The 56,853-nt window shown below is 64.3% G+C and carries 54 protein-coding genes, 1 rRNA gene and 1 pseudogene (1 of these 56 only partly in view); 34 read left to right on the plus strand and 22 right to left on the minus strand.

The window, feature by feature from the left end; genetic code table 11:
• Positions 1-71, minus strand: a 16S ribosomal RNA gene (locus AC56K1_RS20265); the annotation flags it as partial.
• A gap of 798 nt (positions 72-869) precedes the next feature.
• Between AC56K1_RS20265 and AC56K1_RS20270 the strand changes: the two genes are divergently transcribed.
• From AC56K1_RS20270 to AC56K1_RS20335, 14 genes are all read left to right on the plus strand, one after another.
• A complete protein-coding gene (locus tag AC56K1_RS20270; protein WP_497159671.1) occupies positions 870-1,958 on the plus strand; it encodes an OmpA family protein in 1,089 nt (362 codons plus the stop codon).
• Positions 1,959-2,224: 266 nt separating this feature from the next.
• Positions 2,225-4,000 (plus strand): Ig-like domain-containing protein, encoded by a 1,776-nt coding sequence (locus AC56K1_RS20275; RefSeq protein ID WP_497159596.1) that lies wholly within the window; start codon positions 2,225-2,227, stop codon positions 3,998-4,000.
• A gap of 29 nt (positions 4,001-4,029) precedes the next feature.
• On the plus strand, positions 4,030-5,202 hold the full coding sequence (locus AC56K1_RS20280; protein ID WP_497159597.1) for an OmpA family protein: 1,173 nt from the start codon (positions 4,030-4,032) through the stop codon (positions 5,200-5,202).
• A 111-nt stretch (positions 5,203-5,313) separates the two neighbouring features.
• Complete coding sequence (locus tag AC56K1_RS20285) at positions 5,314-6,810, plus strand: B12-binding domain-containing radical SAM protein (protein WP_497159598.1); 1,497 nt, start codon at positions 5,314-5,316, stop codon at positions 6,808-6,810.
• A gap of 51 nt (positions 6,811-6,861) precedes the next feature.
• The gene (locus AC56K1_RS20290) at positions 6,862-7,995 is read left to right on the plus strand and encodes an MlaE family ABC transporter permease (RefSeq protein ID WP_497159599.1); all 1,134 of its coding nucleotides are present in this window, start codon (positions 6,862-6,864) and stop codon (positions 7,993-7,995) included.
• Positions 7,995-8,864 (plus strand): ABC transporter ATP-binding protein, encoded by an 870-nt coding sequence (locus AC56K1_RS20295; protein WP_497159600.1) that lies wholly within the window; start codon positions 7,995-7,997, stop codon positions 8,862-8,864. The genes AC56K1_RS20290 and AC56K1_RS20295 overlap by 1 nt, the downstream gene beginning before the upstream one ends.
• A gap of 2 nt (positions 8,865-8,866) precedes the next feature.
• Complete coding sequence (locus AC56K1_RS20300; RefSeq protein WP_497159601.1) at positions 8,867-9,814, plus strand: MlaD family protein; 948 nt, start codon at positions 8,867-8,869, stop codon at positions 9,812-9,814.
• A gap of 8 nt (positions 9,815-9,822) precedes the next feature.
• Positions 9,823-10,461 carry an ABC-type transport auxiliary lipoprotein family protein gene (locus AC56K1_RS20305; RefSeq protein ID WP_497159602.1) on the plus strand — a complete coding sequence of 213 codons (639 nt, stop codon included), beginning with the start codon at positions 9,823-9,825 and terminating at the stop codon, positions 10,459-10,461.
• A complete protein-coding gene (locus AC56K1_RS20310) occupies positions 10,458-11,630 on the plus strand; it encodes a VanZ family protein (RefSeq protein WP_497159603.1) in 1,173 nt (390 codons plus the stop codon). The genes AC56K1_RS20305 and AC56K1_RS20310 overlap by 4 nt, the downstream gene beginning before the upstream one ends.
• A gap of 70 nt (positions 11,631-11,700) precedes the next feature.
• Positions 11,701-12,027, plus strand: a complete 327-nt coding sequence (locus tag AC56K1_RS20315) for a (2Fe-2S) ferredoxin domain-containing protein (RefSeq protein ID WP_497159672.1) — start codon at positions 11,701-11,703, stop codon at positions 12,025-12,027.
• 25 nt (positions 12,028-12,052) lie between these two features.
• A complete protein-coding gene (locus AC56K1_RS20320; protein ID WP_497159604.1) occupies positions 12,053-12,682 on the plus strand; it encodes an alpha/beta hydrolase in 630 nt (209 codons plus the stop codon).
• Between the two features lie 101 nt (positions 12,683-12,783).
• Positions 12,784-13,929, plus strand: a complete 1,146-nt coding sequence (locus AC56K1_RS20325; protein WP_497159605.1) for a D-alanyl-D-alanine carboxypeptidase family protein — start codon at positions 12,784-12,786, stop codon at positions 13,927-13,929.
• Positions 13,930-14,034: 105 nt separating this feature from the next.
• Positions 14,035-14,961: an aldo/keto reductase gene (locus tag AC56K1_RS20330; RefSeq protein ID WP_497159606.1), complete on the plus strand. Its 927-nt coding sequence runs from the start codon at positions 14,035-14,037 to the stop codon at positions 14,959-14,961.
• 2 nt (positions 14,962-14,963) lie between these two features.
• Entirely contained in the window at positions 14,964-15,275 is a 312-nt protein-coding gene (locus AC56K1_RS20335) for a metal-sensitive transcriptional regulator (RefSeq protein WP_497159673.1), read from the plus strand.
• An 84-nt stretch (positions 15,276-15,359) separates the two neighbouring features.
• On the opposite strand, the gene pssA is transcribed toward AC56K1_RS20335, so the two are convergent.
• On the minus strand, positions 15,360-16,139 hold the full coding sequence (gene pssA, locus AC56K1_RS20340; protein WP_497159607.1) for a CDP-diacylglycerol--serine O-phosphatidyltransferase: 780 nt from the start codon (positions 16,137-16,139) through the stop codon (positions 15,360-15,362).
• 141 nt (positions 16,140-16,280) lie between these two features.
• Here pssA and AC56K1_RS20345 point away from each other — a divergent pair, with 141 nt between their 5' ends.
• Both AC56K1_RS20345 and AC56K1_RS20350 read left to right on the plus strand, forming a co-directional pair.
• Positions 16,281-17,261: a CAP domain-containing protein gene (locus AC56K1_RS20345; protein WP_497159608.1), complete on the plus strand. Its 981-nt coding sequence runs from the start codon at positions 16,281-16,283 to the stop codon at positions 17,259-17,261.
• Complete coding sequence (locus tag AC56K1_RS20350) at positions 17,258-17,908, plus strand: Hpt domain-containing protein (protein WP_497159609.1); 651 nt, start codon at positions 17,258-17,260, stop codon at positions 17,906-17,908. The genes AC56K1_RS20345 and AC56K1_RS20350 overlap by 4 nt, the downstream gene beginning before the upstream one ends.
• 16 nt (positions 17,909-17,924) lie before the next feature.
• Here the strand turns inward: AC56K1_RS20350 and AC56K1_RS20355 are convergent, their stop codons facing one another.
• From AC56K1_RS20355 to rpmH, 7 genes are all read right to left on the minus strand, one after another.
• Positions 17,925-18,131 (minus strand): hypothetical protein, encoded by a 207-nt coding sequence (locus tag AC56K1_RS20355; RefSeq protein WP_497159610.1) that lies wholly within the window; start codon positions 18,129-18,131, stop codon positions 17,925-17,927.
• Positions 18,132-18,413: 282 nt separating this feature from the next.
• Positions 18,414-18,935 carry a DUF1439 domain-containing protein gene (locus tag AC56K1_RS20360; protein ID WP_497159611.1) on the minus strand — a complete coding sequence of 174 codons (522 nt, stop codon included), beginning with the start codon at positions 18,933-18,935 and terminating at the stop codon, positions 18,414-18,416.
• 391 nt (positions 18,936-19,326) lie between these two features.
• Positions 19,327-20,703 (minus strand): tRNA uridine-5-carboxymethylaminomethyl(34) synthesis GTPase MnmE, encoded by a 1,377-nt coding sequence (gene mnmE, locus AC56K1_RS20365; RefSeq protein WP_497159612.1) that lies wholly within the window; start codon positions 20,701-20,703, stop codon positions 19,327-19,329.
• A gap of 152 nt (positions 20,704-20,855) precedes the next feature.
• The gene (gene yidC / locus AC56K1_RS20370; RefSeq protein WP_497159613.1) at positions 20,856-22,523 is read right to left on the minus strand and encodes a membrane protein insertase YidC; all 1,668 of its coding nucleotides are present in this window, start codon (positions 22,521-22,523) and stop codon (positions 20,856-20,858) included.
• A 10-nt stretch (positions 22,524-22,533) separates the two neighbouring features.
• Entirely contained in the window at positions 22,534-22,800 is a 267-nt protein-coding gene (gene yidD, locus AC56K1_RS20375) for a membrane protein insertion efficiency factor YidD (RefSeq protein WP_497159614.1), read from the minus strand.
• The gene (gene rnpA / locus AC56K1_RS20380) at positions 22,797-23,198 is read right to left on the minus strand and encodes a ribonuclease P protein component (protein ID WP_497159615.1); all 402 of its coding nucleotides are present in this window, start codon (positions 23,196-23,198) and stop codon (positions 22,797-22,799) included. The genes yidD and rnpA overlap by 4 nt, the downstream gene beginning before the upstream one ends.
• A 31-nt stretch (positions 23,199-23,229) precedes the next feature.
• Positions 23,230-23,364, minus strand: a complete 135-nt coding sequence (gene rpmH, locus AC56K1_RS20385) for a 50S ribosomal protein L34 (protein WP_057289000.1) — start codon at positions 23,362-23,364, stop codon at positions 23,230-23,232.
• 379 nt (positions 23,365-23,743) lie between these two features.
• Here rpmH and dnaA point away from each other — a divergent pair, with 379 nt between their 5' ends.
• The 4 genes from dnaA to AC56K1_RS20405 all read left to right on the plus strand — a co-directional run bounded on the left by dnaA (position 23,744) and on the right by AC56K1_RS20405 (position 30,665).
• Positions 23,744-25,159 (plus strand): chromosomal replication initiator protein DnaA, encoded by a 1,416-nt coding sequence (dnaA, locus tag AC56K1_RS20390; protein WP_497159616.1) that lies wholly within the window; start codon positions 23,744-23,746, stop codon positions 25,157-25,159.
• A 201-nt stretch (positions 25,160-25,360) separates the two neighbouring features.
• On the plus strand, positions 25,361-26,467 hold the full coding sequence (gene dnaN / locus AC56K1_RS20395; RefSeq protein ID WP_488579245.1) for a DNA polymerase III subunit beta: 1,107 nt from the start codon (positions 25,361-25,363) through the stop codon (positions 26,465-26,467).
• A gap of 151 nt (positions 26,468-26,618) precedes the next feature.
• Positions 26,619-29,120 (plus strand): DNA topoisomerase (ATP-hydrolyzing) subunit B, encoded by a 2,502-nt coding sequence (gene gyrB / locus AC56K1_RS20400; protein WP_497159617.1) that lies wholly within the window; start codon positions 26,619-26,621, stop codon positions 29,118-29,120.
• Positions 29,121-29,276: 156 nt separating this feature from the next.
• Complete coding sequence (locus AC56K1_RS20405; protein ID WP_497159618.1) at positions 29,277-30,665, plus strand: TonB C-terminal domain-containing protein; 1,389 nt, start codon at positions 29,277-29,279, stop codon at positions 30,663-30,665.
• A 22-nt stretch (positions 30,666-30,687) separates the two neighbouring features.
• On the opposite strand, the gene AC56K1_RS20410 is transcribed toward AC56K1_RS20405, so the two are convergent.
• From AC56K1_RS20410 to AC56K1_RS20420, 3 genes are all read right to left on the minus strand, one after another.
• On the minus strand, positions 30,688-30,954 hold the full coding sequence (locus tag AC56K1_RS20410) for a hypothetical protein (protein WP_497159619.1): 267 nt from the start codon (positions 30,952-30,954) through the stop codon (positions 30,688-30,690).
• Between the two features lie 98 nt (positions 30,955-31,052).
• Positions 31,053-32,339 carry an MFS transporter gene (locus AC56K1_RS20415; RefSeq protein ID WP_497159620.1) on the minus strand — a complete coding sequence of 429 codons (1,287 nt, stop codon included), beginning with the start codon at positions 32,337-32,339 and terminating at the stop codon, positions 31,053-31,055.
• A gap of 171 nt (positions 32,340-32,510) precedes the next feature.
• Positions 32,511-32,879, minus strand: a complete 369-nt coding sequence (locus AC56K1_RS20420; RefSeq protein WP_497159621.1) for a flavin reductase family protein — start codon at positions 32,877-32,879, stop codon at positions 32,511-32,513.
• Positions 32,880-33,020: 141 nt separating this feature from the next.
• Here AC56K1_RS20420 and AC56K1_RS20425 point away from each other — a divergent pair, with 141 nt between their 5' ends.
• Positions 33,021-33,521 (plus strand): NMCC_0638 family (lipo)protein, encoded by a 501-nt coding sequence (locus AC56K1_RS20425; protein ID WP_497159622.1) that lies wholly within the window; start codon positions 33,021-33,023, stop codon positions 33,519-33,521.
• A gap of 24 nt (positions 33,522-33,545) precedes the next feature.
• Here AC56K1_RS20425 and AC56K1_RS20430 read toward each other — a convergent pair whose 3' ends face one another.
• From AC56K1_RS20430 to infA, 3 genes are all read right to left on the minus strand, one after another.
• On the minus strand, positions 33,546-34,631 hold the full coding sequence (locus AC56K1_RS20430; RefSeq protein ID WP_497159623.1) for an NHL repeat-containing protein: 1,086 nt from the start codon (positions 34,629-34,631) through the stop codon (positions 33,546-33,548).
• Positions 34,632-35,070: 439 nt separating this feature from the next.
• Positions 35,071-36,720 (minus strand): ATP-binding domain-containing protein, encoded by a 1,650-nt coding sequence (locus tag AC56K1_RS20435; RefSeq protein ID WP_497159624.1) that lies wholly within the window; start codon positions 36,718-36,720, stop codon positions 35,071-35,073.
• Between the two features lie 131 nt (positions 36,721-36,851).
• Positions 36,852-37,124 carry a translation initiation factor IF-1 gene (gene infA, locus AC56K1_RS20440; protein ID WP_171088499.1) on the minus strand — a complete coding sequence of 91 codons (273 nt, stop codon included), beginning with the start codon at positions 37,122-37,124 and terminating at the stop codon, positions 36,852-36,854.
• 815 nt (positions 37,125-37,939) lie between these two features.
• Here infA and leuA point away from each other — a divergent pair.
• From leuA to AC56K1_RS20480, 8 genes are all read left to right on the plus strand, one after another.
• Complete coding sequence (gene leuA / locus AC56K1_RS20445) at positions 37,940-39,619, plus strand: 2-isopropylmalate synthase (protein ID WP_497159625.1); 1,680 nt, start codon at positions 37,940-37,942, stop codon at positions 39,617-39,619.
• 123 nt (positions 39,620-39,742) lie between these two features.
• A complete protein-coding gene (locus tag AC56K1_RS20450; protein WP_497159626.1) occupies positions 39,743-42,601 on the plus strand; it encodes a DUF6701 domain-containing protein in 2,859 nt (952 codons plus the stop codon).
• Positions 42,598-43,074: a prepilin-type N-terminal cleavage/methylation domain-containing protein gene (locus tag AC56K1_RS20455; RefSeq protein WP_497159627.1), complete on the plus strand. Its 477-nt coding sequence runs from the start codon at positions 42,598-42,600 to the stop codon at positions 43,072-43,074. The genes AC56K1_RS20450 and AC56K1_RS20455 overlap by 4 nt, the downstream gene beginning before the upstream one ends.
• 7 nt (positions 43,075-43,081) lie before the next feature.
• Positions 43,082-43,537, plus strand: coding sequence for a type IV pilus modification PilV family protein (locus AC56K1_RS20460; RefSeq protein ID WP_497159628.1), 456 nt, complete (start codon positions 43,082-43,084; stop codon positions 43,535-43,537).
• Entirely contained in the window at positions 43,534-44,376 is an 843-nt protein-coding gene (locus tag AC56K1_RS20465; RefSeq protein ID WP_497159629.1) for a prepilin-type N-terminal cleavage/methylation domain-containing protein, read from the plus strand. Before AC56K1_RS20460 ends, AC56K1_RS20465 begins: the two co-directional genes overlap by 4 nt.
• An 8-nt stretch (positions 44,377-44,384) precedes the next feature.
• Positions 44,385-44,858: a hypothetical protein gene (locus AC56K1_RS20470; RefSeq protein ID WP_497159630.1), complete on the plus strand. Its 474-nt coding sequence runs from the start codon at positions 44,385-44,387 to the stop codon at positions 44,856-44,858.
• A gap of 73 nt (positions 44,859-44,931) precedes the next feature.
• Complete coding sequence (locus tag AC56K1_RS20475; protein ID WP_497159631.1) at positions 44,932-45,672, plus strand: SDR family oxidoreductase; 741 nt, start codon at positions 44,932-44,934, stop codon at positions 45,670-45,672.
• Positions 45,669-46,310 (plus strand): HAD hydrolase-like protein, encoded by a 642-nt coding sequence (locus AC56K1_RS20480; protein WP_497159632.1) that lies wholly within the window; start codon positions 45,669-45,671, stop codon positions 46,308-46,310. The genes AC56K1_RS20475 and AC56K1_RS20480 overlap by 4 nt, the downstream gene beginning before the upstream one ends.
• 75 nt (positions 46,311-46,385) lie before the next feature.
• On the opposite strand, the gene AC56K1_RS20485 is transcribed toward AC56K1_RS20480, so the two are convergent.
• Complete coding sequence (locus tag AC56K1_RS20485) at positions 46,386-47,624, minus strand: RtcB family protein (RefSeq protein WP_497159633.1); 1,239 nt, start codon at positions 47,622-47,624, stop codon at positions 46,386-46,388.
• Positions 47,625-47,753: 129 nt separating this feature from the next.
• Between AC56K1_RS20485 and AC56K1_RS20490 the strand changes: the two genes are divergently transcribed.
• Positions 47,754-48,824 (plus strand): lipid A deacylase LpxR family protein, encoded by a 1,071-nt coding sequence (locus AC56K1_RS20490; RefSeq protein ID WP_497159634.1) that lies wholly within the window; start codon positions 47,754-47,756, stop codon positions 48,822-48,824.
• A 96-nt stretch (positions 48,825-48,920) separates the two neighbouring features.
• The gene (locus tag AC56K1_RS20495) at positions 48,921-49,331 is read left to right on the plus strand and encodes a hypothetical protein (RefSeq protein WP_497159635.1); all 411 of its coding nucleotides are present in this window, start codon (positions 48,921-48,923) and stop codon (positions 49,329-49,331) included.
• Between the two features lie 63 nt (positions 49,332-49,394).
• Here the strand turns inward: AC56K1_RS20495 and AC56K1_RS20500 are convergent, their stop codons facing one another.
• The 3 genes and pseudogenes from AC56K1_RS20500 to folE all read right to left on the minus strand — a co-directional run bounded on the left by AC56K1_RS20500 (position 49,395) and on the right by folE (position 51,116).
• A complete protein-coding gene (locus tag AC56K1_RS20500) occupies positions 49,395-50,003 on the minus strand; it encodes a phosphatase PAP2 family protein (RefSeq protein ID WP_497159636.1) in 609 nt (202 codons plus the stop codon).
• A gap of 128 nt (positions 50,004-50,131) precedes the next feature.
• Positions 50,132-50,454: pseudogene (locus tag AC56K1_RS20505) on the minus strand (transposase); the annotation flags it as partial.
• 95 nt (positions 50,455-50,549) lie between these two features.
• Positions 50,550-51,116 (minus strand): GTP cyclohydrolase I FolE, encoded by a 567-nt coding sequence (folE, locus tag AC56K1_RS20510; RefSeq protein WP_489876014.1) that lies wholly within the window; start codon positions 51,114-51,116, stop codon positions 50,550-50,552.
• Between the two features lie 146 nt (positions 51,117-51,262).
• On the opposite strand from folE, the gene AC56K1_RS20515 reads away from it, so the two are divergent.
• Positions 51,263-52,132: a hypothetical protein gene (locus AC56K1_RS20515; RefSeq protein ID WP_497159637.1), complete on the plus strand. Its 870-nt coding sequence runs from the start codon at positions 51,263-51,265 to the stop codon at positions 52,130-52,132.
• On the opposite strand, the gene nudC is transcribed toward AC56K1_RS20515, so the two are convergent.
• Entirely contained in the window at positions 52,129-52,950 is an 822-nt protein-coding gene (gene nudC, locus AC56K1_RS20520) for an NAD(+) diphosphatase (protein ID WP_497159638.1), read from the minus strand. The genes AC56K1_RS20515 and nudC overlap by 4 nt on opposite strands.
• Positions 52,951-53,031: 81 nt before the next feature.
• Positions 53,032-54,189 carry an MFS transporter gene (locus tag AC56K1_RS20525; protein ID WP_497159639.1) on the minus strand — a complete coding sequence of 386 codons (1,158 nt, stop codon included), beginning with the start codon at positions 54,187-54,189 and terminating at the stop codon, positions 53,032-53,034.
• 53 nt (positions 54,190-54,242) lie between these two features.
• Between AC56K1_RS20525 and AC56K1_RS20530 the strand changes: the two genes are divergently transcribed.
• Positions 54,243-54,416, plus strand: coding sequence for a hypothetical protein (locus AC56K1_RS20530; RefSeq protein WP_497159640.1), 174 nt, complete (start codon positions 54,243-54,245; stop codon positions 54,414-54,416).
• A 252-nt stretch (positions 54,417-54,668) separates the two neighbouring features.
• On the opposite strand, the gene AC56K1_RS20535 is transcribed toward AC56K1_RS20530, so the two are convergent.
• The gene (locus tag AC56K1_RS20535) at positions 54,669-56,441 is read right to left on the minus strand and encodes an ABC transporter ATP-binding protein (RefSeq protein WP_497159641.1); all 1,773 of its coding nucleotides are present in this window, start codon (positions 56,439-56,441) and stop codon (positions 54,669-54,671) included.
• A gap of 133 nt (positions 56,442-56,574) precedes the next feature.
• Between AC56K1_RS20535 and AC56K1_RS20540 the strand changes: the two genes are divergently transcribed.
• A protein-coding gene (locus AC56K1_RS20540) for a monovalent cation/H+ antiporter subunit A (RefSeq protein WP_497159642.1) crosses the window boundary here: on the plus strand, positions 56,575-56,853 show its start. The gene runs 2,640 nt beyond the window's last position; the window shows 279 of its 2,919 coding nt (coding positions 1-279); the start codon lies at positions 56,575-56,577; its stop codon lies off the right edge, out of view.

The raw sequence follows: 56,853 nt of genomic DNA on the forward strand, positions 1-56,853 counted from the left end.
TGCCGTTCGACTTGCATGTGTAAAGCATGCCGCCAGCGTTCAATCTGAGCCAGGATCAAACTCTTCAGTTTAATCTCTGTTTGTCGAAACCAGCATTGCTACCGGTTTCGAACCCCTTCCATTGGTCGGGGTTCGCTCACTCAAAATACTGACCGTTACTCATTGCTGAGCAACGCATTTCTTTTTTGTGAACATTTGATAATTTAAGTATTCAAGAGCCGAAGCCCTTGGCACCTTCATCAAACGCCCACACTTATCGACTGTAAATTGTTAAAGAACTGTATTCGGTACTGCCTTGCTGCACTCGACGAAGCGTTGTGTTCGTCAGCAGCAGAGAAGAGAGAGTATGCGGCGTTTTGCGTTTCTCGTCAACCCCTTCGTTTCCTTCGCTGTCGCTGCCTTGAGGGCTGCTTCTGCGTCGGAGGCGAGATCATATCAAAAGCCGTCGCGTCTTACAAGTGGTCGGAAAATTCACGGCTTTCGTCCCGCAGGTTCGCAGCTGTCTATTACCCGGCATGTCGTGTGTTGCGAAATTGAGAATATTCTTTGTTATGAGCGGTAGCGTACAGTACGCCACATGCCGAAAGGTAATAATTCTTCCTGAGGCCGAGTGATCCAGAGCCTCCCGGTCAAATGAGCAACATTGCTTTTTAGATTATGATGCTGGTTTCCGCCCCATGATGGTTGGACTCCGGCCTTGGCCGCGGATGTATCTGGGACGCCGGCTGCTGCTATCACGTTGAGCAACAATCAGACCACCATATAACTTACTTACCGACTGAAGACAGACAATGAAAAATTCGAGCAAACTCGCCGCACTGATCGCACTGGCCTGCGCAACCATGACGAGCGCCGCTTCGGCCCAGGATATGGCTCCACAGGCACCTGTGCAAGCCCAGGCAACCGTGAACCCTGACTGGGCGAACACCGCCTGGTACATGGGTGCAGGCGTTGGCCGTACCCGTGCCGACATCTACAACAACGACCTGGCAAACCGCATGTCGGCTGCTGGTGCGCCTCTGACTTCGTTCAACGCAGATAACCGCGATACCGGCTACAAGCTCTTCGTCGGCAAGAAGTTCAACCGCTACATCGGCGTGGAACTGGGTTATTTCGACCTGGGCGATTTCTCCTTTGACGCTCGCAGCACCGCCGGCCGTACCCTGCGCGGCGAAACCGACTTCCGCGGCGTGAACCTGGACCTCGTCGGCACCCTGCCACTGACCGAACGCCTGTCGCTGCTGGCCCGCGCCGGCGTCCAGTACGCAAAAGCACGCACCAGCTACAGCGGCAACTTCCTGAACGCCGTCACCAACCCGAATCCGCCAAACGAAGGCCGTCGTCATGCCAAGATCGGCGTGGGCGCAGAATTCAAGCTGTCCGAAGCCCTGGCACTGCGCGCTGAAGTCGAGCGTTACCGCGTGACCGACGGCGTGCAGAACAACGGCGACGTCGACATGGCGTCGGTGAGCCTGGTCTACAAGTTCGGCCGTCCAGCCAAAGTCGCTTACGTTGCACCAGCAGCGCCAGTGGCCATGGCACCTGCAGCGCCAGTCGCCGCACCAGTGGCGCCGGCACCTGAGCCAGTGCCAACCTCGGAAAAAGTCTCGATCGCAGCGGAAGCGCTGTTCGATTTCGACAAGTCGGTCGTCAAGCCGGAAGGCAAAGCCGCACTGGACGAGTTCATGACCAAGCTGGAAGGCATGAACACCGAAGTCATGATCGCCGTCGGCCATACCGACTCGGTCGGCACCAACGCCTACAACGACAAGCTGTCGATGCGCCGCGCCGATGCAGTCAAGGCCTACATGGTCTCGAAAGGCCTGGACCCAGCGCGCCTGTACACCGAAGGCAAGGGCGAAACCCAGCCAGTGGCTGACAACGCAACTGCCGAAGGCCGCGCCAAGAACCGCCGCGTGACCATCGAAGTGGTCGGCACCCGCACCACCAAGCAGTAATCCCGCTTGACCCAAAAAACCGCCCGGCGCAAGCCGCGGCGGTTTTTTGCATTCTGGCTGCAGGTAACCCGCCGACCGTCCACAAACCTTGATGTGTGCGCTTTTGGCAAATACTTTTGCTGTGCGCGGTACCGAACGGAGCCGGACCTGCCGAAAGGTAATAGTTCTTGCCAGAAGCCCGCCCTACTCATGGCTCCGATGTTTTCGCCCCTGCGCATATTCCATGCGGTCGGTAGCGGAAACGGCACTCCTCTCGAAAGCACCAATTGAACATCTTCAAACGCTATACCAAAATACTCCTCTGCTCCGCCGGATTTGTCGGTGCGGCTTTCGTCGCCGGATGCGGTGGTGGCGACCAGGGCCGTGAGCCCATCCTGGGCGTTCCGGCTGCGGACCTCGTCAGCGTTGCGGTAACGCCAGCGACGCCTTCGGTGGCGATCGGCGCTGCCCAGCAATTTATCGCGACTGCCGCCTATTCCGATGGTTCGGCGCGCGACGTGACCAAGGTGGCCGCCTGGACCTCGGCAATGCCGGCCGTGGCAACCGTCAACCCTGTCGGCGGCATGGCGGTCGGCGTCAACGCAGGCAGCTCGGCTGTGACCGCCGCATTTGAAGGCAGGACGGGATCGGCAATGCTGACAGTGGTGCCGGCGAAGCTGCTGTCGATCGCGGTTGCACCGGCCATCCAGGAACTCAACGTGGGTAGTTCGCAGCAGTTCCTGGCAATCGGCACCTTCGATAACAACACCACGCGCGATATCACTGCTGTCTCGACCTTCGCATCGGCGTCCCCCACCGTGGCCACCATCGACACAAGCGGCGGCAAGGCACTGGCGAAAGCAACCGGAAGCACCGTGATCAGCGCCACCTCTGGCGGCCTGCGCGGCAGCGCAACCCTGAGCGTACTGCCGGCGGCGCCCGTGTCACTTGCAGTCACGCCAGCGACCTCCTCCTCCGCGGCCGGCGCTACCCGCCAGCTCGCCGCCTTTGCCACTTATACGGACGGGTCAGTCATCGACGTCACCGCCAGTACTGCCTTCGTGTCCGCTACCCCGGCCGCTGTCAGCGTCGGCAACGCCGGCCTGATGACCTACGTCGCCACCGGTTCGTCAACGATTACCGCAAGCTTCGCCGGGAAAACCGCGCTGGCCACCGCCACCACCAGCTCCGCTACGCTGGCAAGCATCGCCGTTACGCCATCGAGTGCCTCGGTAAACCTTGGCGGCACGCAGCAGTTTGTCGCAATCGCCACCTTCTCGGATAGTTCGACCGCAGTCATCACGCGCACTGCCGCCTGGACGTCGGCCAATACGGGTATCGCCACCGTACTGAACACTGGCACCGCGACCGGCATCGCTGCCGGCACCACGACCATCACCGCCACGTCGAGCGGAAAATCGGCCAGCGCCAACCTGACCGTGACTACCGCGCCGCTGCCGACGTCGGCATCGATCAACCTGGGTAGCGCGTCCGGCTTCGCCGTGCTTGCCGGTACCTCGCTCACCAACAACGCGGGTGGCACGACCCTGGTGACCGGTGATGTGGGTTCGCCTTCGCAAACTACCGATCCTGTGCTGGCCGGTGGCTTCACCAACTACAAGTCGGGCGCCGTGCTTGCCAACGCACTGGCCGACCTGCAAACCGCCATCACTGACGCCAACAGCCGCACATGCGACGTCACGTTTGCCGGCGACATTGACCTCGGCGGCCTGGTGCTTGCTCCTGGCGTGTACTGCTACGCTGGTGCAATCAGCGTGACCGGCACCCTGACCCTGAACGGTCCGGGCGCCTACCTCTTCCGCACGGCACTGACGCTCAATACCACCGCCAATTCGGTGATTGCATTGACCAACGGTGCGACTGCCGACAACGTGACCTGGGTGCCTGTCGGCCCCACCACGCTGGGCGCCAACAGTGCATTCAAAGGGTCGATCCTGGCGAGGTCTGCCGCCATTACGGTCGGCGACAACACGACGCTGCTGAACGGCCGCGCGCTGTCGGCTGCCGCCGTCACCCTCAGCAACAACAAGATCACCAAATAATTCGCATATATATATAGAAACCCAGAATAATGAAAACTTCCAACACGCTCGCCCTATTGATCGCACTGGCCTGCGCAAGCATGGCCACCGCCCACGCGGCGCCACAGGACACGGCGCCTCAGCAGGCAGCCCCGGCCGACGCAAGCTTCGTGAATCCGGGCTGGGCCAACAGCGCCTGGTACCTGGGTGCCGGCGTAGGACAGTCGCGCGCCAGCATTGATGACACGCGCCTGCGCCGTAGCCTGACGGCAAATGGCGCCACCCTGGGCAGCTTCAATGAAGATGAGCGCGATACCGGTTTCAAGCTGTTTGTCGGTAAGCAACTGAACCGCTATTTCGCTGTCGAGGCCGGTTATTTTGACCTGGGCACATTCGATTTCGACGCGACCACTTCCGGCAGCGGCGCATTACGCGGCGAAGCGGGCTTTCGCGGCGTGAACCTCGACCTGGTCGGTCAAGTGTCGCTGACCCAACGCGTCTCACTGCTGGGCCGTGCTGGCGTGCAGTACGCGAAGACACGCACCCATTTCAGCGGCAACCGGCTAAATGCGGTCACCAACCCGAATCCGGCGACCGAAGGCCGAAGCAATGCCAAGCTCGGACTCGGCCTGGAGTACAAGCTGAGCGAAGCCCTGGCAGTGCGCGGCGAAGTGGAACGCTACCGCCTGAACGACGCGGTAGGTAACCGTGGCGATGTCGACATGGCGTCGCTGAGCCTGGTCTACAAGTTCGGCCGTCCAGCCAAAGCCGCTTACGTTGCACCAGCAGCGCCAGTGGCCATGGCACCTGCAGCGCCAGTCGCCGCACCAGTGGCGCCGGCACCTGAGCCAGTGCCAACCTCGGAAAAAGTCTCGATCGCAGCGGAAGCGCTGTTCGATTTCGACAAGTCGGTCGTCAAGCCGGAAGGCAAAGCCGCACTGGACGAGTTCATGACCAAGCTGGAAGGCATGAACACCGAAGTCATGATCGCCGTCGGCCATACCGACTCGGTCGGCACCAACGCCTACAACGACAAGCTGTCGATGCGCCGCGCCGATGCAGTCAAGGCCTACATGGTCTCGAAAGGTTTGGACCCAGCGCGCCTGTACACCGAAGGCAAGGGCGAAACCCAGCCAGTGGCTGACAACGCAACCGCCGAAGGCCGCGCCAAGAACCGCCGCGTGACCATCGAAGTGGTCGGCACCCGCACCACCAAGCAGTAATCCCGCTTGACCCAAAAAACCGCCCGGCGCAAGCCGCGGCGGTTTTTTGCTTTGGGCGCCAGTACGCCCGTGCCGCATGAACCTCCCGGCGCTTTCGGTACAATGCGCCGGATGACGATCCTGCTTTCCACGCTCAACGCGCGCTATACCCACGCTTCCCTCGGGCTGCGCTACCTGCTGGCCAATATGGGCCCGCTAACGGCGCAAACGTCCATCCACGAATTCGTGATCGGCGCCAAGACCGCCGACCTGGTCGAGCGCCTGCTGGCGCACCAGCCGCGCATCGTCGGTTTCGGTGTCTATATATGGAACGTGGAAGAAACCACCCGCGTCGTGGCCATGCTCAAGCGCGTGGCGCCCAACGTCACGGTGATCCTTGGCGGCCCCGAGGTGTCGCACGAGACCGGCGAGCAGGAGATCGTCAAGCTGGCCGACTACGTCGTGACCGGCTGGGGCGACGTCACCTTCCCCAAGCTGTGCGGCGAGATCCTGAACGGCCCCAGGCCCCTGATGAAGGTGCATGCGGGCGTGCAGCCGCCGATGGCGGAAATCGCCCTGCCCTACGCTCTATATAGCGAGGACGACATCGCCCACCGCACCCTGTACGTGGAAGCCTCGCGCGGCTGCCCGTTCAAATGCGAATTCTGCCTGTCTTCGCTCGACAAGACCGCCTGGCCCTTCCCGCTGGACGCCTTCCTGGAACAGATGGAATCGCTGCACGCTAGAGGCGCACGCCTGTTCAAGTTCGTCGACCGCACCTTCAACCTGAACGTCAAGACCAGCCTGCGCATCATGCAGTTCTTCCTCGACAAGCTGGAAGCGGCGCCGAACGACCCGGTCTACGCCCACTTCGAGCTGGTGCCCGACCACCTGCCGGACGCGCTGAGGGAATCGATCGCGAAATTCCCGCCCGGCGCGCTGCAGTTCGAGATCGGCATCCAGAGCTTCAACCCGGAGGTGCAGGCGCTGGTCAGCCGCCGGCAGGACAATGCCAGGGCGGCCGACAACATCGGCTGGCTGTGCGAGCACTCGCAGACCCACCTGCACGTGGACCTGATCGCCGGCCTGCCGGGCGAGGACGTGGCCAGTTTCGCCCGCGGATTCGACCAGCTGGTGGGCCTGGGCGCCCAAGAGATCCAGTTCGGCATCCTCAAGCGGCTGCGCGGCACGCCGATCATCCGCCACACCGAACCCTTCGGCATGGTCTACGATCCCTACCCGCCCTATACCGTGCTGGCCACGAACCTGATCGATTTCGCCACCATGCAGCGCCTGGTGCGCTTTGCCCGCTACTGGGACCTGGTGGCCAATTCCGGCCGCTTCGCCAACACCACGCGCGTCCTGCTGGGCGAGGCGCCCTTCGACAACTTCATGGCTTTCTCGGACTGGATCTACACCAGGACGGATGCGACCCACCGCATCGCGCTCGAGAAGCTGGCGAAGCTGGTGCAGGAATGGCTGGAGCGGCGCGGCATGCCGCGTGCGGATGCAGCGGCCCTGGTGGCGAGCGATTACGCCGGCAAAGTCGACACTCTGGCGCACAAGCCGGTGGCCGCGCAAGGTAGCCCGGCAGCCCCGGCGCGCCAGGTTCGCCACCTTGCGGCCTGATCAAATCCGTAACGTGTAGCAACGATAACGATTCTCTTTTACACTGGCGCAATGCAGATTGAAAATGCGCCAATATTAACTCTCCAGCATTCCGAGCACAGCGCGGCCCAATCTGTCGTGGCGAGCGGCGTATGGCAAGTCCATACTCTCTCGCGGCGCGGTGTCCTCAAAGGCATCACGCGCACGCTGGCCGCGCTCAAGCACAAGGACAGTATCGCGTGGGACTTGTCGAACATCGAGCGCCTCGACCACATCGGCGCCCAGATGTTCTGGAATGCCTGGGGCAAGCATCGCCCGGGACAGCTCACGCTCGATCCGCGCCAGGAAGAGCTCTTCAACCGCATCGAGAAGGCCGGCGCCATCAAGCTGGCGCGCCACCGCGTCAGCCCGCTGAACTGGCTGATCGTGCTCGGCGCCGGCATCTTGTCGTTTTTCGAGCACCTGCGCGGCTTCGTCACCCTGATCGGCCAGCTGGTGCAGGACCTGTGGCGCTTCATCCGCCACCCGACCACCGGCCCCTGGCGCGAGATCTCGGCCAATATCTACCACTCCGGTTTCCAGGCGCTGGGGATCACGGCGCTGGTCGGCTTCCTGATCGGGGTCGTGCTTTCCTTCCTGTCGGCGCAGCAGCTGCGCATGTTTGGCGGCGACATCTACCTGGTGAACATCCTGGGCATGAGCGTGATCCGCGAACTGGGCCCGCTGCTGGCGGCAATCCTGGTGGCCGGCCGCTCCGGCTCGTCGATCACTGCGCAGCTGGGCGTGATGCGGGTCACCGAGGAACTCGACGCGATGCTGGTGATGGGCATCTCGCACGGCTACCGCCTGATCCTGCCGAAGGTGGTGGCACTGGCCATTTCGATGCCGCTGCTGGTGGTCTGGACTGATGCCATGGCCCTGATCGGCGGCATGGTCTCGGCCAAGATCGAGCTGGGCCTGTCCTTCCGCTACTTCATCCAGAAACTGCCGGACGCGGTGCCGGTGGTGAACTACACGATCGGCCTGCTCAAGGGCTGCGTGTTCGGCGTGCTGATCGCGCTGATCTCCTGCCACTTCGGCCTGCGCATCGAGCCGAACACCGAAAGCCTGGGCCGCGGCACCACCACCGCGGTGGTCACCGCGATCACCCTGGTGATCCTGGCTGACGCGGTATTCGCGATCGTCTTCAACGGCGTGGGGTTCTGATGGCCGACGATAAGAATCAGCTCACCCCGCAGCGCCAGCCGCAGCGCCTGAACAAACGTCCCGAGGAAGACGTCGGGCCGCCGGTGGTCGAGATCCGCAATTTGTGGACGCGCTTCGGTCGCACGGTGGTGCACCAGGACCTGAACCTGGACATCTATGCCGGCGAAATCCTCACCATCGTCGGCGGCTCGGGCACCGGCAAGACCGTGCTGCTGCGCCAGATGCTGGGCCTGGAGCAGCCCTCGGTCGGCTGCGTGAAAGTCTTCGGCGAGGACATCAGCGCGGCCGAGCCGGAACAGCTGCAGCACATGCGCAACCATTGGGGTATGCTGTTCCAGCAGGGCGCGCTGTACTCGGCCCTGAGCGTGTTCGACAACATCGCCCTGCCGATGCGCGAGCTGCGCGCGCTGCCCGAGGACGTGATCCGCGACGCCGTGCTGCTGAAAATGGACATGGTGGGCCTGGGCCCCGAGCACGCCAACAAGATGCCGTCCGATCTGTCGGGCGGGATGGTCAAGCGTGCGGCCCTGGCGCGCGCCCTGGCGCTGGAGCCGCAGCTGCTGTTCCTGGACGAGCCGACCGCGGGCCTGGATCCCGACCTGTCGGACGCCTTTGTGGCGCTGATCCAGACCCTGCACCGCGAACTGAAGCTCACCGTGGTGATGGTCACCCACGACCTCGACACGCTGTTCGCGCTGTCTTCCCGCATTGCCGTGCTGGCTGAGAAGCACGTGATCGCGGTGGGGCCGTCGTGCGACGTGCTGCGGGTCGAGCATCCGTTTATCAAACACTTTTTCCTGGGCCCACGCGGCCAGCGGGCCCTGGAAGTGCTCGAAGAGCGCCAGGCCCAGAACGAATCGGAGGACTGAATATGGAAAACAGGTCGTATGCCCTGATGACAGGCGTCTTCACGATCGCCCTGGTGGTTGCCGCGATCCTGGCCGGAATGTGGTTCAACCGCGACCGCACCGAGCTGGTGCCCTACGAGATCGTGACGACCCAGTCGATCCCGGGCCTGAACCCGCAGGCCACGGTGCGCTACCGCGGCCTGGAGGTCGGCCGGGTCGAAGAGATCGTGTTCGACCCGCGCGTCACCGGCCAGATCCTGATCCGCCTGTCGGTCGAGAAGGATTCGCCGATCACCACCACCACCTTCGCTTCGCTCGGCTACCAGGGCGTGACCGGCATCGCCTTCATCCAGCTGGATGACGACCGCACCGGCTCGCCGCGCCTGGTGCAGCGCGAAGACCAGGTGGTGCGCATCCCGCTGCGTCCCGGCCTGCTCGACCAGCTGGAAAAGCGCGGCCTGGCGATCCTCGAAAAAACCGAGCAGATCACCGAGAGCCTGACCAAGATGGTGGGCCCGGAAAACCAGAAGACCATCATCGGCGCGTTCGACAGCATCGGCAAGGCGGCTGACGCCTATGCTGCCATTCCGCAGAAGCTCGAGCCTACTTTTGAGCGCCTGCCGGCGCTGACTGCAAAACTCGACCGCAGCTTGACGTCGTTCGACTCGGCCGCCGCCAGCGTCGACAAGACCGCCGACAGCTACAACCAGCTGGCCGTGCGCCTGCAGGGCAAGGACGGCCCGATCGAACGCCTGAACGGCGCCATCGGTTCGCTGCAAGGGGCCACCAGCGAACTCGAACTCGAGACGCTGCCGCACGTCGTGCAGATGACCGACGAAGCGCGCGGCGCGTTGCGCGCCGTCAAGCGCACCGCGACCTCGCTGTCCGACCGCCCGCAGAGCATCCTGTTCGGCGCCCCGAGCGCCCAGCCGGGCCCCGGCGAACCTGGCTTCGTGCCCCCGACCAAATGAGGACCACCGTGACCTTCCAACCGCCCCGCTCCTTGACCGCCCTCGCCGCCGCCGCCGTCCTGCTGGCAGGCTGCGCCAGCACCAGCAAGACCCAGGAAAGCACGACCTTTGACTTCGGTGCCGCTTCGAACGCCCAGCAGGCGCCGGGCGCGGCGCCGGCCAACATGCCGGCCCTGGTCGTGATGGACGCCACCGGCCCGGCTGCGCTGGAGAACGAGCGCATGTACTACCGCCTGAATTACGCCGATGCGCTGCAGGCCCGCACCTATGCCAACAGCAGCTGGAGCAGCAATCCCCTGCAGATGGTGACCCAGCGCTTCAAGACCCGCCTGGCGCAGTCGGGCCTGAAGGTGCTGTCGGCCACCGACGCCTCGACCAACGTGCCGATCCTGCGGTTGGAAGTGGACGACTTCGTACACGGTTTCAGCGGCGTGAGCCAGAGCGAAGGCCAGCTGGTGCTGCGCGCCTCGCTGTTCAACGACCACCGCCTGGTCGACCAGCGCAGCTTCAGCCGCAGCACGCCGGCGCCAAGCGCCGATGCCCCCGGCGGCGCGCGCGCCCTCGCCGCCAGCACCGATGCAGTGGCGGCCGACATCCTGGCCTGGCTCGCAACGCTCGATACCCGGACCGGCACCTCCAAGCGATGAGCAGGCTGGATGCCGCCACCGATCTACGTGAACGCCCGCGCGAAGGGCGCGGCTCGCCGATCGCGCGCGCGGCGCTGCTGGCCTACCTGCTTCTGATCATCTACGCCAGCTGGTACCCGTTCACGGGCTGGCGCAACAGTGGCGTGCCGCTGCTGACCTTCCTGAACCTGGTGAGGCCGCGCTACTGGACCGGCTTCGACGTCTCGGTCAACATCGTCGGCTACATCCCCTTCGGCGTGCTGCTGGTGCTGTCGGTTTACCCGCGCATCCGCGGCCTGTGGGCGGTGCTGCTGGCAAGCCTGGCCGGCATCCTGGTCTCCGGCACGATGGAAGTGGTGCAGAACTTCCTGCCCAGCCGCGTGCCCTCGAACCTCGACCTGGTCACCAATGCAGGCGGCTGCATGGTGGGCGCGGTGCTGGGCGCCTGGTGGGCGCGCAGCCTGCTCGACCAGAGCCGCCTGTTCCAGCTGCGGCGCCGCTGGTTCGCTTCCTACGCAAGCCAGGGCCTGGTGCTGGTTGCACTGTGGCCGCTGGCCCAGCTCTACCCGCAAAGCTACCTGTTCGGGCACGGCCAGGTGCTGCCGCTGGTGTCGGGCTGGCTGTCGAAATGGTTCGATACCGACATCGACCTGGTCGTCATGCTGCGCCCGGGAGTCACCATGACGGTCGAGCAGTACTGGCTGTCGGAAACCATCATCACGGCCTGCGGCATGACCGGCGCCGTGCTCACCCTGATGTGCCTGGTGCGCCGCAGCGCACCGCGCTTCCTGCTGATGGTGGTCTTCCTCGCCACCGCGCTGCTGTTCAAGACGTTGTCGAGCTCGCTGCTGTTCCGGCCGGACAATGCCTTCGTGTGGGTGACGCCGGGCGCCGAGGGCGGCTTCATCATCGGCCTGATCATGCTGTCGGGCCTGGTGTTCGCGCCCCAGGTGGCGCAGCGCCGGCTGGCGGTGGTGACCCTGGTGCTGAGCCTGGTCGTCGTCAACACGATCCCCGTGAACCCCTATTTCGTGTCCACCCTGCAGGGCTGGGTGCAGGGCAAATTCCTGAACTTCAATGGCGCGGCCCAGTTCCTGGCCCTGCTGTGGCCGTTCTTTGCGCTGTGGTTCCTGCTGCTGCCCTCCCATAAGCTCAACCGGCAAGAGCCGCGCGCGCATTCTCCGGGCTGAAGCGGCCAGGCCGATTGCCGTATGATTGTGCCTTGGCGCAAAGCGCCGGCTTTACATGAACGAGACCGACATGAACGACGACAAACCATTTTACGAGCACCATGTTTTCTTCTGCATGAATGTGCGCGAGGACAAAGATGCCCGCGGGAGTTGCGGCAACTGCGGCGCCGAAAAGGCGCAGAAGCATGCCAAGAAGCGCATCAAGGAACTCGGGCTGAAGGGCCCGGGCAAGGTGCGCATCAACCAGGCCGGCTGCCTTGACCGCTGCGAGGAAGGGCCGGTGCTCGTGGTCTATCCGGAAGGCACCTGGTACACCTATGTGGACACGGCTGACATCGACGACATCATCGACACCCACCTGGTGGGCGGCAAGGTCGTGGAACGACTGAAAATCTGATCAAGCAAGCCATTCAAGACAAGCAATGAACAAGTATTCGCACAAGTTTACCCTCGACGGCCATGCCGGCAAGATGCAGTGCATCCTCGATTTGCCGGAAGCACCGCCACGCGGCATCGCGCTGGTCGCGCACCCGCACCCGCTGTATGGCGGCACCATGGAAAACAAGGTGGCCCAGACCCTGGCGCGCACTTTCGTGACCCTGGGCTATGCCACCGCGCGCTTCAATTTCCGCGGCGTGGGCGAATCGGAAGGCGTACATGACGACGGCCGCGGCGAAGTGGACGACATGGACCTCATGTACAAGCACATGGTCGAACAATATCCCGGCCTGCCGGTGGCCCTGAGCGGCTTCTCGTTCGGCACCTTCGTGCAGGCCCAGTTCCAGCAGCGTCTGATCGCGGAAGGCCGCCCGGCCGAGCGCCTGGTGCTGGTCGGCACCGCGGCCGGCAAGTGGCCGATGCCGCCCGTGCCAGCGGACACCATCCTGATCCACGGCGAACTTGACGATACGATCACGCTGCAGGAAGTCTTCGACTGGGCGCGCCCGCTCGACATCCCGGTGACGGTCATTCCCGGGGCGGACCACTTCTTCCACCGCAAGCTCGGCCACATTAAAAATCTTGTCGTAGAAATGTGGCGGCGTGACATTTGACGCCCTCCCTGTGCAATAATTAGTCTCTTTTTCCGAGGCAATACTTGCAGTTGCCCGCGCTTTAGCACGCGTTACCATCTTTTTATTAACGAAACCATCCCATGAAAAAAATGTTCGCGGCCCTGGCCGCCAGCCTGCTGATGGCTTCGGCCAGCGCGCAGACCGTTCCGGCCCCGTCCATCGCAGCCAGATCGTGGCTGTTGCTCGATGCAACGAGCGGCCAGGTCATCGCGGCGCAGGACCAGAACGCCCGCATCGAACCGGCTTCGCTGACCAAAGTCATGACGGCCTATGTCACTTTCGGCGCCCTGCGCGACAAGAAGCTCGCCCTGAACACGATGGTCAACGTCTCGACCCGTGCCTGGAAAGTCGATGCCAGCAGCTCGAAGATGTTCATCGACCCGGCCACCCCGGTGTCGGTCGACGACCTGCTGCACGGCCTGATGATCCAGTCGGGTAACGACGCGGCGGTGGCGCTGGCCGAAGCAGTGGCCGGCGACGAAGGCACCTTCGTGACCCTGATGAACCGCGAAGCCGAGCGCCTGGGCATGAAGAACACCCGCTGGGCCAACCCGCACGGCCTGCCGGACGCGAACAACTACTCGACCGCGTACGACCTGTCGATCATGGCCGCGAGCGTGATCCGCGACTTCCCGCAGTACTACAAGATCGACTCGATCAAGCAGTTCACCTACAACAAGATCACCCAGCAGAACCGCAATCGCCTGCTGTGGCTGGACCCGACCGTGGACGGCATGAAGACGGGCCACACCGATACCTCGGGCTACAGCATGATCGCCTCGGCGCGCCGCCCGAACGGCAACGCCGGCCAGCGCCGCCTGATCTCGGTGGTGCTGGGCACCGCCTCGGATGCGGTGCGCACCCAGGAAAGCCAGAAGCTGCTGAACTGGGGCTTCCAGAACTTCGACACCGTCAAGCTCTACGCCAAGGGCCAGGCCGTGGCGACTCCGCCGGTGTGGAAGGGTGCGCAGTCGACCGTGAAGATCGGCTTCAACCGCGACGTGCTGGTGACCGTACCGAAGGGTGTGGCGGCGAAAATGAAGCCGGTCCTGGAACGCAAGGACCCGCTGATGGCGCCGCTGCCACGCAACGGCCAGGTCGGCACGCTGAAGATGACCGTCGACGGCAAGCCGCTGATCGCGCTGCCGGTGGTGGCGCTGGAAGAAGTGCCGGAAGCGAGCATCTTCGGACGCGCCTGGGATTCGATGCGCCTCTGGATGCAGTAATCCTTTACCACGCTTGTCCGAGAGCCCGTCCGTGCGCAAGCCGGGCGGGCTTTTTGTTTATCCCCGCGCGGCTATAATCGAATCATCGAACCCACAGGACTCACCATGACCCAGCAACACGCCGCCGACCTGCAGTGCCCGCGCATCAGCACGCGCGAAGGCGGCCCCGAGCTGTCGCGCATCGTGGCCGGCATGTGGCGCATGAACGAATGGGGCATGTCGCCCGACGCCCACCTGGCCTTCATCGAGCAATGCCTGGCGCTGGGCGTGACCACCTTCGACCACGCCGACATCTATGGCGACTATGGCGTCGAAACCACCTTTGGCAACGCCCTGCGCGCCCAGCCTTCGCTGCGCGACCGCATCGAACTGGTGAGCAAGTGCGGCATCAAGCTGGTGTCGCCCAAACGCCTGGAGCACGGCATCCAGCACTACGACACCACGGCCAGCCACATCATCGCCTCGGCCGAGGAATCGCTGCGCCAGCTGGGCACCGGCCACCTCGACCTGCTGCTGATCCACCGCCCCGATCCGCTGATGGACTTCGACGAGGTCGCGGAAGCCTTCGTGCGCCTGAAGGAGGCCGGCAAGGTGCTGCACTTCGGCGTGTCGAACTTCACGCGCCACCAGTTCGAATGCCTGAACCGGCGCGTGCCGCTGGCCACCAACCAGGTCGAGTTCTCGCCAATGGAAACCAGGCCGATGTTCGACGAGACCTTCGATGGCCTGCAGGACCTGCGCATCGCGCCGATGATCTGGTCGCCGCTGGCCGGCGGGCGCCTGTTTACCTCGAACGACGCCAATGCCGCCAACGTGCGCACCGTGATCGACGAGATCTCGGTCCGCATGGGCTGGCCCTTCGCCAGCGTGCTGTTCGCCTGGATCATGGCGCTGCCGAGCCGCCCGGTCCCGCTCACCGGTACGGGCCGCATCGAAGCGATCCGCGAAGCGGTGCTGGGCACCACCTTCACCCTGGAGCGCGACGACTGGTTCCGCATCCTGCGCGCCGCACGCGGGCACGACGTGGCGTGACCATGGCCGACGGCCAGCTCAAGATCGTCGAGGGCAGCGCCCTCACCGGGCAGCAGAAGAAGGATTTGCTCAACCGTCTGGCGCGCATCGAGGGCCAGCTGCGCGGCGTGCAGAAGCTCATCGCCCTGGCGGCGGCACCCTCGGACGTGGATGCGGTGGCCCAGCAGATGGCGGCGGCGCGCAAGGCGCTCGACCGCTCCTTCGTGCAGCTGCTGGCGGGGGCGATCCAGACCCAGGCGGGCAATGCTGCGGATGTCGAGGAGGCACGGGCCAGTGCTGCGCACCTGGCGGCGATGCTGGACCGGTTCGCGTAAAGACCTGACGCAGGATTAGCCATAGACCCGTAGGGTGGGCAGCATTACCGTGATTTGAACGCGCGGCCGGCAAAGCCGGCCACCCTACTCCTCGTACACCTTGGGCGGGGCGATACCACGCCAGCCCGTCCGCCATGCGATATTCAGCAACAGCGTCGCACAGATATACAGCAGGAAGAAGAGCACGAAGAAGCGCGTCTGCAGCACCGCCAGCAGCACCAGGCACACGGCCAGCAGCGCCAGCATGACCTTGCCGCGCGGGTGCTTCGAGCTCGGGAAGCGAATGGTCGACACCATCAGGGTGCCGACACCGACCATGAGCGCCATCAGGGCGAAGCACTGGCCCATCGTGGTGAGCGGATCGGGCCAGGCCACAACCACCGAGGCCACGCAGGCCGCGCCCGCGGTGATCGGCATGCCGACGAAATAGCGCGGATCGGTGCGGCCGGCGCTGATGTTGAAGCGCGCCAGGCGCAGCGCGCCGCAGGTCACGAAAATGAAGCAGGCCAGGCCGCCCATGCGCACCAGGGTCGGGTGCGCCATGTTCATCTGCGCAAAACCGTAGCAATACAGCAGCAGGCCCGGTGCGCAGCCGAAGTTCATGACGTCGGCGATCGAGTCGAGCTGCATGCCGAAGCTGGACTGGGTATTGGTGGCGCGCGCGACAAAGCCATCGAGCGCATCGAAGACGCCGGCCAGCACCAGCAGGATCGCCGCCAGGCGGTAGTCGTCGGGCGCGCCCACGTGTGCGTTGTCCACCGAGATGACGATGCTGCCGAAGCCGCAGGCAATCGAGAGCAGCGTCACGAAACTGGGCAGGGCAAACTTGGCACGCGCAAGGCGCTGCTGGTTGGATGGCTTCAATTGACTACTCGGCAAGGGGTTCGATGCCATATTCTACAGGCAGCGAAATAAGCTGGGCTCGCACAACGCAGGTCACAGGTGCTACCCCGGTTTTTGCTCTAGAATGTCGCTTCGTTTTCGCGTATTGACAGGAGTTGCAATATGAGCTATATGCCTCATCGTTCCCTTATCACCGCCATCCTTGCGGCCCTGAGCCTGGCCGCTTGCGGAGGCGGCGCCAGCGACAGTAGCAGCCCGGTTGCCGCGACGCCTGCCGCCATCGGCACGCCGGCCACCGGCACCGGAACGGGCGGCGGCACCGGCGGCCTCGTGGTCGACGCGGCGGCGCCGGTGCAGACCAACGACATCGCCATCGATGGCCGCAACTGGATCAACTACCGCCGCACCCAGGCCGGCGTACCGGCCGTGACGCCGAATGCGCAAATCAACAATGCGGCACTCGGCCACTCCGAATACCTGCGCACCAATAACGTGATGAGCCACGACCAGGTCGCGGGCCGGCCGGGCTTCACCGGCGCCACGCTGCGCGACCGCCTGAACGCGGCCGGCTACACCCTGCCCGCCACCGGCTACGCCTACGGCGAGGTCATCTCCGGCACCACCAACGGCAACGGTTTCTTCATGGCCGAAGAACTGATCACCGCGATCTACCACCGCTTCGTGATGTTCGAGCCGAAGTTCCGCGAGATCGGCACCGGCGCAGGCACCTCGTCGACCCGCTACAGCTATTTCACCGCCAATTTCGCCACCCGCGGCGGCTTCGGTCCCGGCATCGGCGCGACTGCGCTGGTCACCTGGCCGTTCAGCGGCCAGACGGCGGTGACGCCGAACTTCATGAGCGACAGCGAGGAGCCGGATCCGGTCGCCAACCTCAATGAAGTCGGCTACCCGATCAGCGTGCATGCCAACATCGACGCGCCGGTAACGATGCAGGCTTTCACCGTGCGTCCACGCGGCGGCGCCAACCTGCAGGTGCAGGTGGTGTACCCGTCGGGCGAGCGCACCGCGGTGGCGATTGTGCCGCTGGCGCCGCTCAAGGCCAATACCACCTACGAGGCCAGCTTCAGCGGCACGGTGAATGGCGCCCCGGTTACGCGCGACTGGTCGTTCACCACACGGTGAGCGCGCCTTCCGCTTCCGGCGAGGCCAGCGCCCTGGGCCTTCCCGACCCGGTATCCCCTGCCGCCCCCGGGCCGGCGCTGGACTACCGCGCCGGGCTCGAACGCATGATGGGCGACCAGGCGATGTACCAGCGCGTGCTCACGCGCTTCCACCTGGATTACCGCGACATGGCCGCGCGCCTGCGCGAGGCGCTCGGCGCCGGCGACCTGCCGCTCGCGCAGCGCATCGCGCATACGCTCAAGGGCGCGGCGGCGATGATCGAGGCGCGCCTGCTACGCCAGTTCGCGACGGACGTCGAGCACGCACTGCGCGCAGGCACCGGCGCCGACTCCCGGCTGCTCGCCTGCCTGGAACAGGAACTGGCGCGCGTGATGACGCAACTCGATACGCTACTGCAGCGTTCAGGGAAACCGGGAGAAGCGATGGAGCGGGAATCGGCCGATGGGCGAGTGAGCGGCGCGGACATGGCGCGCCTGTGCGGAATGCTCGACACCGGCGACAGCGCCGCGCAGGACTTCATCGAGGACCACGTGACGGGCCTCGCCGCCCGGCTGGGCGACGCGCGCATGGGGCAGTTGCAGGCGGCGATGGCTGCCTTCGATTTCGAAGGGGCGCTGCAGGTGCTGCGGCCCGGGGCCGGGCACTAGCCCCGCCCTGCTATGTTCAACGGGTGAACTCCGCTTCCTCGTCGAACGAGTCGGCGCAGGATTTGCCGCAGAACCGGCGTACGCTGTCGAGCGGTTTCTCGCAATACCAGCACGATCCCTTTGCAGGCAAGCTCAGTCGTGCCGGCATCGCCGTCGCCACCGAGGCAAGCGCTGGCTCGGTCGCCGGTCCGTTGTCCGGAAAACTTTCCTGTGTCGTTTCCACGATCCACCCCTTGCAACAGACTGAAGTTCAACCCAGATTACTTCAGCGGAACATCATGCCAATGAGAAACCTCAACCCCGGACCGCGGCGCGCAGGTGCCACGGCAGTCCAAGCCGTATCAGTGTGCGCCGAACGGGTTGGCTCTGCAATCGCGGGATGGTGGCTGCCGGCCGATGCGGCTTGGGTGCAACATTTCTCCAACGCCTGGCCTCGCAGTACGCGAAAATAATATCGCATTGCTAATCCGCTTGTAGATGCAAAAAGGTGGGCGTGGCGAATACGCTACTTCGCCGGCTCCAGCGTCACCAAAAGACCAGAGCGTGTGGTTTCGATGCGTGTCGGGATGAACTGGACGCCGGCATAGCGCAGGTCTTGCATGTCGAAGCTGTAGACGGGTATGTCGCGCACCACCGTGTCGATCAGGGTGTTGGCCGCGCGCGTAAGTTGGCGCTCCGCCTCCGGGTTGGCGCCGAGGACCAGCCGGTCGACGCGCGGCTCGGCCATCATCACGGCGGCGCGGCCCGGATCGACGTACAGGCGGCCCGAGAACGATAGGCTGCCGCTCCACGCATCGCTGGCGAACGGCGGCGACACGGAGGCTTCCAGCGCCAGCGCCACCCGGTCGGCTTCCGGCTGGAGCGAGAGCATCGGGCGCGACAGGCGGATGTCGAAGATCTGCATCAACCGGTTGTTGACCGGGAAGCGGCGCTCGAGGCCGGCCTGCAGCTTGTGCAGCGGGATTTCGACCGTGCGCGGGCCGGAGAGGCTGGCGCAGGAAGACAGCAGGCTTGCAGCAAGACACATACTCCACAGCCTTACATGTACAGCTCGGAACGTGTTTGCGTACGCCATCATGCTCTCGTCAAGTCTCTGGAATGGTAAGCGTAGCACGGGCTCATCCATCACCTCGAGACGATATTAAAGTGCAAAGTTGCTTGCTATACTCGAGTCATGACCGTGAACAATTTATCTCTTCCGTACACCAGTGACGGTTCAGATGTGCTGCGCAACAATGTCTATCCACGCCGCGTCACGCGACTTGCGGAACTTCTCAAGGAGGCCACAGGTCTTCGTCATCCCATCGCTTGCGCTGCCCGGTTACCAGAACTGGCCGCCGGGGAACTCGTTTTGCAACTGAGCCGATGCTTACCTGGACAGGCTGGCCCTACTGGTAGCGAAAGCATGCTCAGCCTGATCACTTCCCGATACAGAAGCGGCTGAAAATCACCCCCAGCAAATCGTCCGGCGTAAACTGGCCGGTGATGCTCGATAACTGCTCCTGCGCCAGCCGCAGTTCTTCTGCGAACAGGTCGAGCGACTGGTCGTCCTGCGCCGCATGCTGGCGCGCCATCTCCAGGTGCTCGCGCGCGGCGCGCAGCGCGATCAGGTGGCGTTCGCGCGCCAGGTAGAGCGATTCGCCCGTCTGCTGCCAGCCGGCGATGCGCAGCAGCTCGGTGCGCAGCAGGTCGATGCCCAGGTGCGCGTTGGCCGACAGGTACAAGTGCACGGCGTCTTCCGCCACATCGATCGAGGGCTTGTGGCCCGACAGGTCGATCTTGTTCCAGATGCGCACCACCGGCACGCCTTCGGGGAAGGCCGCGACGATGGCCTCGTCGGCCGCGCTCGGGCCGCGGCTAGCGTCCAGCAAGTGCAGGATCACGTCGGCCTTGCCGACTTCGCCCCAGGTGCGCTCGATGCCGATGCGCTCGACCACGTCGATGTCATCATTGGTGCGGATGCCGGCGGTGTCGATGATGTTGAGCGGAATGCCTTCGATCTGGATGGTTTCCGTGACCTTGTCGCGGGTGGTGCCCGCGATCGGCGTGACGATGGCAACGTCGGCGCCGGCCAGCGCATTGAGCAGCGAGGATTTGCCCACGTTCGGCTGGCCGACCAGCACCACGTTCAGGCCTTCGCGCAGCAGCGCGCCTTGCGCCGCCTGGCGGAACACGTTTTCCAGCGATTCGACGATGGTGGCCAGCTGGCCGCGCGCATTCGATTTTTCGAGGAAGTCGATTTCTTCTTCCGGGAAGTCGAGGGTCGCTTCGACCAGCATGCGCAGATTTGTGGTCTGGTCCACCAGCTTGTGCACCACCTGCGAGAACGCACCCGACAGCGACTGAGACGCCGATTTCGCCGCCGCTTCGGTGGAAGCGTCGATCAGGTCGGCCACCGCTTCGGCCTGGGCCAGGTCGAGCTTATCGTTCAGAAAAGCGCGGCGGGTGAATTCGCCGGGTTCGGCCAGGCGCAGGCCGAGCGCAGCACCCGCTTCGAGCACGCGCGCGAGCAGCATCTGCAGCACGACCGGGCCGCCGTGGCCCTGCAGCTCGAGCACGTCCTCGCCGGTGTAGGAATGCGGCCCCTTGAAGTGCAAAGCCAGGCCCTGGTCGATCACGTCGCCGTTGGCGGCCTTGAAGGGGATGTAGGTGGCGTGGCGGGGACTGAGCTTCACGCCGGGGAACAGGGCGTCGATCAGGGCGGCCAGCGATTTACCAGAGGCGCGCACGACGCCGATGCCGCCGCGGCCGGGGGCGGTGGCGATGGCGGCGATGGGGGAGGTGTCGAGTTTCATGGGGGGATTGTAAGGGATACGTGGTGCAAGGGGGCGGTGGTGGAACGCGACGAAATTGGGTCCTCGCGCAGGGGGGGACCCAATTTCGCACCGCAGCCACCGCATAAAAAAAGCCCGCGCATCAGCGCGGGCTTTCCATGAAAGCGAACCGCTTACTTCGCAGGCGCGTTCTCGAACTTCTTGGTAATCACCCACTGCTGCGCGATCGACAGGATGTTGTTGACCACCCAGTACAGCACCAGTCCCGACGGGAAGAAGAAGAAGATCACCGAGAATGCCAGCGGCATGAACAGCATCATCTTGGCTTGCACCGGATCGGTCGGCTGCGGGTTCAGCTTGGTGGTGATGAACATCGACACCGCGTAGATGACCGGCAGGATGTACAGCGGGTCAGGCTGGGTCAGGTCGGTGATCCAGAGGATCCACGGCGCGCCGCGCATTTCGACCGACGACTGCAGCACCCAGTACAGGGCGAAGAACACCGGCATCTGCACCAGGATCGGCAGGCAGCCGCCCAGCGGATTGATCTTCTCGGTCTTGTACAGCTCCATGGTGGCCTGCTGCATCTTCTGCGGGTCGGCCTTGTAGCGTTCGCGGATCGCCTGCATCTTCGGGGTCACCACGCGCATCTTCGCCATGCTGCGGTAGCCGGCGGCCGACAGCGGGAAGAAGGCCAGCTTGATCAGCACTGTCAGGGCGACGATGGTCCAGCCCCAGTTACCCAGCAGCGAATGCAGGTGGTCCATCACCCAGAAGATCGGCTTGGCGATGATGGTCAGCACGCCGTAGTCCTTGACCAGTTCCAGGCCAGGGGCGATGGTTTCCAGGGTCTTCTCGTCCTGCGGGCCCGAATACAGGCGGCTGTCAGTCGAGACGGTGGCGCCCGGTGCGACGGTGCCCAGTGGCTGGACGGTGCCGATCGCATACAGGTTGGTGGCGATCTTCTTGGTGAAGATGTCGCGCGCCGCCTTGTCGGCCGGGATGAAGGCCGAGACGAAGAAGTGCTGCGAGATCGCGACCCAGCCGTTGTTCGACTTGGTCGAGTGCTCGGCCTTGTTCTTCTCGAGGTCTTCGAAGCTCAGCTTCTGGTACTTGTCTTCAGCGGTGTACAGGGTCGGGCCGGTATAGCTCGACATGAACCAGGAATCGTTGGCCGGCTTGTTGCCGTCGTGCTGCAGCTGCAGGTAGAGCGACGGCTGTACCGGCGCGGTCGACAGGTTGGTCACGTCATGGCGCACGCCGATGGTGTAGTCGCCCTTGCGGAAGGTGAAGGTCTTGGTCAGGCGCACACCGCCCTGCTCCGCATCCATCACCAGCTGCACGGTGCCGTTGGCGTCCAGGGTACGCACGCCCGGACGGGCCACGAACGGGGTCTGATGGTTCGGCAGCACGCCGGCGGCGCTGGTGCCGATCAAGCCGGTCTGGCCCAGGTAGGTGTTCGGGCCACCCACGTTGAACAGCACCTTGTTGCGGGTCTTGTCGGTGTCGTCGGCGAACTTCAGCAGCTCGAGGCGCTTGATGACGCCGCCGAGGGTGTCGATGTCGACCTTTACCACGTCGGTGGTGATGGTGATGCGCTGGGTCGATGGTGCAACCGGCGCTGCGGGAATAGCGCCCGGCGCACCAGGGACGGCGGCGCTGCCCGCGGCGGCGGCGGCCGGCACGTCATTCGGCTTGGCTTGCTGCTGGGCGACCTGTGCGGCCGGAGGGGCTGCCGAGAACAGCGACTGCTTGCCGTTGGACACCATCCAGTTGTTCCACAGAACAATCAGGGAAATGGCGAACACGATCCACAGGACGGTACGTTTATTAAGTTCCATTTGGGTCTAGTCAGGAGTGGTTACAACCGCGAGCGGCTGGTGGGGAATGCTTTTGCTGGTCCTGCGCCGGCGGCACGAGATCGACACCGCCTTCATGCCACGGATGGCAGCGGCACACACGGCGCGCGGCCAGAAGCGAACCGCGTGCGGCGCCATGGACGCGCAGCGCTTCGATCGCATAATTGGAGCAGGTCGGGTAGAAACGGCATTTCTGCCCGAGCATCGGGGACAGCAGCAGCTGGTAGCCGCGAAGGAGGCAGACCAGCAGGGCTTTCATGGCGATGACAGTGCCGGGTTGATACGGCGCGGGCGCTGGGAGGCAAACAGGCGTGCGAGTTCGACCCGCAGCTCGGCCTTCAGGGCGCCGGTGGTGGCCGGTCCGGCCTTGGTATTGACCGGGCGCGCCAGGCGCACGATGCAATCGACGGCCTGCAGTTCGCTGGTGCGGAACAGTTCGCGCGTGATGCGCTTGATCGTATTGCGGGTGACGGCGCGCGGCGCAAAGCGTTTGGCCGCAACGACGCCCAGCCGCGCATGCGGCAGCGTGTTGGGACGGGTGTACAGCACGAAATGCGCGGATTTTTGCGCCGGCCGCAAACGAAAAACGGATGAAAACTCATCCGTTTTAACGATACGCCGAACGCGCGCGAAGTCGTGCGAACCTTCGCCTGTCATGTCGACCGCGTCGATCTGTCAGCCAGGAGGCTTAGACAGCCAGGCGCTTGCGGCCTTTGGCGCGGCGAGCGTTCAGGACTGCACGGCCACCACGGGTAGCCATACGTGCGCGGAAGCCGTGCGTGCGCTTGCGACGGACGACGGAAGGTTGGTAAGTACGTTTCATGGTGGTCTCGCTTAAAGCAAAAGAAAGTGCAAAATCGGGTCTGACATCGTGTCAGGATTCGTCGCCAATGACAGTTCGCAGTTGTTAAGCCAGCGTCACGCCACAGCAGATACTCATTTTCGCCCGGGCCGCTTTAGGCTGAAGTGCATGCTGACGGAATCAACTTGACAGGGCGCACGGACGGGGAACCCTGAATTAGACATTATTTTCGGTCCAACTGTCAAGGAAGCTGTTGTTTCTGATGAGTTTTTGCCCTGCCCTGCCGCGCGCGCCGCAGTGCCCATAAAACAGCGGCCCCGGTTGAAAATAGTGGGCGCAACCTGTGGATAACTTCGGCCGAGACAGGTAAAATAGCGTGTTACGTATCAATAAGCGAAGTATGGAAAATTTTTGGCAGTCCTGTTCGACGCAACTGGAACTCGAGCTGACGCCGCAGCAATACAGTGCGTGGATCAAATCACTGGTCGTCATCGATTACGAGGACGGCAAGCTGCGCATTGGCGCGCCGAACCGCTTCAAGCTCGACTGGGTCAAGACCCAGTTCGCCAAGCGCATCACCGAGCTCGCCTGCCAGTATTGGGAAGCGCCGGTGGAGGTGCAGTTCGTGCTCGATCCGAAGACCAACCCGCCGCGTAAGCCAATCGCTCCTGGCTCGTCCGAAGTGCCTGCCTCCAACGGTGGCAACGGCGGCGGCATGGTGCGCTCGATCGACCAGACGGGCATGGGCAACAGCAGCCAGGGCAACGTCAATATCGCCAACTCGCCCAAGCGCGAGCAGAGCCGGATCAACACCGACCTGACCTTTGACAGCTTCGTGACCGGTAAGGCCAACCAGCTGGCACGCGCCGCTGCGATCCAGGTGGCCAACAACCCGGGCGTGTCGTATAACCCGCTGTTCTTCTACGGCGGCGTCGGCCTGGGTAAGACCCACCTGATCCATGCGATCGGCAACCAGGTCATGGCCGACAACCCGAACGCGCGCATCCGCTACATCCACGCCGAGCAGTACGTGCGCGACGTCGTCACCGCCTACCAGCGCAAGGGCTTCGACGACTTCAAGCATTACTACCACTCGCTCGACATGCTGCTGATCGACGATATCCAGTTCTTTGGCGGGAAGAGCCGCACGCAGGAAGAATTCTTCTATGCGTTCGAGGCCCTGATCGCCGCCAAGAAGCAGATCATCATCACTTCGGATACCTATCCGAAGGAAATCACCGGCATGGACGACCGCCTGATCTCGCGCTTCGATTCCGGCCTGACGGTGGCGATCGAGCCGCCGGAGCTGGAAATGCGCGTGGCGATTTTACTGAAAAAAGCGCAATCCGAAGACGTGACCCTGTCCGACGACGTGGCCTTCTTCGTGGCCAAGCACCTGCGCTCGAACGTGCGCGAGCTCGAAGGCGCGCTGCGCAAGATCCTGGCCTACTCGCGCTTCCATGGCAAGGACATCACCATCGACGTGGTGAAGGAAGCCCTCAAGGATCTGCTGTCGGTGCAGAACCGCCAGATCTCGGTGGAGAACATCCAGAAGACGGTCGCGGACTTCTTCAACATCAAGGTCGCGGACATGTATTCCAAGCGGCGCCCGGCGAACATCGCCAGGCCGCGCCAGATCGCGATGTACCTGGCCAAGGAACTGACGCAAAAGAGCCTGCCGGAAATTGGCGAGCTGTTCGGCGGCCGCGACCACACCACCGTGCTGCATGCGGTGCGCAAGATCGCGGCGGACCGCCAGAAGAATGCCGAGTGCAACCATGAGCTGCACGTGCTGGAGCAGACCCTGAAGGGGTAATGGAAATATCGGTCGCGGCGCTGGATTTGCCCGCGCTCCTCCGTAGGGTGGGCGCACAACAGGCCACTGGCCTGTCGTGCCTGCCCACCCTACGAGAAACAGGCCAATCCAGCTATGCGGAGAAGTTTGTATTCTCCCCCAGCAATTGGCAGAATAGTGCACTAGTAATAATTACACCTGATAAATCAACTGAGGATATCTATGCAACTGGTCAAAACCACCCGAGACACGCTTCTCCGGCCACTGCAGATCGTGAGCGGTATTGTCGAGCGTCGGCACACTATGCCGATTCTGGCCAATATCCTCATCCGCAAGGACGGCGAGAGCGTCTCGTTCCTCTCCACCGACACCGAAGTGCAGATCACCACGCTGGCCAATATCGGCTCGGGCGATGACGTGACCGGCACCACGGTGGCCGCGCGCAAGCTGCTCGACATCCTGCGCGCGCTGCCGGAGTCGGGCGACGTCACCATGACGCTGCAGAACAAGCGCCTGGCCGTCCAGAGCGGCAAGTCGCGCTTCGCACTGCAGACCCTGGCCGCGGAAGAATTCCCGACCGTGTCGGTCGCCGACAGCTACAACGCCTCGGTCACCCTGCCGCAGAAGACGCTCAAGCACCTGTTCAACATGGTGCACTTCTCGATGGCCCAGCAGGACATCCGCTACTACCTGAACGGCCTGCTGCTGGTGCTGGACGGCCAAAACATCATTGCGGTCGCCACCGACGGCCACCGCCTGGCCTTCTGCCAGGTCGCGACCGAGCAAAGCTTCGAGCGCCAGGAAGTGATCATCCCGCGCAAGACCATCATCGAGCTGCAGCGCCTGCTCGAAGAAAGCGACGAAACCGTCCGCCTGGACATCGCGGCCTCGCAGGTGAAGCTGACCTTCGCCGACATCGAGCTGGTCTCGAAGCTGGTTGAGGGCAAGTTCCCTGACTACACCCGGGTGATCCCGAAGGGCTACAAGAACGACTTCACGATCAGCCGCGACGAACTGCTGCGTTCGCTGCAGCGCGCCGCGATCATGACCAGCGACAAGTTCAAGGGCGTGCGCTGCATCATCGAGCCGGGCGTCATGAAGATCAGCTCGACCAATGCCGACCAGGAAGAAGCGGTCGAAGAACTCGAGATCGACTACGGCGGCGATTCGATCGACATCGGTTTCAACGTTACCTACCTGCTCGACGTGCTGAACAACCTGAAGTGCGACCAGGTGAACATCGCCCTGGGCGATTCGAACTCGTCGGCGCTGATCTCGATTCCCGAGAATGGCGACTTCAAGTATGTCGTCATGCCGATGCGGATTTGAGCAAGACAAAGAGTACGGTCGGCCGAGAAGAATAGTTAGCCCGTCGTTCCCGCGCAGGCGGGAATGACGGTTCGGGAGTTGGTGGCTCACGTTAAAGCAGCGTGCCGCCAAATCAGCTCTCGAATCACCCGTTATATAGAGAAAGCAGTCCATGTCCGAGAACACCCAAGCACAAACGTCCCCCGCTCCTCCAGCGGATGAATACGGCGCCGCCTCGATCCAGATCCTGGAAGGTCTGGAAGCGGTTCGCAAGCGTCCGGGCATGTACATTGGCGATACCTCGGACGGCACTGGCCTGCACCACCTGGTGTTCGAGGTGCTCGACAACTCGATCGACGAATCGCTGGCCGGCCACTGTACCGAAATCCACGTGACCATCCACGCGGACAATTCGATTTCGATCACCGACAACGGCCGCGGCATCCCGACTGGCGTCAAGATGGACGACAAGCACGAGCCGAAGCGTTCGGCGACCGAGATCGCCCTGACGGAATTGCACGCCGGCGGCAAGTTCAACCAGAACTCCTACAAGGTGTCGGGCGGCCTGCACGGCGTCGGCGTGTCGTGCGTGAACGCGCTGTCGAAGCTGCTGCGCGTGACCGTTCGCCAAAAAGGCAAGGTGCACCAGATGGAATTCGTGCGCGGCGTCCCGCAGGACCGCCTGATCGAAATCGTCGACGGCTTCGAAACCTCTCCGATGAAGGTCATCGGCGAAACCGACAAGCGCGGCACCGAAGTGCACTTCTGGGCCGACGAGGAAATCTTCACCCACGTCGAGTTCCACTACGAGATCCTGTCGAAGCGCATCCGCGAGCTGTCGTTCCTGAACAATGGCGTGAATATCCGCTTGAGCGACCACCGCAACGGCAAGGAAGAAATCTTCGCCTTCGAAGGCGGCACCCGCGGCTTCGTGGAATACATCAACAAGACCAAGACCGTGCTGCACCCGACCGTGTTCCAGGCCACGGGCGACCGCATGTCGGACCAGAACACGAACATCTCGGTGGACGTGTCGATGCAGTGGAACGACGCCTACAACGAGCAGGTGCTGTGCTTCACGAACAACATCCCGCAGCGCGACGGCGGCACCCACCTGACTGGCCTGCGCGCGGCGATGACCCGCGTGATCAACAAGTACATCGACGAGCACGATTTCGCCAAGAAAGCGAAGGTCGAGATCTCGGGCGACGACATGCGCGAAGGCCTGACCTGCGTGCTGTCGGTGAAAGTGCCGGAGCCGAAGTTCTCGTCGCAGACCAAGGACAAGCTGGTGTCGTCGGAAGTGCGCGGCCCGGTGGAAGAAATCGTCGCCAAGACGCTGACCGACTTCCTGGCCGAGAAGCCGAACGACGCCAAGATCATCTGCGGCAAGATCGTGGAAGCGGCCCGTGCCCGCGAAGCGGCGCGCAAGGCGCGCGACCTGACCCGCCGCAAGGGCATCATGGACGGCCTGGGCCTGTCGTCGAAACTGGCCGACTGCCAGGAACGCGATCCCGCGCTGGCCGAACTGTACATCGTCGAGGGTGACTCGGCAGGCGGCTCGGCCAAGCAGGGCCGCGACCGCAAGTTCCAGGCCATCCTGCCGCTGCGCGGCAAGGTGCTGAACGTGGAAAAGGCGCGCTTCGAAAAGATGCTGTCGTCGGAGCAGATCACGACCCTGATCGCCACGCTGGGCACCAGCATCGGCCCGGACGAGTTCAACGTCGACAAGCTGCGCTACCACCGCATCATCATCATGACCGATGCGGACGTCGACGGCGCCCACATCCGCACCCTGCTGCTGACGCTGTTCTACCGCCAGATGCCGCAGCTGGTGGAACGCGGCCACATCTACATTGCGCAGCCGCCGCTGTACAAGGTGAAGGCCGGCCGCGACGAGCGCTACCTGAAGGACGATGTCGAGGAAGCCAGCTACATGATGACGGTGGCGCTGAATGCCGCCTCGCTGATCCCGCGCGAAGGCGCCGACCCGATCACCGGCGACGCCCTGGGCGAGCTGGTGAAGCAGTACAACCTGGCCAACGCCATCATGATGCGCCTGACCCGCGTGATCGACCGCGCGGCGCTGACCGCCATCATGAGCGGCGTGACGCTGCAGATGGACACGCTGGAGAATTCAAGCGCCTCGGCGCAAACCATGGAAGCGGCGATCAACGATCCGGCGGTGAAAGTGGTCGTGCGTTCGGACGAACTGAACGACAAGCACTCGCTGCGCATCGAGCGCATGCGCCACGGTAACGTGCAGGTGACCTCGATCGACGCCGACTTCGTGCTGAGCAACGACTACGCGGTGCTGGCCAATGCGGCCGCCACCTTCCAGGGCCTGATGGGCGAAGGCGCCATCATGCGCCGCGGCGAAGGCGAGAAGATGAAGGAATTCGCCGTGCGCGAATTCCACGAAGCGATGATCTGGCTGCGCGAAGAAGCCGAGCGCGGCGTGAGCAAGCAGCGCTACAAGGGTCTGGGCGAGATGAATCCGGAGCAGCTGTGGGAAACCACGATGGACCCGACCGTGCGCCGCCTGCTGCGTGTGCAGATCGAGGATGCGATTGCGGCGGACCAGATCTTCACCACCTTGATGGGTGATGAAGTCGAGCCGCGCAGGAACTTCATCGAGAGCAATGCACTGCGGGCGGGGAATATCGACGTCTGATGGTGCCAGCCGGCGCCGGCATCCCGGCACTGGCTGCACCAGCTGCTTCGATCGTTCCTGCTTGCCCGCCGACGTCAAGAACGGCGGGATCTCCGCGCCTGGCAAAGGGTTGTCAATGTGAGTGCTGCGTTCTTCACCCGGCCCGACCCCAGGCGAATGAGCGCCGCGTTGGTGCTCTCCCTGCTCGTCCACGTGCTGCTGCTGAGCATGACCCTGGGTGGCCAGGCTGTCGGACTGCCTGGCCTTCAGTTTCCCTGGAAAGAACGGCGCCTCGGTGCGAATGATTTGCAGGTGTTGCTGGAGCCGGGGAGGCCTGCTGCTTCAACACCGGCCGCTGTGCCGCCGGCAGCAATGACCGATACGGCGCCTGTCGATGTTTCCAAGCCTGCTGCGGCAAGCACGCCTCTGCCCAAGGCCGTTCTACCTCCCGTCATCAAGCAAAGCGAAGCCACTGGCGTTTCGTTCGCCCCCCCTCCCTTCGAACCTGCCCCCTTGCCAGCGCCCGCACCGGCGCCTGCAAGCATTCCTGCAGTCGTTCAGGCGCCTGCCGCTGCGGCAATCGTTCCACCTGATGTGAAGCTGCCGATTGCAGCGGACGCGCCGCCCGTGCGTGCGCCCGCCAGACCGGATAGCGTCGCGCCGAAGCAGATCGAACAGGAAGCGCGAGAACAGGCGCTTGCGCAGGCCAGGCTCGAGCAGGAAAGGCAGAATGCGCAACAGCTGCGGCAGGCGGAACTGGCGGCAGAAACGCAGCGTGAAGCGGCGCGTCAGGAGCAACGACGACTTGATGCCGCGCGTGCTGAGCAAAGCGTCACGAACGAGGCCACGCGCATCGAGGCCGAACGCCAGGAGCTTGCACGGCAGCGGCAAGAACAGGCGAAGCAGGAGGCCGCGCGGCTGGAGCAAGCGCGGCTCGAAGCGGCGGCACGCCAGGATGCCCTGCAGCAGGAATCGGCACGACAAGAACGCGCAAGGCAGGCGCAGGTGCAGCGTGAGCGCGCAGAGCAGGAAGTGCAGCAGGCCTTGGCGCGGCAGCAGGCCGGTAAGGACCAGGAGGCACGTCAGGTCCAGGCCAAGCAGGACCAAGCGCAGCGGGAAAAGGCCGAGCAGGAGGCAAAGCGCGAAGAACGGCTACGGGCAATTGGCAACCAGCTCAAGCAGGAAGCGGCCCAGCGGGACAGGACAGTCAGCAGCCTGCGCCGCGGCTGGCTGTTCGGCCGCGCCGACGCGAATGCCGATCTGGTTCTCTACGCGGAAGCCATTCGCCGCAAGATCGAACTGAACATGACCTTCGATATGGTGCGCGACACGGTGAAACAGCCGCATACCCAACCGATCGTGACGATGGCGATCCGCGCCGATGGCTCGGTGGAGAAAGTAACCTTCGTCGTCTCCAGCGGCGTGCCTGCGATCGATGAAGCGATACGCAAGGTCGTGGCCAGCCAGGCTCCTTATGGCGCATTCCCGCCTGCGCTGGCGCGGCAGTATGACGTGATCGAAATTCGCCGGACATGGGTGTTCGACACGGCGATTCGGCTGCAGTGAGGACGCAAGCTGCGAAGCCACCTCACCAGCTGCTGCTTGGCGGAGGCGACTCGATGCCCTCTTCGAACTCGTTCAAACGTTTCATAACGGCTTGATTCTTGGCGTACTTGCGCTTCAACTGAACGAGTTTCTTGTCAGTGCCTTTACAGAGCTTGCCGATCTCGCGTTCGATTTCCTTCATTCGCTGCTCGTCCGGCAGGTCCGGGATCTCTCCCCGGAAGTGGTCACAGCCTTCACGCTGCTCCACGTAGTTGGCAACATCTACAGGAAAGCGGGCTTCTGCTGCCATTGCTGGAGCGATACCGAAGCAAAGTACTGCGACTACTGCCTTCCGCATTGCGTGCATTTCATGGAGCGGCTCCGAGATTTTGATTGCTGGTAAGGCGCTCAGTCCTGCTCAGGTATCGACTGAACGACCAGGAACTGGTACGACATCGCACCGAGGAAGGCAATGCCGGCGCCGGTCAATAAGGCCGGAACAAAGGACCAGACCTGCGCGATATAGCCCGTCAAGATCGGCGCCAGCGCTCCGCCAATAAAGCCACCGAAATTCTGGATCGCGCCAAGTGACCCAATGCGGCTGCGCGGCGCCACGACAGTCACGAGCGACCAGGAGCAGGCCGACGCGGCGTTGGCGAGGAAGATGACGATCGAGATGCAGGCGATGGCAACGGTATTGCTCTCGACCAGCGCCGCCGGAATCGTGAACGCCACCATGCCCAGCATCGACGCCACCACTGCCCTCCGGCGGCCAGCCAATGGCGAGGCCGAAAGCCGGGCAACGCGGTCGGAAGCCCAGCCAGCCACCAAGGCGCCGGCAAAGCCGCATGCGAAGGGAATCGAGGCCGCGATCCCGGCGTAGGCGATGTCCATATGGCGCTCGGTCCGCAGATAGCCTGGCAGCCAGGTCAGGTAGACCCAATTCAAATAGACCGACCCGGAAAAGCCGAACAGCATGCCCCAAGTTGCTCGGTGCCGGAACAGCGCGCGCCAGGATGCGAAAGTCGTTTCGGGCGTCGGCTCCGACTTCTGGCCCGCGTCGAGGTAGGCGATCTCATCCGCAGACAGCTGCTCGCGAACCGGATCGCGATATAAGGCGACCCAAATAACTGCCGCTACCAGGCCCATCGCACCAGTCACGAAGAACGCCCAATGCCAGCTGGTTGCCGCGATCAACGGTGCCAACAGCAACGGCGCGAGCGCAACGCCGAGCGGCGAGGCCGAGTTGTAGATGCCCGTCGGCGTTCCGCGCGCACGGATTGGAAACCAGTTGCTGACGACCCGCGCCGCTGCCGGGAACTGCGGCGCCTCGCCGATACCGAGCACAATGCGAGCGATGACGAACCAGCCGAAGGTCGAGACGAGGCCGCCTGCAGCCTGCGCCAGCGACCACACGACCAGGCCCATGCCGAGCAGCCAGCGCGGTCCTATCTTGTCGACCAGCGCGCCTACCGGCAGCTGGCAGAGCGCATAGCTCCAGGAAAACGCCGACAGCAACAAGCCCATCTGGCCGAGCGAGAGGTCGAGGTCTGCGCGGATGTATTCGTTGGCGACGGCTAGCGTGGCGCGGTCTAGGTAGTTGATGACGCCAGTAACGACCAACAGCACGAGGGCTAGGGTTTGGCGACGGCGGATTCGGGGAGGAGTGTCTCCATAAGCGGGAATAGCGTTCATTCCGGAATGCTATCAAATGACCGTTGATATAGGGAAAGATATTCTGCTGGTGTTGGATTGCGTATCGCGAGTGCTGGATGACGAGGCCATCAGGCAACGCCAATTATCGTTGAGAAGATATTGAACAAAGACTAGACTGGTTGGACACGAACTCAAAACAACCCATGTGCATTAGTCGCATTCGCGGATGGCCGGCGCCCCGGTGCCGTCCACTGCTCCGGGCGTCATGCCAAAGCGCTCGAACTTGTCGATCTCGCCGTCGCTCGTGGTGCCGATGCCGACCACGGCATCGATCAGCGCCGTAGTGGGCAGGTTGATGACGCATTCGCGGCTTTGCCGGATCAGTTCGAAGCTGTCGTTGCATGCAGAGATCACGCAGTCCACGAGCGAGGGCGAGAATTCCATCACGGTGTGCCAGCCCATCGTCATGATGTTGCGCTCGCCCTTCGAGGCCGAGCTGACCAGCACGATCGGGCCCGGCTCGAGGTAGCGGCGGATCTTTTCCAGCGGAATAGCGTCCTTCCTGTAAGCAGGTGCCAAGCGCCCTCCATGCTGTGTTCAATTCCTTTTTGCAAGCCGGGTTTTGATGACTACGTTGTTATAGTAGGACCTCCCAGCAACCAGCCGGAGCACGCTTCCATGCGACTTCTTCGCCAGGCCGCCATCACGATCGGAGGGATCTTGCTATCTACAACCGCAATCGCGGCGCCCGAGCAGCAGGCCGCCGCGTTCATGGGCATCTATTCGTCGCACTGCCTCAAGTACCTGCACGACCTCGACGGCCTGCGCAAGCAGCTGAAGGCCTTGCCGCAGCTACCTAGTGAGAAGGCGGCGATGTTCCTGCAGGGTGCGAAGGGTGGCGCCTGGGTCATGCCGAGCCAGCATGGGCAGTTTGTGCTGGTGGTCCACGCCGACCAGAATCTGTGCGCGCTGTACGCGAAGACGGTGCCGGCCACGGCTGCGCAGCAACTATTTGAAAAGGTGGTGGGCAAGGCGCCGGCGCCTTTCCACAGCAAGCGCAAGCGCAGTACCTCGGAGCAAGGGCCGGACGGGGTCAAGCAGACCGTCGCCTATGAGTGGAGCACCGACAAGTCCGAACGCAAGCCGCTGTTTGCGCTGACCACGACCACCAGCAAATCGAGCGTGGCGCAGGGCGTGGCGACGGCCGCTATCGGCCACTGAGCCTGCAGGTGTTGGCGCGCCGGTTCAGGGCAGCTTGATCTTGATGACGGCATTCCCGGTGGTGGCATACAGGTTGCCCTTGCCGTCGTTGGTGATGCCGCGGATGTTCGGCAGGCTGCCGGGCAATGCGCCGGTTGCCAGCGTGCTGGCCTTCAGGGTGCCGGCAACTGTCGTCACGACGCCGGCAGGGGTGATTTTGCGTACCAGGTTGTTGATGTTGTCCGCGGCGTACACGTTGCCCTGCGGGTCGACGGTCAGCGCCACCACGTCTTCGAAGCGGGCCGCCGCACCCGTGCCATCGGCAAAGCCGCGCTGATCTGGCGAACCGGCGAGCCGTGCCAGGGTATTGGAGCCGCTGGTCTTGCTGATCATCCGGTCCAGGGTCAGCACATAGACGTTGTTGCCGGCGTCGACCGCCACCCCGCGCTGCACGAAGGTCCTGGTGCCGGACACGTTCAGGACCTGCGTGCCTTCCAGCACCACGGTCGCGCCATTCGGTGCGACGCGGCGCGTGCTGTGGCCATTGGTCACGATGAGATCGCCTCTCGAATCGACGGCAATGCCGCCGATGTCGAGCAAGGGGGCACTGCGGCTGTCCACGTTGATCCCGACCGGGATCTCCAGCACGGTGTCGACCTGGCTGGCCGTGCCCACCCTGCGCACCAGGCGGTTGTCGCCTACATATAGCACGTTGCCGGGGCCAATGGCGATCGCCAGGGGATTGGTAAAGCGTGCGCTGCCGCCGACGCCGTTGATGAATTCGCTGTTTCCTGCGGAGCCGGCCAGCGTCGTGACGATGCCTGCAGGCGTGATCTTGCGGATCGTGAAATTGCCCCGGTCTGACACATACAGGTTGCCTGCGGAATCGATGGTGATGCCGTGCGGCGCGTTGAAGCGCGCGGTGGCGCCGGTGGCATCCCTGCTGCCGGAGGCCGTCGCGTCGCCGGCGACGAGCGTGATGGCTGCGGGCGGCGGTGGCGGAGGGGTGTCGTCGTCAGGTTTGTCCTTGGGCGGATGGTCGCCGCAGGCCGCCAGCAGCACCATCAATGCCGATGCACCCAGTAACTTGATGCGCCTGCGTCCAGCGTTTGCCACGGCCTGCTGCTTCATCTGTTCGTCTCCCGGATTCGATGAACAAAATGCTAGCACGCCTCGGCCGGCTCGATACTTGATTCTTCATGGCGCCTGCATAAACTCGGGTTTCCTGACTGCCCAGGGCGATTTTGCGCCATCCGGCCGGCCTGTCGAGCGAACTGATGTAATTCAATAGCATTTTTTTTGGCACAGGCGCCCTACCCGGCGCCGGCCGTCCAAACCATGCGACCAGGGCTGTGCGCGCTGCTCGACGCGCCGGCGCGGGACAAAGCCATATCCATGCCGTCATCGTCGTGCGCCATGGCGCGACGGTGGCCGAGCGCTACTACACGGGCAGCGACCGTTCGATCTGGTCGCAATGGGCGCGCCCCGTCAGGTTCAACGCCGCCACGGGGCGAGCGGGCGCCGGGCAACGGCGCTGTTTCGCGCGCTGGCCGCCGCCGCCGTGCGCTGATCAATCGGTGAAGGCCGCCGAATCCATCCGGTCCAGCATCTGCACCGACGCCCGCTCGCTCATCACCAGCACCAGTTTCAGGCGCGCGCGCGTCATGCCCACGAAGAGTTTACGCAGGGTGAGTTCGTCCATCTCTTCGAAGTCGATCTCGGTAAAGATCAGCGCCGGCGCCGACTGGCCTTTGAAACGGTAGACCGATTCGGCCAGCAGCCCACCTTCGCGGAATACCGGGTTGCCGAACAGGTCGTATTCGCCGGTGAAGGAACGCAGCGTATGCGCGTCGCTCAGTTTGTCGAGCTTGAGGATGGCCGATTTTTCGCGCCCGCGGAAGGAGCAGATGGCGATGTCCTGGCGCCCGAAGCCCGCCGCCAGGCAGGAGGTGACCGCGCGCCGGGTCGCGGCCAGCATGGCATCGAGATCGCCTTCGGGGTAAGTCATTTCTTCGATGTCGGCGCCCTTGAACGGGCTGCCCGCCTCCACCGGCTGGCTGACGGCGCCGATCGAGGTGAGCATCTGCACGATCTGGCGCGGGCTGCGGTAGTTGGTGTTCGAGTGCAGCACCACCCAGCCAGGGAGCGGCACCGTCGCCTTGCCGTACAGGTTCTGGTCCGGGTCTTCCAGCCAGATGGCGCGGCCGTTTTCCTTCAGCATACGCAGCACGATGTCGTGCCACATGGTGGAGAAATCCTGGCCCTCGTCGATGATGACGACGTCGTACTGCCAGGTCTCGGGCAGGTCGGCCGCCACCAGGGCCGCTTCGATCTCGGTCCAGACGTCGGGCGAGGCGTAGTCGGGCGTCTTGCCCTGGGCGCGCAGCCAGGCGTCGCACAGCTCGTGGAAGTTGGCGACGCGCCCGCCAGCTGGCACCAAACGCTGGATGTGGTCGGCCAGCGGCCGGTTGAAGCAGACGTAGAGCGGGCGCAGGCCGGCGTCGAGCGCGCCGGTGTATTCGGCCAGGGCCAGCTGGGTCTTGCCGCTGCCGGCGGTGCCCATTACGCGAAGGCGGAAGGGCGAGAATTCGAGCCGGCGCGCCCAGGTGGCCAGGCCGCCCGACAGGCGCGTGACCATCTGTGTGGCGCAGCCGATCATCGAACTCGGGTCGGGCCGCAGGCTCAGGGTGTCGCCAAGGTAGCGGGCGACCTTGTCGAATTCTTCGGTGCGCGGCGTGATCGGCAGGATTTCGCGGATGGCCGCGCCCAGCTTGCCCTTGTTGGTGGCGTCGATGATGTGGCTGGGGTCGATGCCGGCCTGCTGCGGGTCGCGCACGATGTAGTCGGGGCAGTACAGCAGGTAGTCGATCGACAGCTGGCCCTGGTAGCGCTTCGAGAAGCCTTCGATGCTGTGCAGGATCTGCTGGCGGATCTTGCGCGGCTTGCCCTGGTAGTTTTTCACCAGGCCATCGGCCGATTCGTTCAGGAAGCCGGCGATCTGCTCGATGAGCAGGACCCTGCCGTTGGGGGCGACGATGATGAAATCGATGTCGCCATAGGCCGAAAAGCCGTGCTCGACATTGGTCCAGTGGACGCCGTGGTAGATCTCGTAGGGGGTATCCGACAGCCGCTTGTCGAGGAGGGTGAGCGTTTCGATCTCACGTGCGGCAGAACCGGTGACGGACATTTCGCGCCAGCCGGCAGGATGGATATGGGCCATGGATCGTCCGGGAGTTGTCGTTTTGTGAACACATTGTAAGGCTGTTCACGCCACGCAACCGCACTATTGGCCGGGAGGCCGGGACAATCCGCCGGTCCGTCCTGGAAAGGACAGGACCGGCGCCTGCTGGATCAGCGGCGGCGCGGTGCCGGGCGCTGTCCGCCGCCGGTCGAAGGACCGCGGGTTTCAATGTGGCGGAACACGATACGGCCCTTGTTCAGGTCGTACGGCGACAGCTCGAGCGTCACACGGTCACCCGCCAGGATGCGGATGTGGTTCTTCTTCATGCGGCCCGAGGTATAAGCGATCAGCTTGTGGCCGTTGTCGAGGTCGACGCGGAAACGCATTTCCGGCAGGATTTCGGACACGAGGCCGTTCATTTCAATCAGTTCTTCTTTTGCCATGCTGGTTCTCCTAAAGCGTGCGTTACGGCCCGGGCGGCGCGCGGGTTCGTTGTAGTTCGGTCGCACCGCCAGACATGTCACGAAGGCGGCGATTGGTGCTGGCCTGACCGGGAGCCAGGGCTGGAAACGGAAGCGCGCAACCTGGGAAGGTGCGGAGGCTTGGGCGGTGGCGTATCGCAGTGCGGTGTCGCAGTGTGCTGGTACGTGACCGGGTTGGTGCCGGGAAGCGCTGCTGCTTCATCGACAGGGAAAGCACAGTATACCAGTAAACATCGTGCGGTGCAGAAAGAGGGGTTGATCGAGGCCTTGGCGTGGGCATATTTTCGGGTCGCCCGCGTTTTGTTACCCCGTAGCGTGGGCAAGAAACTTGTCCACGCTACGAGGATGTGGCTGGGCCGAATGTGTGGTTTACCGCAGCGCACAATTTTTTGCTTGACACGCCCTTCTCTCGTCTTTTACATTCAACGACATGTCCTTTCACCTGCATCTGTCGACTTCCCTACCTGCCGCCGGCGCGCTAGCGCTGGCCGCCCTGCTACTACGCGCGTAAATCACGCCGTAGGTCCCGGCCCAGGCCGGCCAAGCAAGCAGCACGTAGTCCAGGAAAGTTCGACCCGATGTCCAAGATTCCTTCTCCAGCAGCATCGTTCTCCATCACCCAGTCGACCCTGTCGGCAGCCGCACGCGCGTTAATCCGCCTGCTGCTAAAGCTACCGACCGGTTGCCGGGCCTAGCGCATCGCGGCCCGCCCGGCAGCCTCCCGCCGCATTCCGCCCCACCGGGCCCAGAGACAAATCGCACCAGGAGCAACGATCATGCTGAAGAACCCCGCCGCCAAATACCGTCCCTTCCCTGCCGTCCCGCTGACCGACCGCCAGTGGCCGTCCCGCGCGATCACCCGCCCGCCCGTCTGGATGAGCACCGACCTGCGCGACGGCAACCAGGCACTGATCGAGCCGATGAGCCCGGAGAAGAAGCTGCGCTTCTTCCAAATGCTGGTGAAAGTCGGCATCAAGGAAATCGAAGTCGGCTTCCCGTCCGCCTCGCAGGCCGATTTCGATTTCGTGCGCATGCTGGTCGAAGACAAGCATATTCCCGACGACGTCACCATCATCGTGCTGACCCAGGCGCGCGATGAGCTGATCCGCCGCACGGTGGAATCGGCGGTAGGCGCCAAGCGCGCCATCGTCCACGTCTACAACTCGGTGGCGCCGGTCTTCCGCCGCGTGGTGTTCGGGATGGAACGCGACGAGATCGTGCAGATCGCCGTCAAGGGCACGCAGCTGATCAAGGAACTGGTGGCGCAGCACCCGCAAACCCAGTGGGGCCTGGAATATTCGCCGGAATCCTTCTCGACCACCGAACTCGATTTCTCCAAGCAGATCGTGGATGCCGTGAGCAACGTGTGGCAGCCGACCCCGCAACAACCCATGATCGTCAACCTGCCCTCGACGGTGGAGGCCAGCACGCCCAACGTCTACGCCGACCAGATTGAATGGATGTGCCGCCACCTCGAGCGGCGCGAGTCGCTGGTCATCAGCGTGCACCCGCACAATGACCGCGGCACAGCAGTGGCAGCGGCGGAACTGGCCGTGATGGCGGGCGCGGACCGCGTCGAGGGCTGCCTGTTCGGCAATGGCGAGCGCACAGGTAACGTCGACCTGGTGACGCTGGCCATGAACCTGTATACCCAGGGCATCGACCCGGGCCTGGATTTTTCGGACATCGACGCCGTGCGCCAGCTGGTGGAGGAATGCAACCAGCTGCCGGTGCACCCGCGCCATCCGTATGCGGGCGACCTGGTCTTTACCGCTTTCTCGGGCTCGCACCAGGATGCGATTAAAAAAGGGTTTGCCAAGCAGGACAAGGACGGGATCTGGGAAGTGCCCTACCTGCCGATCGACCCGGCCGACCTGGGCCGCAGCTACGACGCCGTCATCCGCGTCAACAGCCAGTCGGGCAAGGGCGGCATGGCCTACCTGCTGGCGCAGGAATACGGCCTCGAGCTGCCGCGCCGCCTGCAGATCGAATTTTCGCGCGCGGTGCAGCGCATGGCCGACGAAACCGGCCGCGAGATTGCCGCATCGAGTATCCATGCGCTGTTCTCGCAGGAATACCTGGAGCAGGAATCGCCGTTTAACTATGTGTCGCACCGCATGACCGAGGACAGCCAGCACGGCGTGCAGATCGACCTGACCGTTTCGCGCCATGGCGTGGCGCAGGCCTGCCGCGGCGAGGGCAACGGCCCGATCGACGCCTTCGTCAAGGCCCTGGGCCTGGACATCCGCCTGATGGATTACCACGAGCACGCGATCGGCCGCGGCGCCGATGCGCGCGCCGCCTGCTATGTCGAGCTGCGGGTGGGCAGCGGCCAGACCCTGTTCGGGGTCGGCATCGACAGCAATATCCTGACGGCCTCGTTCCGCGCGGTGCTGTCGGCGGTGAACCGCCACCTGGGCATGACGGCGGCGGGCCAGGAAGCCATCGCGGCCTGAAGTGCTGACATGTTGGCAAGGACGAGCGCGGCGGCGTGGCCCGGATGCACAGAAAAGCGTTGCCTGAGCGAAAAATCCGTTGTCGGGTCAAGGTAACTGGGGCAAACTTTCGGCATTGATGCTTTGACGCCGGCCACAACCTTGTCCTTCCCGTCCCTCTTCGCGATCCTGTTCGTCCGCACCCACCTGCCCGGCCGCCGCGCCTTCGGGCAGTGGCTGCCAACGCTCGTCATTGCGCTGGCGGGACTGCTGGGCAGTGGGCCCTTGCAGGCAGCGACATTCGCCTTCGATGGCCGGAACATCGGCGGCTGCAGCCTGGTGGCCAAGGAATACAGCTGCCCCACACCCAGCCTGAACGGCAACGACACGATCTACATCGCCGCCGGCTACACCCTCAAGATCAACGGCAGCTTCAGCTTCGGTTTCAACCAGGGGCTGGTGATGGTCGACACGGCCAGGTTCATTACAACCGGTTCGCTCAGCGTCGCAGAAATGAAAGCGGCCAACCTCGATGTGCTGGGCGGCAGCATCGAGGCCGGCGGGACTTTCTATATGGGCAACCGGGCGCAGACGATCACTGCCGACGTCAAGGCGGGAGGCGTCCAGCTCGGCAGCGCCCGTGTGACGATCAACGGATCGGTGGCCTCGGCGGGCGTGGTCAACATCAGTTCGTCCTCGAAAATCTATGGCGACGTCAGTGGCTCGGTCATCGCCGCCGGGCCATCGGTGACGATCGAAGGAAATGTCACCGCAACCAGTAAATTGACGCTGGGTTCGAGCGCAAAGGTCAACGGAAATGTGGACACGGGCGATCTGCTGCTCCAGGCGTCCGCCGTTACCATCACCGGCAACGCCAGTGTGAATTACGCCACGCTCGAATGGACCGGACGTGTATTGGGCAGGATCACCTGCAAGAACGGCACGGCGAAGGACAAATGCGACTGCGTAACGAACAACAGCGGCTATCTACTCAACAGCACCAATGGCCCGCGCTGCGACAGTCCGCTTCCGAAAGGCCCGCACCACTTCCAGATCACGCACGACGGCGTGGGCGACACCTGCGTGCCGGAGCAGGTCACGGTACTGGCCTGCGCCAACGCCACCTGCACGGCGCCCCACTACACCGCAGGCGTCAGCGGCCAGCTCGGGCCCTTCGGGACGGCGTTTTCCATCCCGGTCAATGCCTCGACCGCCGTGGTGAGCGCCACGCGCATTCCGTCCGGGTCGGTGACGCTTGCCATCCCCAGCGCCAACCCCGCCGCGCTGTGGGCCGACGTGTGCTACAACGACGTCAAGAAAACCACTACCTGCGCCATGGAGTTCCTCGGCGGCTCCAAACTGATCCTCGGCGTGCCCAACCACCTGGCCGGCGACAGTGCCACCCTGACGCTCAGGGCGGTCAAGGCGAACGACACCCAGACCGCCTGCGTCACCGCCTTTTCCAACGTGAGCTATAACCTGCCTTACAGCTGCAGCTACAGCAAACCGTCGACCGGCACCAAACCGCTGACCCTCAACGGCAAGGCGCTGGCCTGCAACGGCGCGCCGACGAGCATCACGACCGATTTCGACGCCAACGGGATGGACGAGCTCACGCTGGTCTATCCGGATGCCGGCGAGGTGGAGCTGAGCGCGACGGCCGACAGCGGCAAGGGCATGACCGCCGCCGGCAGCACCAGCTTCATCGTGGCGCCCAAGTCGATCGAGCTGGTCAAGCCGGCCGCCCCGATCCGCGCGGGCGCGAGCTTCGACCTCACCGTGCAAGCCAGGAATGCCGCCGGCGAGATCACCGCGAACTTCGATACCGCGAAGCTCACCAGCGCCGGCGGCACCAGCCACACGGTCGCGCTGGACATCGATTGCTGGTTCCAGTCAGGCGCGAACGGCGTCCTGAGTACCCCGGCGTTTAGCTTTACGAACGGGGTGGCGACTGCCAGGCCGGCGTGGTCGGAAGCCGGCAAGATCGACCTCAAGGCCAGCGTGGTCAACTTCCTGGGCAGCGAACTCGATCCCGGCGGCAGCACGGACCTGGCTACGACTGGCTGCTCGGGCAACGTGGGGCCCTTCATTCCCGCCTATTTCAAGGTCGCGCAGCCCAGCGGGCGCAAGTCGTATTACTCGGAGGAGCCGCTCGGGCTGGAGGTCTCCGCCATGAACGCGGGGGGCCTGGTCACCGCGAACTATTCGAGCGCACTGGGACTGAGCGAGGCCTTCACGCTGGTGGCGCTCGACAAGGATGGAACCGCGTTCGGCACGCCTGCACCCGGGACGCTGGCGCTTGGTGCGGCCGTCGCCCCGTTGAGCATCCCGGCGACCGCCTTCCAGGGCGGCGTCGCCAAGGTCAACCCCATCTATACGCTCGCCACCTACCCGGCAGCGCCGGCCCAGATCCGCCTGCGCGCCGCCAACGTCCACACCAAAACGCCTGCCGCTTCCTGGGATATCGGCTCCTCGCTGCCGGCGACCGCCGAGGAAGCCAAACCTGTCATCCGCAGCGGGCGCCTGCGCCTGGGCAGCCGCTTCGGGGGCCTGAAAACGCCCCTGACGATCCCGGTGGTGGCCGAATACTGGACCGGCCGCAGCTGGCTGCTCAACGACGAGGACGATTTCACGGTACTGCCGCCGGGCGCGTTTGCGGTGACGCCGAACGTGGCCGGCATGACGGTGTCGAAGACCTTCCCGGCCGCGCCGTACAAGCTGGTCAAGGGCGCGGCCGCGGTGACGCTGCAGGTGAGCGCGGGCGGGCCTGGCTGGGCCGACATCGCGGTCAATCTCAATGCCGCCACCGTCGCGCGCGACACCTCCTGCGTCGTGACCGCTGGCAGCAAGCCGGTAACCAGCGGCGCGGCCGCGCCTTGGCTGCAACCGCTGAATACGCTCTGCCACGCGAGCAACCGTACCGATCCGGCAGGCCGCGCCACCTTCGGCGTCTCCTCGCCGGAACAGCGCCGCATCATCCACGTGCGCGAGGTGTTTAATTGAACGATAGCTTGAAGCGGGCCGGCGGCTTCACGATGGTCGAACTGGTGGTGGTCATGGTCCTGATTGGCGTGATTGCCGCCATCGGCGCGCCGCGTCTGATGGGCGACAACAGCATGGACGCCGCCGCCTTCGGCGACGAAGTGGTGAGCGCGCTGCGCACCGCGCAGAAGTCGGCCGCCGCCAAGCGCCGGGTGGTCTGCGCCACCGTCGGCAAAACGGCGGTCACCCTGAGGATTTCCCCCTCGACCGTCGCCCCCGACTGCACGACGCCGCTGAGCGGCGAGACCTATGCCACCAGCGCCAAGGGGGTGGAGGCGACCGAGCGCGCGCTGTTCTTCCAGCCGAACGGCACAATTACCCTGGATATGGCCGGCACGGCGCCCGCAAGCGGCACGGTCCAGATTCAACTCGGCGCGGCTCCCCGCCGCACGATTCGCTACGAAGGCAGCACCGGCTATGTGCAATATGAATAGCAGGCGCATGGCCGGGGTCACCCTGATCGAGCTGATTGTCGCGATCGTCATCATCAGTGCGGCGCTGGCCGGCCTGGTGGGCGCCTTCACCCAGGCCAACCGCGCCAGCGCCGACCCGATCATCGCGCAGCAGATGCTGGCGATCGGCGAGAGCATGATGGAAGAGGTGCTGCTCAAGCCGTTCATTGACCCGGATGGCGCGCCGCCCGCCATGGTGCGGGCCCAGTTCAACGACGTGCGCGATTTCGATCCGGTCGACGACCTCAACTACGGCTATGCGAGTACCGGCATCAAGGACACCGACGGCGCCGCCGTTCCCGGCCTGGCAAGCTATAACGTCAGCGTGCGCGTGAACGGCGTCGCCCTCGCCAATGTCCCGGCCGGCGACGCCCTGCGCGTGACCGTCACCGTCAGCAACGGCGCCGAGCAGCTGGTGCTGACCGGCTGGAGGACCAGGCCGTGAGGCGCCAGCAGGGTTTCTCGCTGGTCGAGCTGGTGGTGGTGATCGTACTGATCGGCGCCATCGGCGGCATCCTGGCGATGCAGCTGGGGCCGACGATCCAGGGCTACCTGGACGTGGGCCGGCGTGCCGGCCTGACCGATGCGGCCGATACGGCGCTGCGCCGCATCGTCACCGACGTGCGCGCGGCGGTGCCCAATTCGCTCAGGCTGCACAGCGCGCAGTGCCTGGAGCTGGTGCCGACCATCGACGGCGGGCGCTATCGCACCGGGCCGGACGTCTCCAACAGCCGCAGCGGCGACGCCTTCCTCGACTACGACGCCGCCGCCACGCAGTTCGACGTGGTGACGCCGTTTACCAGGGTGCCGGCCGCGGGCGACCTGGTCGTGATCGGCAACCAGAACCCCGCGGATATCTACAGTGGAACCAACGTCTCCAGCATCCAGACGGTGACGACCCGTCAGCCGGAGGCGGCGGACGCGTGGATGGGCCCGCATCGGCTTGCCGTCACGCCGGCGCTGCGGATCCCGTTCGGGTATGAAGGCGGCCGCTTCGTGGTCGTGCCAGGTGCGCAGCAGGCGGTGAGCTATGTCTGCGACCTCAATAGCGCCACCCTGTCGCGCGTCGCACGGCCGCTCTCTGTTGCCGGCATTGGGGCGGCCTGCCCTTCGACAGCGGGGGCCGCGGTGGTGGCCCGGCGGGTCTCGCGCTGCGAATTCACCTTCAATCCCAACCAGGGAGCCACCCAGCAGAGCGGCTTCATCCAGCTGCAGCTGACGCTCACCGACGGCGGCGAGTCGGTGCCGCTGACGATCGGCGCCCATGTGAGCAACGTGCCATGAGCGGTGCCATGAACAAGCGCCGGCGCCAGTCCGGCTTTGCCTATATCGCGGCGGTCGTCCTGCTGATCGTCGTGGCGGGCGTGTGCACCGCGCTCTTGCGGCTGTCGGGGACCCAGCAGGCCACCGTCAGCCAGGGGCTGATGGGCGCGCGCGCTACCCTGGCCGCGCGCGGCGGCGTCGAGTGGGGATTCCATCGCCTGAACAACGGCGTCTGCAACGCCACGCCGCAGATACTGACCGACTTCATCGCCACCAGCGGCTTCACGGTCGCCGTGAGCTGCACCCCCTGGACCTTTACCGAGGGCGAAACGCGCGATGCAGGCGGCAATCTCATCGTCAAGACCATCTTCACGATCAACGCGGTGGCCTGCAACGCCGCCGCCTGCGACACGTCGGATCCGGCCATCGTCTCGCGGCCCGACTATGTCGAGCGGCGCCGCGTCGCGTCGCTCTGCCGGGCCGGCGCCAACGCCGACTGCTGAGCGGCGCCCACCAGCCTGAAAACCTGGATTGATGCATCATGGCGTTAACACCATCACGCAAAGGATGCCCGCAATGAACCAGGACACCCGGCAAGTCGCCATCGTCACCGGCGCCTCGCGTGGCATCGGCGCGGCGATCGCGCAGCGGCTGGCCGAAGACGGCTACCGGATCGTCGTGAACTACGCCGCCAACGCCTCCGAGGCGCAGCGCGTCGTCGCCACCCTGCACGCGACCGGGCACACGGCGATCGCCGTGCAGGCCGACGTGTCCAGGGCAGATGAAGTGCGCACGATGTTCGACACCGCCGAGCGCGAGCTGGGCCGGGTGGACGTCCTCGTCAACAACGCGGGCATCCTCAAGACCATGGCGCTGGCCGACACCAGCGACGAGCTGTTCGAGCAGACCTTCGGCGTCAACGTGCAGGGCACCTTCAACACCCTGCGCGAAGCGGCGAAGCGCATGAACGACGGCGGGCGCATCGTGAATTTTTCCACCACCGCGCTGGCGATGAAGCTGCCGGGCTACGCGGTCTACAGCGCCAGCAAGGCCGCGGTGGAAGCACTTGGCGGCGTGTTCGCCAAGGAGCTGCGCGGCCGGCAGATCCGCGTCAACACCGTGGCGCCGGGGCCGGTGGCGACCGAGTTGTTCTTCACCGGGAAGACCCAGGAGCAGGTCGACCATTTCGCCAGGCTGCCGCCGCTCGAGCGGCTGGGGGAACCGGGCGACATCGCGCGCATCGTGTCCTTCCTGGTGAGCGAAGAATCCGGCTGGATCAATGGCCAGGTGCTGCGCGCCAACGGCGGCACCGCTTGAGCGCCTGCCTGCCCTATCGCCTTGCGATCTTCGATTTCGACGGCACCCTGGCCGATTCCTTTCCGTTTTTCGTGAGCGTGTTCAACCAGATCGCCGACCAGCACGGCTTCCGGCGCATCGAGGCCGGCGAGGCGCAAGGCCTGCGCCACCACGACACGCGCGCCATCATGCGCCACGTCGGGATGCCGGCCTGGAAGCTGCCGCTGGCCTCAAACAGCTTCATCCAGCTGATGCGCGAGAACGCGGCGCGCATCCCGCTGTTCGACGGCATTGAAGACGTGCTGCAGTCGCTCGACCGCGCCGGCGTGCGGCTGGCGATCGTGTCCTCGAATTCGGAGCAGAACGTGCGGCTGGTGCTGGGGCCGGCGTTGAGCGCTTTGTTCGCGCACCATGAATGCGGGATGTCGGTGTTTGGGAAGGCGGCGCGCCTGCGCAAGGTGCTGCGGCAGGCGGGCGTGGCGCCGGCGCATGCGCTTTATATCGGCGACCAGGGGCTCGATGCGGAGGCGGCGCGCAAGGCCGGGGTGGACTTTGGGGCGGTCAGCTGGGGGTATGCGCCGATCGAGGCGTTGCGGCGGGTGGGGCCGGAGCGCGAGTTTGATACGCCGGGTGATTTGCTGGGGATCGTGCGTGGCTGATCCTCGGGCGGTTGAACGCATGGGCAAGAAACTTGCCCACGCTACGATTCTTGGCGACTCACGGTAGACCTCTTTCTAGCCCTTCACGCACACCACCTGCTTGAGCGTGTGCACCACTTCAACCAGCTCGCGCTGGGCGTGCATGACGGCGTCGATGTCCTTGTAGGCCATCGGGATCTCGTCGATCACGCCTTCGTCCTTGCGGCACTCCACGCCTTCGGTGGCGCGTTCGGCGTCCGCCTTGGTGAAGCGGCGCTTGGCTTCGGTACGGCTCATCACCCTCCCGGCGCCGTGGCTGCAGCTGTTGAAGCTTTCGGGATTGCCCTTGCCGCGCACGATGAAACTTTTCGCGCCCATCGAGCCCGGAATGATGCCCAGCTCGCCGTCGCGCGCCGACACCGCGCCCTTGCGGGTCAGGAGCACATCCTTGCCGAAGTGGCGCTCCTTCTGCACGTAGTTATGGTGGCAGTTCACCGCTTCCACGTGCGTCTCGAAGGGCTTGGTGATGACGCTGCGCACCGCGCGGATCGCGTTCTCCATCATCACTTCGCGGTTGATGCGCGCGAATTTCTGCGCCCAGCCCACGGCCTCGACGTAATCGTCGTAATGCTGGGTGCCTTCCTTCAGGTAGGCCAGGTCCTGGTCGGGCAGATTGACCTGGTGGCGCCGCATGTCCTGGCGCGCCAGCTCGATGAAATGGGTGCCGATGGCATTGCCCACGCCGCGCGAGCCCGAGTGCAGCATGATCCAGACGGCGCCTTCTTCGTCCAGGCAAACCTCGACGAAATGGTTGCCGCTGCCGAGGGTGCCCAAGTGCTTGTAATTGTTGGTGCCGCGCAGCTTTGGGTATGTGCGGCAGATCTCGTCGAACTCCGCCCTGAGCTTGGCCCAGCCCGCATCGACCACGGGCGGCGGATTGTTCCAGGAACCGACGTCGCGGCTGCCCTTGTGGTTGCGGGTCTTGGGCGACATGCCATGGGGCACCGCCTGCTCGATGGCGCTGCGCAGCTTGGCCAGATTGTCCGGCAGGTCGTTTGCGCGCAGCGTGGTCTTGGCCGCCATCATGCCGCAGCCGATGTCCACGCCCACCGCGGCCGGGATCACGGCGCCCAGGGTCGGGATCACGCTGCCGATGGTCGAGCCCTTGCCGACGTGGATGTCGGGCATGACGGCCACGTGGTGGAACAGGAAAGGCATCTGCGCCAGTTTTTGCAGCTGTTCTTTTGCCTCCGCCTCGACCGGGACGCCCTGGGTCCACATCTTGACCGGCTTGCCGCCCTTGGTCGCGAGCAGTTCAATATCGTCGTTTTTCATGCTGCCTATGATCGCGCAAATCGGTAATCCGGGGAGTCGCCTTGAATCCGTATCGATTCTGTTGCAGATCAACAAGATCTCCGGCAGGAGGTCAAGACTGGAGGATATTTCGATTTAGAAAGGACGACCATGCGGACTCCGGACAGTGTTCTCACCATCTTCGCCAGTCTTCTCGCGGTTCCGTGTGCGGCGCAGGAAGCAGGCGTACCGGCAACCGATGCGCCGGCAGCGGGCGCCGCGGAAGCGAGGTTTGTCACCTGGGACAACGACAGCTGGTTCAAGACCGACCGCCATTACACCAACGGCATCCAGTTCAGCTCGCGCTCCACGGAAGACGCCCGCGGCGACTTCACGCGGCGCTGGACCGGCGCCGCCTGCCGCTGGCTCGGCTGCGGCGATGCGCGCTTCCTGTTCAGCCAGCACAGCGTCGGCCAGCTGATGTACACACCCAGCGACATCACCATCCCCGTCCCGCAGCCCTTCGACCGGCCGTATGCCGGCCTGCTGTATGTCGAGCGCTCGTGGCTGTTCATCGACCAGGATGAGCACGCGATCACGACCCTGGGCGCCCAGGCCGGCGTAACGGGCAAGCTGTCGCTGGCCGAACCTGCCCAAAAACTGTTCCATCGCATCTTCGACCGCCCGCAACCGCAGGGCTGGGACCACCAGGTCGGCACTACCCTGGCGGTGCTGGTGTCGGCCGAACGGCGCTCGGCCTGGCCCAGCCTGTCTGGCGCGGTGCTGGGCGACGTCCGCCTGCACACGGCCGGCCACTGGCGCCTGGCCGTCGGCAACCTCATGAGCTATGCGGCCGGCGGCGTGACTTTCACGCTGGGCAAGAACCTGCCGCCCGTGTCGCCGGCGCCGCCAGGCATCGTCAACCGGGCCGCCCCGGTGGACATGGCCTGCCGCGTGCGTTGGATCCAGTGCACGGTGACGCTGGGCGCCGAGGTACGCGGCATTGCCTACAACATGTTTCTACAGGGCCGGCCATGGCGCGACGATCCGGAAGTACGGCCACGGCGCTGGGTGGGCGACCTCACCGCCGGGCTGCGGATGGATTTTCCCACTACCCGCGGCAGCGATCACGGCCCCTGGTTCGCGCAGTTGCGCGTCACCCGCCGTAGCGCCGAGTTCCGGGCGCCGGTGAACGTCCCGCGCCATACGATTGGTTCGCTGACCCTAGGTGCGGATTTCTGAGGGGATACGCGAGAGCGCAGGCGGTTGCGCCTGCCTCCCGGCGCTTCTATACTCCGTCAGGCGATGCATTCCTGCATCACTGACTACGGAACCTCCATGCGCCTTCCCATTTTCTTGCTTGCACCGTTGCTCCTCACCGGCTGCGTCAACGACTCGGCCAGCTACCGGATCGACAGCAACGACCACGCGCTGACCGTGCGCGTGGTGCAGGATTATTTCTGGAGCAAGCAAGGCAGCATGACGCTAACCGCCGCGCGGCTGCCCGACTGCCAGCGCATGATCGACCTGGGCCAGGTGGCCTTGTCCGGCCTGGAGATCGAACTGTTCGCCAGCGGCCCGAACATCTATACCCTGCGCTCGGGCAACGACACCTGGCAGGTCGACACCGGCGCCTGCGCCGAGCTCGAAGCCCCCGAAGCGAATGCCGTGACCGGCCAGGCGCTGGGCGTGTTCCATCTCGATGCCGACAAGAAGCTGGTGTTCGAAGCGGCCGAAGCGGCCTCGTAAAGTCAACCGGACGTCGCGGAACCATCCACGCGTCCTGCGTGCGTTGGCTCGTCCGATGCGGCATCAGGGGCGCAGCCAGCCGCGTCCGATCGGCACCGCCAGCACGCGGCGGTACAGGTTTTCCGTGAAGGGCAGCCATTGCGCACAGGCGGCACGTACCGCCGGCGCGTACACCAGCAGCGCCATCGCAGCCGACATTACCAAGGCGCCTGCCATGTCCTTCGGCCAATGCACGCCGAGATAAACGCGCGACCAGGCCACCACCAGTGCCAGCGGCAGGAGTAGCAGGCCGAGGCGATGCGCCAGGCTGGCGCGGCTGAAGACCAGCACCAGCGCCACCGAGAACATGCTGGTGGCATGGTCGCTCGGGAAGGAGCTGTCGGGATCGTGCAGCAGGAAGGTGTGGCCGATCTCGGCGACGAAGGGACGCGGGCTGTACCAGAACTGGCCGATCAGGCCGTTGAGCATGAGCGCGCACACCGCGGCGACCAGGGCGCGCAGCGCCACTTCGCGCCCGCCGCCGCCGCCGCCCGTCCATAACAGCACCAGCGCCAGCGGCATCAGGAAGATCAGCCATTGGGCCGCGAACACGGCGCCCAGCAATTGCCAGCCAGCCAAACTGGCCTGCGCATTCAGAAGGGAAAACAGGGCGAGGTTGAGGTGCTCGAGCATGGTGGTCGTCAAAACGATAAAATATTGACAATATTTTACTAGCTTAGCTCAGCAATACCCGCGCACATTTCGATAAATGCAACACAGTGTGACAAGGAAGTAACGATCTCACCGCTACTGCCCCATCTCAACGGCGACCCTGGATCTTGCGCAGCTGGGCGAGCTCCACCTCGCGCCCGGCTTTCTCGAGCACGCTTTCGAGCAGGGAGCGGTCGCCTTCCCGCAGCATGGTCCATTGGGTGAAATATTCATGCACGGTGCGCCACGGCGGGAAACCCGGCGGCATGCTGCGCCATGTGGCGCCCGTGTGGAGAAAGAAGAGCACTGCGCAGAACACGTCGTAGAGGTCGTGCTTGCGCGGGCGGGTCTTGCGGCGTGCCGCTTCCAGCACGCCACGCACGGGCTCGAACCCTTCGCGAGAAATATCGCTGGGATAAGCGGGACGTTCCATGGCACTCCCCCAAATTTACTTGGAGGCGCCGGATCCGGAACAGGTTCCAAGGCAGCCCCGGCTTTCAGGAAGCCGGGAATCAAATCAGCGCGTTTTTAGTCGCGAGCCAGGGCTAAAAACTCAGTGCGCAGCCCCAGGTTCGGCTGCAGCTCGCCCAGCATGGCCGAGGTGATGGTTTCTTCGCCGATGGCGCGGATGCCGCGGCTTTCCATGCACAGGTGGCGGCATTTGATGACGACGCCGACCGCCTTCGGTTCCAGCACTTCCATCAGCGCATTGGCGATCTGAATCGTCATGCGTTCCTGCACCTGCAGGCGCTTGGAGAAAATATCCACCAAGCGGGTCAGCTTGGACAGGCCGACGATCTTCCCGTTCGGCAGGTAGCCGACGGTGGCCTTGCCGAAGAAAGGCGCCAGGTGGTGTTCGCAATGGCTGTACACCGGGATATTGCGCACGACGATGAGCTCGTTGTATTCCTCGGCGCCGTCCTCGAAGGCCTTGAGCACTTCGACCGGATCCTGGTCGTAGCCCGAAGTCCAGTGTTTCCATGCCTTCGCCACGCGGGCAGGCGTCTCGTGCAGGCCCGGACGGTCCGGATTCTCGCCCAGGCTGGAGAGCAGGCGGCGCCAGTCGTGTTCGGTGAATGCTTCTTTGTCGGACATGGTGAACCCTGTGAAATTCGAATTGCCGCAAGTATATAGAAAATGCGCCTGGGGTTCCGGGCGCTGCCGGTTTCTTGAGCAAGGTTAATCTACCTGCGCCACGGCCGGCGTAGCGTGGACAGTGGTTCCAGCCTCGGGAGATCACCATGTTCGGCAGCACGGTCCTTGAAGTCGCCATCGGCCTGACGTTTTGCTACGGCACGCTGGCACTGGTCGTCAGTACATTGCAGGAAGCCCTGGCGGCGGCCTTCAGCCTGCGCGCCAACATGCTGCTCGCCGCCATCAAGCGCATGCTCGACGACCCGCGCTGCGAGGCGCTGGCGCAAAGCCTGTACGACCATCCGCTGGTCAATCCGCACGGTAGTTCGACTGCCCGGCGGCCATTATCCGTGCGGCTAGCGCGCCCCGGGCCATCCTACATCGAACCCGCGCATTTCGCGATTGCGCTGCTCGATTCGCTGCGCACCAGCCCGGCCATCCCGCTGCAGGCGGCGATCGAAGCCCTGCCCGACGAGCAGCTGCGGCGCGTGCTGCTGGCGCTGTACCGCCATTCGGGCGGCGACCTGGCGCGCTTCCAGGAGGGCATCGCCGGCTGGTTCAACAGCGCGATGGAGCGCCTGTCCGGCGTCTACAAGCGGCGCCAGCTGCTGATCTCCTTTTTACTCGCCATGCTGCTCACGATCATGCTCAACATCGACAGCATCCACCTGTTCCAGACCCTGTGGCAGAACCCGGCACTGGCCGCGCAGATCAAGGCCGCCCCGGCTGGACTCGACCATGAAGCGCTGCGCCAGATGTGGGCCCTGCCGGTCGGCTGGACCAGCTTCCCGCCGACGCTCAACAGCGCGTTTGCCCTGCAAGTGGCCGGCTGGCTGATCACGGCCGGCACCACCTTGTTCGGCGCCCCGTTCTGGTTCGACCTGCTGCAGCGCGCCGTACAGCTGCGCAGCACCGGCGCCAAGCCGCAGGCCCAGGCTGCGCGCACCACGCAAGACGACGCGGTGGTGCAGCCTTAGCGGTGTGGTGGGCGGTGCGAGTCCACCAGCACGCTCGACACCGACATGTGCGGCACCCGTTCGGGCCATTCGTCGTCCGGCCCGAACCAGCGCGCTTCCGCGATTTCGGTGGCGTCGACGCGGATCTCGCCATCCAGGTAATCGGCCGTAAAGGCCAGCATCAGCGAATGCGGGAAAGGCCAGGACTGGCTGGCGAAATACTGCAAGTTCTGCACCCGCAGCCCCACCTCTTCGAACACTTCGCGGTGGATCGCTTCTTCCACCGATTCGCCCGCCTCGAGAAAACCGGCGAGCGGCACGAAGCGCTTGGTGGGCGAAGCCAGGTGCATCGCCAGCAGCACGCTGTCGCCCTTGCGGATCAGGACCATCATCGCCGGCGAGATGCGCGGATAGGCCATGTGGCCGCAGGCGGCGCACTTGAAGCAGCGTTCGCCGGCCGCAATCTCGGTGCCCTTGCCGCAGGCCCCGCAGTAGCGGTGGGTACGCGCCCATTCGGCCACCTGAACGGCGCGCGCGGCCAGTCCCACCAGCTCTTCATTCATGTCGGCGAACAGCGAGCGCAGGCCGCGGAAGGCAAAGCCCGGCGGCGGCACCGGTTCGCTGTCGAACCACCCGGTCTCGCAATAGCGCTCGCCATACAGGCCGAGCGGCTGCAGGCGGGTACGGTCGACGTCGAGGGAGTCCAGCAACGCGCCATCGGGCAGCGACAGGTCGCTTTCGCGCACCAGCAGGCGCCCGCCGTGGAACAGGAAACTCAGGGGCGCGGGGTCGGGACGTGGGGCGAACAGGGGCGTGAAGGAAGGGGGCGTCTGGAGCATGGTCGGTATCCGGGCAGGTCGATCCCCTGATGATACCGCCAATCCCGGGCCTGTTCCCGGGCCTGCCTCAGCTTGGCGGGATTACTTGAGCAGCCGGGTGCGGCTTGCCACAAGGGCGATGACCACCGACAGGCCGCCGACATAGCCGATGGCGGCCTGCATGCCGACGAAGTGGGCGACGGCGCCGATCACCGGAGGTCCCATCAGGCTGCCGCTATAGGCCATGCTGGCCACCGCCGCCAGGGCCATCGGGCCTTGCGCGCCGGCTGCGCTGAACACGAAGGGGAAGAGCAGCGACAGCCCCAGGCCCGCGACCGCGAACCCGCCCAGGGCGACATAGGCGTCTGGCGCCACCACCGCGAAGAACAGGCCGGCCGCCGAGACCATCGCACCAGTGAAGACCAGGCGCTGGGCGCCGAAGCGGGCCTTGAGCTTGTCGCCGACCAGGCGCGCCAGCAGCATCATGACCGAGAAGGCCGACAGGGCCAGCGGCGCCAGGCCGTCCGAGGCGCCGAAATGCTCTTTCAGGAAGACGCCGCTCCAGTCGGCAATACTGCCTTCCGACATCGAGCCCAGGAAGCCGAGCAGGCCCAGCAGCGCCAGCGGACCGCGCGGCAGCGCGAACGACTTCTTCTCCACCTGCTCGACGCTGTCCTCAAGCGGCATCATGCCGAAGGCGAACCACAGCACCACGGCCAGGGGACCGGCCAGCATCAGGAAGTGGGTCGCCGGGGCGATCTTCATGCTGGCCATCAGGCTGCCGAGGGTGGCGCCGGCCAGGCCGCCGGCGCAGCCGATACCGTGCAACATCGACAGTTCCGACTTGCCGGTCTGCTTTTCACGCCTGGTCGCGGCCGAGTTGATGGCGACGTCGAAGGTGCTGGCGGTAATGCCCAGCATCAGCACCGCCAGCATCAGGCGCGGCACGGTCGGCGCCATGCCGATCGACACCAGCACGCCCAAGAGGGCCATGCCAGAGACGAGCAGCGACTTGCGGGCGCCGAAGCGGGCCATCAGGAAGGACGAGACCGGGTAGGACAGGACAGCGCCCAGGCCGCCGCACAGCAGCACCATCGACAGCGCCGAATGCGACACCTGGACCCGTTCGGCCAGCGCCGGGATGCGGCCGGCCCACGAGCCCATGATCAGGCCGAACAGCGCGAACAGGGTCGGCAGTGCGTATTGCTGAATTTGCGCGAGGGAGAAAGAAGAACGCGAGACGGAAGCAGTGGTGTGCATCGATTGAATTGTTAAATTTTGGAGGAAATAAAAAGCTGCTAACGGGCTTTGAAATGCAAACGCCAACCGAAAAAGTTGGCGTACGTGAGCTGACAGACGGCAATTTTACCGACCGGCAAAATTTTATGTTTGCCGTGCGGAAAAAAATTTTAAATCGTTGTTGTGTGTCGACGCAAAGAAGACAACTTGCTTGCAGCGGCGCTAAGAATCTGAAAATTTCGCAATGAAATGGTGCGAATAGAGGGGAGTTGATGCGTAGTACTGCTGAGTTTACGAAATTCGTTTGCGTGCATCCGGATAAGCAGGATGCCGAAAAATGGAAGATCTGGAGGCCGGCCTTGCGTTGTTGATCAGCGTGTTGGACCTGAAACCGATGCCAGAACGACAGCTGGATGCGTTCGGGTGTCGCCGTCAGCCACGATCTTCCCAAATACTTCAATTGTGAAATAATTCGTCGGCGAATGCACCGAACTCCAGGCCTATTCCATGGCTTGATCGACAACCGGCGGCCCCGGCCGCTCGCCAATCTGCTGGCGCCACATGGCGTAGTACAAGCCCTTTTGCGCCACCAGCTCGTCGTGCGAGCCGGTTTCGACCACCCGCCCCTTCTCCAGCACGAAGATCGACTCCGCATGCATGATGGTCGAAAGGCGGTGCGCGATCAGGATCGTGATCTGGCTGGCCCGTGCCGAAATCTGGCGCACGGTATTGGTGATCTGCTCTTCGGTCAGCGAATCGAGCGCCGACGTCGCCTCGTCGAAAATCAGGAGCCGCGGCTCGCGCACGAGGGCGCGGGCGATCGACAGGCGCTGCTTTTCGCCGCCCGACAGCTTCATGCCGCGCTCGCCGATGACGGTGTCCAGTCCCTCGGGGGATGTGAGCAGCAGGTTGGCGCACGAAGCCTGCTCCATCGCGCGCACGATCTGGGCATCGGTCGCATCGGGCTTCACGAACTGCAGGTTCTCGCGCAGCGTGCCGGCGAACAGATTGGTTTCCTGCGTAACAAAGCCGATCTGCCGCCGCGCTTCGTTGTAGCGCAGGTCTTCGGTCGAGATCTCGTTATAGAACACCTTGCCGCGGGCCGGCGTGTACAGCCCGACCAGCAGTTTCACCAAGGTCGATTTGCCCGAGCCCGAGGGCCCGACGAAAGCCACGGTCTGGCCCAGCGCGGCGCTGAACGAGATGTCCACCAGCGAATCTTCCTGCGCGCCCTTATGGCGAAAGCCCACGTCGGCAAAGCGGATCTGCTCGAGCGGCCCGATCTCGACGAACTCTTCCGGCCGGCGCTCGATCGGCTTGTCCATCAGCGCGCGGAAGTTCAGCAGCGACGCCTCGACCTCGCGGTGCGCCAGGATGATGTTGCCCAGCTCCTGCAAGGGCGCGAAAATCGCCACCGAGATGAACTGCATGGCGATCAGCTCGCCCGTGGAGAGCACGTCGCGGAAGATCAGCCACAGCAGCGCAAACAGGATCGCCAGTTTCAAGAGGCTCAGGGTACTGCCCTGCAAGAACGAGAGCAGGCGGATGCGTTTGACCTTCTCCATCTCGAGCGCGAAGATGCTGTCGGTCTGCGCCTTGAGCCTGCGGATTTCCGTGAAGGTCAGGCCCAGGCTCTTGATCAGCTCGATGTTGCGCAGCGACTCGGTGATGAAGCCGGAATTGCGGTTGGTCTCGCGCACGATCGAGCGCTGCTGGGTCTTGATCTCGCGGCTGAGCATGCCGGTCAGGCCGCCCAGCACCAGCACGCCGACCAGGAAGACCGGCACCAGCAGCCAGTGCTTGTTCACCGCATACCAGATCAGAAACGAGACCCCGACCAGCGAGGCAAACACGGTATTGATGAAGGTATTGATGAAGCGCTCGCTGTCGGCGCGCACCTTCTGCAGCAGCGACAGCGTCTCGCCGCTGCGCAGGTCTTCGAATTCCTGGTATTTCAGGCGCAGCACATGGCGCAGGCCGTCGTTGAAGATCGCCACGCCCAGCTTTTGCACCACCAGCCGCGTCACGTATTCCTGCACCGCCTTGGCCAGGCGCGACAGGAGCGCCACCACGACGGCGATGCCCAGCAGGCGCAGCACGCCCCGGACCAGTTGCTCGTCCGTTTTGGTGCCGGGGTTGAGGGCGTACTCGTCGATGATCTTCCCGAAGATGATCGGGTCGACCAGGCTGAGCACCTGCGACAAGCCCGCCAACAGGAGCGCCAGCCCGGCAAGGCGCCAGTGGGGGCGTAGGTAGCTCCAGAGAATGTGCATGTTGGCATCGTATCAATCCATCCGCAGGAAGCGCGCACGGCCCGCCGCGCGCTGCGGATGACGTAACGCGTTGCCGTAATCCATGCAAAAACAGTAAAGTGGATGTATTTGCCACACACTAGGGCCTGGGTCGATGCTCCTGTTGCTGCTCCTGCTCCCCTTCGGCGCAGCCCTGGTTGCCGCGTGCATGCCGGGCGACTCGCGCGACCGTCCCGCGGCAGTCGCCGGCATCGCCACCCTGGCCGCCCTGCTGCTGGTCACCTCCCGGTTCGGGGGCATCGCGGCGGGCGAGGTGCCGCTGGAGCGTTTCGCCTGGCTGCCGGAGTTCGGGCTCGACATCATCCTGCGCATGGATGGCCTGGCCTGGGTGTTCAGTATCATGGTGCTGGGCATCGGCCTGCTGGTGCTGCTG

Source organism: Telluria sp. ZB4P37 (assembly GCF_059685855.1).

Bases quoted from the DNA above. Each gene is read 5' to 3' on its own strand.
- AC56K1_RS20270 (WP_497159671.1), top strand. From the start codon at position 870: ATGGCTCCACAGGCACCTGTGCAAGCCCAGGCAACCGTGAACCCTGAC.
- AC56K1_RS20280 (WP_497159597.1), top strand. From the start codon at position 4,030: ATGAAAACTTCCAACACGCTCGCCCTATTGATCGCACTGGCCTGCGCA.
- AC56K1_RS20285 (WP_497159598.1), top strand. From the start codon at position 5,314: ATGACGATCCTGCTTTCCACGCTCAACGCGCGCTATACCCACGCTTCC.
- AC56K1_RS20290 (WP_497159599.1), top strand. From the start codon at position 6,862: ATGCAGATTGAAAATGCGCCAATATTAACTCTCCAGCATTCCGAGCAC.
- AC56K1_RS20295 (WP_497159600.1), top strand. From the start codon at position 7,995: ATGGCCGACGATAAGAATCAGCTCACCCCGCAGCGCCAGCCGCAGCGC.
- AC56K1_RS20300 (WP_497159601.1), top strand. From the start codon at position 8,867: ATGGAAAACAGGTCGTATGCCCTGATGACAGGCGTCTTCACGATCGCC.
- AC56K1_RS20310 (WP_497159603.1), top strand. From the start codon at position 10,458: ATGAGCAGGCTGGATGCCGCCACCGATCTACGTGAACGCCCGCGCGAA.
- AC56K1_RS20315 (WP_497159672.1), top strand. From the start codon at position 11,701: ATGAACGACGACAAACCATTTTACGAGCACCATGTTTTCTTCTGCATG.
- AC56K1_RS20320 (WP_497159604.1), top strand. From the start codon at position 12,053: ATGAACAAGTATTCGCACAAGTTTACCCTCGACGGCCATGCCGGCAAG.
- AC56K1_RS20325 (WP_497159605.1), top strand. From the start codon at position 12,784: ATGAAAAAAATGTTCGCGGCCCTGGCCGCCAGCCTGCTGATGGCTTCG.
- AC56K1_RS20330 (WP_497159606.1), top strand. From the start codon at position 14,035: ATGACCCAGCAACACGCCGCCGACCTGCAGTGCCCGCGCATCAGCACG.
- AC56K1_RS20335 (WP_497159673.1), top strand. From the start codon at position 14,964: ATGGCCGACGGCCAGCTCAAGATCGTCGAGGGCAGCGCCCTCACCGGG.
- AC56K1_RS20345 (WP_497159608.1), top strand. From the start codon at position 16,281: ATGAGCTATATGCCTCATCGTTCCCTTATCACCGCCATCCTTGCGGCC.
- AC56K1_RS20360 (WP_497159611.1), bottom strand. From the start codon at position 18,935: ATGTGTCTTGCTGCAAGCCTGCTGTCTTCCTGCGCCAGCCTCTCCGGC.
- mnmE (WP_497159612.1), bottom strand. From the start codon at position 20,703: ATGAAACTCGACACCTCCCCCATCGCCGCCATCGCCACCGCCCCCGGC.
- yidC (WP_497159613.1), bottom strand. From the start codon at position 22,523: ATGGAACTTAATAAACGTACCGTCCTGTGGATCGTGTTCGCCATTTCC.
- yidD (WP_497159614.1), bottom strand. From the start codon at position 22,800: ATGAAAGCCCTGCTGGTCTGCCTCCTTCGCGGCTACCAGCTGCTGCTG.
- rnpA (WP_497159615.1), bottom strand. From the start codon at position 23,198: ATGACAGGCGAAGGTTCGCACGACTTCGCGCGCGTTCGGCGTATCGTT.
- rpmH (WP_057289000.1), bottom strand. From the start codon at position 23,364: ATGAAACGTACTTACCAACCTTCCGTCGTCCGTCGCAAGCGCACGCAC.
- dnaA (WP_497159616.1), top strand. From the start codon at position 23,744: ATGGAAAATTTTTGGCAGTCCTGTTCGACGCAACTGGAACTCGAGCTG.
- dnaN (WP_488579245.1), top strand. From the start codon at position 25,361: ATGCAACTGGTCAAAACCACCCGAGACACGCTTCTCCGGCCACTGCAG.
- gyrB (WP_497159617.1), top strand. From the start codon at position 26,619: ATGTCCGAGAACACCCAAGCACAAACGTCCCCCGCTCCTCCAGCGGAT.
- AC56K1_RS20405 (WP_497159618.1), top strand. From the start codon at position 29,277: ATGAGCGCCGCGTTGGTGCTCTCCCTGCTCGTCCACGTGCTGCTGCTG.
- AC56K1_RS20410 (WP_497159619.1), bottom strand. From the start codon at position 30,954: ATGGCAGCAGAAGCCCGCTTTCCTGTAGATGTTGCCAACTACGTGGAG.
- AC56K1_RS20415 (WP_497159620.1), bottom strand. From the start codon at position 32,339: ATGAACGCTATTCCCGCTTATGGAGACACTCCTCCCCGAATCCGCCGT.
- AC56K1_RS20430 (WP_497159623.1), bottom strand. From the start codon at position 34,631: ATGAAGCAGCAGGCCGTGGCAAACGCTGGACGCAGGCGCATCAAGTTA.
- AC56K1_RS20435 (WP_497159624.1), bottom strand. From the start codon at position 36,720: ATGGCCCATATCCATCCTGCCGGCTGGCGCGAAATGTCCGTCACCGGT.
- infA (WP_171088499.1), bottom strand. From the start codon at position 37,124: ATGGCAAAAGAAGAACTGATTGAAATGAACGGCCTCGTGTCCGAAATC.
- leuA (WP_497159625.1), top strand. From the start codon at position 37,940: ATGCTGAAGAACCCCGCCGCCAAATACCGTCCCTTCCCTGCCGTCCCG.
- AC56K1_RS20460 (WP_497159628.1), top strand. From the start codon at position 43,082: ATGGCCGGGGTCACCCTGATCGAGCTGATTGTCGCGATCGTCATCATC.
- AC56K1_RS20470 (WP_497159630.1), top strand. From the start codon at position 44,385: ATGAACAAGCGCCGGCGCCAGTCCGGCTTTGCCTATATCGCGGCGGTC.
- AC56K1_RS20475 (WP_497159631.1), top strand. From the start codon at position 44,932: ATGAACCAGGACACCCGGCAAGTCGCCATCGTCACCGGCGCCTCGCGT.
- AC56K1_RS20485 (WP_497159633.1), bottom strand. From the start codon at position 47,624: ATGAAAAACGACGATATTGAACTGCTCGCGACCAAGGGCGGCAAGCCG.
- AC56K1_RS20490 (WP_497159634.1), top strand. From the start codon at position 47,754: ATGCGGACTCCGGACAGTGTTCTCACCATCTTCGCCAGTCTTCTCGCG.
- AC56K1_RS20495 (WP_497159635.1), top strand. From the start codon at position 48,921: ATGCGCCTTCCCATTTTCTTGCTTGCACCGTTGCTCCTCACCGGCTGC.
- AC56K1_RS20500 (WP_497159636.1), bottom strand. From the start codon at position 50,003: ATGCTCGAGCACCTCAACCTCGCCCTGTTTTCCCTTCTGAATGCGCAG.
- folE (WP_489876014.1), bottom strand. From the start codon at position 51,116: ATGTCCGACAAAGAAGCATTCACCGAACACGACTGGCGCCGCCTGCTC.
- AC56K1_RS20515 (WP_497159637.1), top strand. From the start codon at position 51,263: ATGTTCGGCAGCACGGTCCTTGAAGTCGCCATCGGCCTGACGTTTTGC.
- nudC (WP_497159638.1), bottom strand. From the start codon at position 52,950: ATGCTCCAGACGCCCCCTTCCTTCACGCCCCTGTTCGCCCCACGTCCC.
- AC56K1_RS20525 (WP_497159639.1), bottom strand. From the start codon at position 54,189: ATGCACACCACTGCTTCCGTCTCGCGTTCTTCTTTCTCCCTCGCGCAA.
- AC56K1_RS20530 (WP_497159640.1), top strand. From the start codon at position 54,243: ATGCAAACGCCAACCGAAAAAGTTGGCGTACGTGAGCTGACAGACGGC.
- AC56K1_RS20535 (WP_497159641.1), bottom strand. From the start codon at position 56,441: ATGCACATTCTCTGGAGCTACCTACGCCCCCACTGGCGCCTTGCCGGG.